Genomic DNA, 57,671 nt, shown 5'->3' on the forward strand with positions numbered 1-57,671 from the left:
GAGGCCCTGCTCGCCTGCGATCTCTTCGAGGTCCGCACGCTGGCCGGGGCACGCCTGTACGCCTTCGCCGTCATCGAACACGCCACGAGGCGCGTCAGGATCCTGGACGCCACCGCGCACCCCACCGCGGACTGGGTCGTGCAGCTCGGGCGCAACCTCCTCATGGACCTCGACGACGCGGGCAGCACAGCCAGGTTCCTCATCCGCGACCGCGACTCCAAGTTCACCGCTGCCTTTGACGCCCTGATGACCGACACCGGAATCAAGATCGTGACTACCGGCATCCGGACACCCCGCATGAACTCCCTTATCGAGCGCTGGATTCAGACCTGCCGCAGGGAACTCCTCGATCGCATCCTCATCTGGAACCAGGGCCACCTCCTCTACGCGCTCCGCAAGTTCGAGACCCACCACAACGAGCACCGGCCACACCGAACACTGGGACAAGCCGCACCCTTGCGCCCGCTACCCGAACAGATCAACCCTCCAGCACAGCTCAGCAACCTGGACATCCGTCGACGAAACCGACTCGGCGGAACCCTCCACGAGTACCAACATGCCGCATGACCAGGCCGGATGATTTTTCGGCACCCGCAGTGCCGGGCCCTGGACCGGTGGATCGCGAAAGCCTTCGCCCCCGACCGGCTCGCCGCCACCCTCACCGCCCTCGCCCACGCCAGCGCGGCAGCGAACGCGGCCGAGACGCTCACGCCGGAGCAGGCGCAGGCCCGCAAGACGGTCAAGGACTGCGAGCGGCGTCTCGCCCGCTACAGGCCGCCCTCGAAGCCGGCGCCGACCCCGCCGTCGTCACCCAATGGATCAACGAGGCACAGGCGGACAAGGAGACGGCGCGCAAAAAGCTCGACACGCCACCTGCCGCCACTCGAAAGAAGGAGACGCCGCTCACCGCCGACCAGATCCGGCAGGTCACTGAGAGACTCGGCGACATCGCGCAACGCGTGCACGCCGTCGACGCCGAGGAGAAGGGCCCGCTCTACGAGGCGCTCGGGATCACGATCAGTTACAAACATGCACGTAGGGCCGCGACCGTTAGGTCGAGGCCCTCATCCGCGTATCGCTATAGCGAGTGTCCGAGGACCGAGTTGACGACTAACGATACGGCTGTGGTCGCGCAAGGGCGACTCCGCTGAGACCCACGGATTCGACAGGAGGGCCATATTCCCTGCGGGTCGGCGTCCCGGGCAAGACCGTCTGGGCCGAGTCCGAACTCCCGGTGGCGGAACGGTAGTCACGGGGAAGGGGAGCGAAGGCCGCCGTGGCGTTGCGTCCGGACCGGGGTCCTCCCGAGGCGTTTACGCTGTCCGGGTGAGTCCCAGGAAAAGCCGCCATGTTCGATCCACGTCCTCCTCTCCTCGCGCTGCCCGCCGCAGCGGGAATCCCGCCCGTCGGGCGCGGGCGGCCGTCGCGCGGTCCGCGCCGCGCGTACCGGCTTTGGCCCCCGCGCTGGCCACGATGGCGGAGAAGTGCGGCTCCTTCGCGCAGCTGCCGGACGCGCTGCACGCTGAGAGCTTCGTCAGCGGAGTGATCGGGCAGTTCCAGCACCGGATGCCCGATACGGCGGTCCTGTCCGACGTATTGCTCGACTTCGTCGACGCGCTGGAACGCACGGGCGAGCCCGAGCAGTACGCCCTGCTGCGCGCGCTCGCGGCAATCGGCCCGGCCAGGATCGCCGCGGCGGCCCGGGCCGCCGCGGACCGGGTGCCGGCCGGGGCGGACTGGCGGCTGCCCGCCTGGCTGCCCTCCGTCGGGCAGGTCACCCCCGGTACGTGCAGACGGTGGACCGACCGGTTCGGGGAGGCCGAGCACCTCCTCGTCACCTACCGGTACGACGAGGACGGCCCCGAGCACGCCGTGTACGTCACCCGTGACCACAGCTGGCACGGGGCGCTGTGGTCCTCGACCCTCGTCACCGAGGACCGCCTGGACGAGGTCCGCGAAGAACTCGGTAGGCAGGCCCGTAAGGAAGGGGTCGCCCTGGAGGTGATCCCGGCCCGCGAGGCACACGACGCGCTGCAGGACGCAGCTCTGGCCTTTCTGGAGCACCGACACGGGCCGCCCGAGACCGGGGACGGCTGGCCCGACCGGGACTTCTTCGAGAACCTCACCCTCACCGTGCACCGAGGGGCCGCGCTCCGGGCCGACGCCGCCCCCGATGTCCTCGCCGCCGGTACCTTGGCCGCACACCGGTCCTCAGCTCTGTCGTGGCGGGCACAGGACGCCGAGGAGCTGCAGGCGCAGTTCCTGGCCTCCCCCGAGGGCGCGCAGCTCACCACCCACGCTGCTCGCATTCTGCCTCTCAACCTGATGCGGCTCAGCGCCGACTTCATGGGCCGCGACCCGCGCCGTATCGGCCCCAGGACCCTGGACCGTCTGCTGGGCGAGCTGCTCCCCGCCTCTCTGCTCGCCCCTGACGCCCTGCTCAAGGAGCTGCCCGCCGCGGTGGAGTCGTGGTTCGGGTGGCTGGGAGAGAGACACCTGCCCGCGGGGGAACGCAAAGCGGTGGCCCGGCAGGTACGCAAGCTGGCGGCCAAGCTGCCCAAGCGCACCCGAGCGTCCCACAACCCCGCGCGCCTCTACATCGCGGACGTGGAGGAGAACGGTCACGACGGCGACGTCCTCCAGGCGGTCCTGGAGCGGCGGAGCTTCGCTGTGCCATATCCCGGCGAGCGGCTCGTCGAGCCGGGCACTCCGCCGGAACTCGTCGTGAGGCTGAACGCGCAGCGGCCCGACCTTCCCAAGGACCGGGAGGCGATTGTGCTGTGCGAGCTGCTGGCCCGCGTGCTCGACCCGGCGGAATACCCGTACCACGTCCATGTCGTCGAACAGCTCTGGGCCGATCAGCCTCGGGAGGTGTGGGAGACCGCCCAGCGACTTCGGGCGCGAGGCCTGTCCCGGGAGCGGGTCCTGGAGCTCCTCGCGAGGGCGCTCCGCCCGCATGTGCGCGAGCTTCCCGTGGGTATGGGCGGGGTCGGTTTCGACCTCAAGAAGTATCTAGACTCTCTCGCCGCCCTGTAGGGCCTGACCGACGTAGGGCAAGGCCGGAACGGCCGCGCCCTCGGCTCACGTTCGGCGTCGCTGGTCGGCTTGAATGAACGCTGTGGGTTTCAGCGAGGATGACCTGCGGGCAGCGGCCGGGCCCCGTTCCCGGAACCGAACCGTCAGGCGTGTACCTGGCGGCAGCCTCAGACAGGACGGGTTACCTGGAGTCTCTCGCGGCTCCGTGACAGAGAAGAGCGTGCCCGGGCCGCTGGCGGTCGGTGTGGTGCGGCCGCCTGCCACACTGGAGAACCGCACGGCGTGGGCAGGAAGGCGACAGCACCGATGGGCAAGCGCAACCAGGAACGGCGCAAGGCGAAGCAGAAGCAGCGCCGCCAGCAGGCACGGGGGCAGGAGCGGCGGCAGTCGACGCGCTCCGGGGCGGCCTTCGGATTCGGCGGCACCTTCGACGGCAGTGCGCAGGACGGGCCGTTCGCATTTGTGCCGCCGCCGCGCACGCCCTCACTCGCCGATGAGCTGGAGCGGGCGGTCCACGAGGTGATCGAGGCGCCCGAGGAACACGCCGAGCGGGAGATCGCCGCCGCCGCGTCCTGGCTCGCATCCGCCGAGCGACACAGGCCGGCTCTCAGCCGGGCCGTGTTCGCGATGACCGACCTACTCTTCGGTGCGCTGTGGCGCGCCGGGTGGCAGCCAGCTGACGTTGTATGGGCCGTACGCAAGGAGCTGAAGCCCCGTCATGGCCGCCTAGCGGTGGACCTGATCGCCGCCGAGGCGCGGCGGTACGCGGCCCGGGGGCTTGACCACCGTTGGGCGGCGCAGCTGAACGCGCTCGAGGCGCGCGTGTGGTGGGAGTCCGACGAACAGTGGCTGCCCGGCGTGGCCCTTCGTGAGAAGGCGGACCATCTCGATGTCGCGCGCTGCCTGATGGAGCTGCTGCGGCTGCTGTCCTGGCTGCCTGCTCTCGAGCTTCTGTGCCCGCCGCCGAACGCCTCCTCGACCGCTGCGGCGGCCCGGCCCGCGTCTCCTGAGGCGGCGCGGATGCTGGGGCGTATCCGCGCCCTTCTGACGAAAGCCGAGTCGACCGAGTTCCCCGAGGAGGCCGAGGCGCTCACAGCCAAGGCCCAGCAGCTGATGTCCGAGCACAGCATCAGCGAGGCCCTGTTGGCTGCGCGCGGCGGACACCGGGACACCCCGGCCGGTATCCGGGTGGGGGTGGAGAACCCGTACGAACAGCCCAAGGCGATCCTGCTCGAGGTGGTGGCCCAAGCCAATCGCTGCCGCTCGGTGTGGTCGAAGAACCTCGGCTTCGCCACGGTCATCGGCTTCGAGGCGGACCTGGACTCGGTGGAGCTGCTGTACACCTCGCTGCTGGTCCAGGTGGCCGCGGCCCTCCAGGCCGAAGGCGGACGCACGCATGTGGGCGGTGGCAGTCGTACCCGGTCCTTTCGCCAGTCGTTTTTGACCTCGTACGCGACCAGGATCGGCGAGCGGCTCACCGAGGCGACCGCACAGGCCACTGACGCGGCGGTGGCCGCGTCGGGTGTCTCGGGAGCGTCGGCGCGGGCAGGTGCGGATACGCCCGGGGTGCTACCCGTCCTCGCCGCCCGCCACCGGGCGGTCGAGGAGGAGACCGAACGGATCTTCCCTCAGATCTCCTACTCCCGGTCCTCGGGCATCAGTGACTGGGAAGGCTGGACGAGCGGTCGTGCGGCAGCCGACCGCGCGAGCCTCGGCACCGACAGCGGGGCCTTGCCCTCCCGCTGACCAAAACTCTGCGCCATGCACTGCCGGGTTCGGCGGCGCGCCGAGTGAGCAGGCGCCGGTGCATATGTTCGTGCGCCTGCTCTACCTGATCACCACGCGGATCTTCGCGTGACTCGTCCTTGCGGGGGCTCGTAAAGTCATCGCTGCAGGTGAGCAGCGGTGGTTCGTCGTCGCCGCCTTCACCGAGGAGAAGAGCATCGTCGACGAGTCCTCCACCCGCGTCGCCATCACCGAGACGCACGCGACAGAGTGACCTCCAACCCCCACCGTTCAGGCAGCAGCGGCCCGAAGATCCGCCGCTGTCAGCAGCGACAACAGACCGATGCCCTCGGCTGCGAGGGCATCGGCGCCGCCTTGCTCACGGTCGATCACGCACAGAGCCTCATGCACCTGAGCCCCCAGACCACGCAGGTCCTTGGTCGACAGCACAATCTGCCCTCCGCTGGTGACCACATCCTCGACGACCAGTACCCGGCGACCCTCGACATCGGCGCCTTCAGCGAGACGGCAAGTCCCATACGGCTTGGCCTGCTTACGCACAAACGCACAGGGCAGACCCGTGTGCCGGCCGAGCGCGGTCACCACGGGGATGCCGCCCATCTCCAGACCGGCCAGGACCTCGGTGCCCGAGGGCACCAGCGGGGCCATCTCCCGGGCGACGTCATCCAGCAGGACCGGGTCCCCCTCGAACCGGTACTTGTCGAAGTACTCCGTGGCAGTACGACCGGACCGGAGCGTGAACTGCCCGGTCAGATGAGAAGCAGCATGGATGCGGCGAGCAAGATCAGGAAGGGTCACAGGCGTCCAGTCTTGCAACTGCCCGCCCCGGCCAAGACACCGCCTCCCTCCAGGGCCTCACGCCACGGGCCATCGCCTTCCACGGCGACACCGTGAACAAGAAGACGACAACGTGAGCACCAAGAACCCCTGCGTCCTTCGGCCACAGGGGTTCTTTCACCGCACTACGTCGCCAACGACAGTGACGCCTTCGTCCTCATCCAACTCGTCGCGCAACAAACGCGTCCACATCAGAGCCAGTCACCGCCCCGATGATCTCCATCACCTCTGAACTCCACCGGTCACACCCGCTTGACGGCGGGATTCCCGGATTCGGGTCTGCACGAGCCCACCGTGCCGTAGGCTCGATCCACGACCTGTGTGTGGGAAACGGTGGAGGGCCTCGTGGACGTGATTGCCCCCGAACTGCTCATGGCCCTGGCCAGCGGCACCGCGGGTGCGGCGGGGGAGCAGATATGGACGTCCCTGCGGGATCTGGTCAGACGGCGGCAGCCGGGACGGGAGCCGAGCGACCAGCGCGAGTTGACCGCCCTCGCCGAGGCGCCCGGCAGCGCGGAGCGTGCCGCTGAGCTGGCCCAGGTCCTGGCCCGCCGCGCCCGCCAGGACCCTGCATTCGCGCAGGCTCTCGCGGTCTGGCGGCGGGAGGCCGAAGCCCTGGAGACCACCCGGGTCGGCGCGGGAGATGCGCACAACACGATCTCCGGGGGCACTCAGAGCACCGTCGTCCAGGCGCGGGACGTTCACGGCTCCATCAATCTCGGTGGCTGACGAGTCCATGCATGGCCGGGTGGCGCACGGGAGGGCCGGGCGTCGGCCGGGCAGCGCGATAAAGCGGGCCCCGCAGACGATCGTGACAACCTCTGCTGACGCGTCGTGCCTCTGTGGTCTACTGTGAGCGACGTGTCGGAACGAGTCGAACCCTGCGCGCTCGCAAGTGAGTTCACCGCGGCGCTCGCTCGTCAGCAACAACTCGCCGAGCGCCGCGAGGAGGTCGTGACCAGGCTGCACGACGAGGTCGAGCGGCTGCGGCGGGGCGAGATGGAAAAGGCGCTCGACCTCGTGCGCCACTCCCTGATCCGGCTCTACGACCAGATCCTGCGCCAGGCGGAACACGTCACCGGTCCGCTCGGCGTCGAGGAGTTGCGTGCGCTGCTGACCGCGCTGGCCGACGAGGCGGCGGACACCGTGGCCAGGACTGGCGTGGAGCGGTACGCCCCGCGGCCCGGCGAGGCATACGACATGGCGTTGCACCGTCCGGTGGGACGAGTCGCCGCCGAAGGCTCCGAGGCGGACCGGACCGTGGCGCGCGTTGTGGCCGCCGGATTCGTTCAAGGGGAACGGGTCGTGCGCAAGGCCGACGTCGTGGTGTCCCGGTGGGAACCGGATGCCTCGTGAACGTTTCAGCCTCCGACGGGCGCACCACGCACGACTTACACAGGACAACTGACCAACAGCAGACGGGACGGGCGCAGGCGCGGCCGTCCCGGTGGCGGGAGACCGTATGGCCGTGTACGGCATCGACCTGGGGACCACCTACTCCTGCGTCGCACGGATCGACGACGTCGGCAGACCGACCGTGCTGCGCAACATGGAAGGCGCCGACACCACGCCGTCCGTCGTCTACTTCGAGAGCGCCGACAGCGTCGTCGTGGGACAGAGTGCCAAGGACGCGACCGTCCTCGACCCCGTACACGTCGTACAACTCATCAAGCGGGACATGGGCGATGTGGTGCCGCGCGAGTTCCACGGCCGCGCGTACACACCCGAGGAGATCTCCGCCCGTATTCTGCGCAAACTCGTCGAGGACGCGAAGGCCACCGGCGGCAAAGAGGCGCGCGATGTGGTGATCAGCGTGCCCGCCTACTTCGGGCTCGCGGAGCGGGACGCCACCCGCAAGGCGGGCGAGATCGCCGGCCTGCGCGTTCTCGACGTGGTCGCCGAGCCCGTCGCGGCCGCACTCGACTACGGGGCCCTGGACGGGGACGAGGAGCGCGGGGACCGGGCCATCCTCGTGTACGACCTGGGCGGCGGCACCTTCGACACCACCGTGCTCACCCTGCGCGGGCGCGAGCTGACCGTGCTGTGCACGGACGGTGCGAAGGAGCTGGGCGGCAGCGATTTCGACGACCGGATCGTCGTGCACCTGGTGGAGCGGTTCCGCGAGCGCTTCCCGGACGTCGACGACCCGCTGTCCGACCCCCAGTCCGAGACGCAGCTGCGCAAGGACGCCGAGGAGGCGAAGAAAGCGCTGTCCTTCCGGGAGCGCTACACCGTCCGCGTCATGCACCAGGGCAGGGTCGAAGCGGTGGAGCTGACCCGGGAGAAAGTCCGGGAACTCACCGGCGACCTGCTCGACCGCACCGTCGACATCACCCGCCGCACGGTCGAACTCGCCGCCGAGCACGGTGTGTCGCACTTCGACGAGGTGCTGCTGGTCGGCGGCGCCACCAAGATGCCCGCGGTGGCCGAGGCCCTGCGCACCCAGTTCGGCTTCGAACCCAAGCTGCACAACCCGGACCTCGCGGTGGCCCGCGGCGCCGCGATCTACGCGCTGGACCGGGCCGCGTACATCGTCTCCAGCGGTGAACTCCCCGCGGACCAGCTGCCGGTAGTGCCGGAGACGGGGCTCACGCACCGCCCGTACCAGATCTCCACCGTGGCTTCGCGCGGCTACGGCATCCAGCTCGTGGAGCGGGACACGGACCGGCGCTACGTCTTTCACCTGGTGCACGCCAACGACCCCCTGCCCGTGTCGGTGACCGACGAGTTCTACACCACGCACGCGGGGCAGCGCAGCGTGCGCATCCGCGTGATGGAGCAGGCGGGCGTGGAGGAGTCCGAGGAGCTGGCACACAACGCCTGTGTCGCCGAGGGCCACCTGGCCATTCCGCCGGGTAAACCCGAGAACTGGCCCATCCAGTGCGTCTACACACTGGACTCCTCCGGACTCCTCGGCGTCGTCGCCGTCGAGAAGGAGAGCGGCGAGAAGCTCGAACTGACCGTGCAGATCGGAGGCATGACACCGGACGCGGTCGCCACCGCACGAGACGCTCTGAGCCGCCAGCGCTTCAGCTGACACGGGGGGGAAGGACGGGGGACCACGCCGTGGCGTTCGACGAGCAGCGCTACCGGCGCGAGGTGCTCGACGCCGGACTGCCGGTGACCGAAGACCTGCGCACCCGCTACCAGTTGCCGCGGCGCCTGGACGGGCCCGCGGTCACCGAGACGGTCGCCGCGGTCCGCGCCTGCTGGCGCCGCAACCGCGCCCGCCTCAACTACCGCCCGGTCATCGAGGAACTCGAGGCCGGGCACCTCATTCACCGGCCGCTGTTCGACGCCGCCGCCGACGGCGACCTGGGCCCGCTGCGGGCGGGCGTGGCCGAGTGCGACGAGCAGGCCGAGTCCGGGCAGGCGGCCCTGCGCGCGACACTGCAGGAGGCCGCGGGCAGGCTCGGCCTGCTCGCCGAGGCCACCGCCTCGGAAGCCGCCGCGGCACACCGGGTGAGCGAGGCGCAGGTGAGGGACCTGCTGCCCGGACTCGGGCTGCGCATAGCCGAACCGGACCTGCTGCCCCGGGACGTGCCGCACCCCGCCTGTGCCCGCTGCGCCCGTCACCTGGAGGTGCTGCGGCTGCGCCACCTCGACGACTTCCTTGCCGCCGGCACTCCGGGGGGCCGCACCCCGCGGCCCGTACGTCTCTTCGACGCGCCGCCCGTCGAGGCTGGGGCCGTGGAGGAGGCGGCCCGCCGCTGGGGCCGGCTGCCGCACAGTGCCGCGCACACGGCCGCCCAGGCCGTGGCCGCGGCCGTGCGCCGGTTAATGGCCGACCAGGGCGCCGAGGGCCTCGCGCAGCTGCGGTTGTACGAGGTGGCGGTGCCGCTTCGGGAGAGGCTCGCCGCACGCGCCACCTCGGCCACCCTTCTCGGCCAAGCCACCGCGGAGTTGTCGATCGCCGAACCGGACGCGCGGCGGCTGGTGTTCGCGGTGCTTCACGAGGAGGCCGGGAATCCGCTGGAGGGACGGCTGCGGCGGCTGACGGCGGACGGGTGGCTCGCGGAGGCGGCGGCCGTCGCCGACCGCCTGCCCGCCGACGCGTTACCCGAAGACGCTCGCGCCTTGGTCGCCCACGTGCGAGGGAAGCTGGCCGAGGCCCGCGCCCTGGTCGACCGCGCCCGGGGGCTGCCGGCCCGGGACGCCGACCTGGCCTGGGAGCTGCTGGAACAGGCGGAGGCCGTCGCCCGCGACGTGCCGTTCGCCGACGCCGTTCGCCGGGCCCTCACGGTCCGCCCGATCTCCGGCCTGACCGCCACGCCCGACGGCACGGGCGTCGCCCTGACGTGGCGGCCCAGCTCGTCCACGGCGGGCGAGCCCGAGTACGTGCTGCTGCGCGCCGAACGCCGCCCGCCGCAGGGCCCGGCCGACGGAACCGGGCTGCCGCTGCCGTCGCCGCGGGCCACCTCGTTCGTGGACCGCTCGGCACCCGCCTGTGTCCCGCTGTACTACGGGGTCGCCGTGCGCCGGGCCGCCGAACCCGACAGTGTGCCCTCGCCGCTCGCGGTGTGCGGACCCGTCACGCACTGGCCCGACGTCAGCGGCGTGCAGATGCGCCCCGAGGACCGCGTGATCACCGCCACCTGGACCAGCCCGGCGCAGGCCCGGTCCGTCGAGGTCGTCCGCGCTGGGCCGGACGGCGAGGACGTGCGGGTCGCGGCTCGCCCCGACGGCTTCACGGACGGCGGGCTCGCCAACGGCACGACGTACCGCTACCGCATCCGCGTCGTCTACCGCGCCGACGACGGGCGGCCCGTGCGCACGGGCGGCGTCTCGCTCACCGCCACACCCCTCGGGCCGCCCGAGCCGGTCACGGACCTGGAGATCCGCCGCGTGGACGGTGAGCTCCTGGCCTCCTTCGACTCGCCGCCCGGCGGCGAGGTGCGCCTGTACGGCTTGGGCGACGTACCCCCGTGGCCGCCCGGCACCCGGCTGCGCGCAGCGGAACTGCCCGGGCGGCCGATCACGGCCCGGCACGCCCCCGAGGGGCTGCGGTTCCCGCCGCCGGACCGGCCGACGGTGGTGCTGGCGGTCACCGTCGCCGGGGAACGCGCCGTCACCGGAGCGCACGCGGTCGCCGCCGTGCGGCCGCTCGGCACCCTCATCCTCACCCGGCACGGCGGTACGGGCGTGGCCGTCGTCCTCGACTGGCCGCCCGACGCCGGCGACGAGGTCGAGGTCACCTGGCGGACCCCCGGCGAGCAGGACGAGCGTCGGCGCACCGTCGGCCGGGCCGCCTACCGGCACGAGGCGGGCGTGCGGCTGCCCGTCGCGGACGGCGCCGGGGTGGAGGTCGAGGTGCGGCCGGTGGCCGTGCTCGGCGGGCTGCGTGCGTACGGCCCGCCGAGCACGGCGGTGCTGCCGGCGCGCACCGACGTCGGTTACCGGCTTCGGCGGCACGGCATGCCCGGACGGCGCACGGTCACCGCCGTGTTCACCGCGCCCGCCCCCGCACGGGCCGAGCGGCTGCTGCTGGTGCGTTCCCACGGCCCGGTCTGGCCGCTGGAGCCCGCCGACGGGGACGTCCTCGCGGATCTCGCCGAGGTGGAGCTCGACCCGGGGCGGGATGTGCGGCTGTCCGCGCGGCTGCCCCGCGGTCCGGGCGGCTGGCTGCGCTGCTTCGCCGTCGGTGAGGGGCTCGTCCTGCGGGACCCGCCGCACCACACGCTCAAGATCACCTAAGAGGCAGGGGACATGAGACCGACGCGCCGTCGCAGCTGGGTGTGCCCGCACTGCTTCCGCAACGTCACCAGGGCGCAGATCGCCTACGTCTGTGTGAGCGGCACCGCCGCCTGCTCCGAGGGCAAGGGCTTGACGTCCGCCGACCCTCGGACCGGTTCGGTGGTGTGCCGCACCTGCGGCCGCACTGCCACCCGGCTGCGCTGCACGGCCTGCGGGGCCCGGCTGCCCGAGGGCTATCTACGCACCCCCGGGAAACTGGTGGCGCTCGCAGGCCCCGTCAGCTCGGGAAAGAGCACCTACATCGCCGTCCTCGTGCACGAGTTGCTGCACCGCCTTGGCGCCGAACTCGACGCGGCCCTGCTGCCCTGCGACGACGACACCATGGCCGACTACCACGAACGGTACGAGCGGCACCTGTACGAGGAGCAGCACACCGTCCCCAAGACTGCCGAGCACGACGGCGGCCGGCCCCTGGTGCACCGCCTCGGCCGCACCCGGCGGGGCCGCTTCGGGCGCGCCCGCGAACAGGTGCTGACCCTGGTGTTCCTCGACACCGCGGGCGAACATTTCACCTCACGGGACCGCATGGAGGCCCAACTGCGCTACCTCACCGCGGCCGACGCCGTCGTCGTCCTCGTCGACCCGCAGGACCTGTCCGGCTCCCCACTGAAGGACCAGGACGGGGTGCCGGGCAGGTCCGGCGAGGTACTGGCGCGGGTACTCGGTCACCTCGGCGGCGGTGGGAAGGTGACTGTTCCAGTCGCCGTCGCCCTTACCAAGGCCGACCTGCTGTGGCCCCACCTGCCGGACAACTCCCCCCTGCACCGCACCCGCCGCCCGGGGCCAGTCTTCGACGCCGACGACCGCGCCGCTGTTCACGCCGAACTCCAGGCCCTGCTGAACCGCTGGCAGGAGCACCAACTCGACGCGCGGCTGCGGCGGTTCTGCACGGACTACCAGCTGTTCGCCCTCTCCACGCTCGGTACCCCGCCACAGCGCGGCGGCGGCCTCGGCCACGGCGGCGTCGTACGGCCGCACCGCGTGGAGGATCCCCTGATGTGGCTGCTGCACCGCTTCGGCGCCCTCGACCGGGGACAGGGGTGACCGGCATGGCCGGACAGGCTCACTACACCTCCGCCCCGCCGTCGGCCGCCGGCCCCCACGGTGGCTTCCGCTTCACCGCCGTCTCCCCGGCGGCCCGCCCCGCGCTCGGCGTCCTGCGACCCCTGACGGGGTACACGCCCCCGCCGGGGGCCGTCCAACCTGCTGAATGTCCCAAGGCGTTCGCCTACGACCGCCCCGACGACGACACGGCCGTACTGACCCGCACCCGCTTCACCGGCCAGGACTACACTGGGCGCCTGGGCAACCACTTCTGCCACGCCCTCTGCGCCGGCCCCGGCGAACTGGCGGGCCTGCGCCCCGTCGAGTTGTGGGACACCCCGCAGTGGGCACCGTCCCCCGCGCCCGACGACGGCCACGCCCTGCCCGACCTGGCTGAACTCGTGCCCGGCAGCGCCGTCGGGCCCGACCGCGTCCGCCGGCTGCTGGACGCCGCGGGTGAAGCGGGAGTCCGTCTCCTGGAGCGGCTGCTGACCGTGGCCTTGCGGGCGCTCGCCGACGAGGGCACGGGCGCGACCCTGGTCTCCACGGACCCGGAACGTGTCGTCGACTGGATCGCCGCGGTCTCCTACACCCTCCCGGCGGGACTGACCGCCCGTCTGACGTTCACGACGTACACGGCGCGGCCGGAGGACGACCACCGCCATCTGACCGGAACTCGGCCCGAGACCGGGCAGCGGGCGCCGGCGCCGGTGTTCGACCTCGACGGGCTGGGGGAGCACGGAGGTCCGGAGCCGTGCGCGACGGCGCGGTTCCTGGCGGGCGCGTGGGACAGCGGGCGCCTGGATCTGGTGGACGCGGTGGCCGAGCTGTGGGACGCGGCTCCGGACGAGGGCGCCGGGGCGGGCGTACGGCGACTGCGGGTCGCCTGCGCACTGCTCGCGCCGGACGGCACGGCCGGGGACCTGGTGCAGGCGACGTTCGCCCCGTCGTGGACCACCCCCACGAACTCGCTCCCTGACGGGCGAACGCCGCCTGCCGGGGCACCGGCCGGGGAGGAGTCCGGGCTTGCGGGTTTCGTACGGGCGGTGGCGGAGCTGCGGCCGCAGGCGGCGGGTGTCCCGCCAAAGCGCGTACGGGACGCGGCCGAACGTCACCTCGCCACCCTGACGGCACCACTCGGCGACGTACGGGCCGCGCTCGCGCCGCTGCCCGAGCCCTACCGGGGCGCCGTCCTGGCCGGGCTGCTCACCGCGCTCGAGGCCGCCGCCGAGTCGTGGGCCGAGGTACTGGACGCCCAGGCGTGCGCCTTCCTCGCCTCCCTCGCCGACGGAGCACCGGGCGGGGTACAGGACGTGCTCGCCGAAGCCCCCGGCACCACGCTGCACGTGCTGCGCCGGGCACCCGAAGAGCCGCGCCGGGCCGGCCTGAGGATCCTGCGGCTGTACCGGCGGGGGCTGTGGGAGGAGAGGGAGACCTACGAGGCCCTGCGCGACCTGGTGCGCGCCGAGGAGCCGGAGCCCGAGCGGGAACGGGGACCACGGCTGTCGTGGCGGCGCGGGTCCACGCGGGAGAAGGAGTGAGCTGTGGCCAACCCTGTCGTTCTCCTCCTGATGGTCGTCCTGCTGGCCGCCCTGATCGCCGGCCACGGTGTGCTCGTGACCCTGCCTCGTCTCGTGCTGTCCCAACTGGGCATCTTCTGGCGGACGTTCGGTGCGGTTGCGGGCGTAGCAGCCGCCCCGGATGGCGAACCGGCCACCCCCGCCTACTTCCGCGTCACCGCGCTGCGAGACCTGCGCGCGGCCTGGTGGGACGGTCTCGACGAGCACACACGGCTGATGAGCGACGCCGAGCGGTTCATGGACCGCTGCGTGGGAATCTTCGCCCGCTCCTCGCGGCACGGCGCGAGGTGGGGACAGCGTTTTCTGGCGGTCGTCCTGGCCCCTGTCCTCGTGGTCACGATGACCGCCGTCGTCCTGACCGCGACCGCGCTGAGTCTCCTCCCGCTGCTGTTCTCACTCCTGTTCTGGGCCCTGTGCTGCGCGCTGTGGACGCTGTGGTGGGTGATGTGGGCCGCGGTCGAGCGGGCGGGACGGGCACTGCGCCACGGGCCGGCGCCGTGCCCGTACACGGACTGTGGCCGCACCGTCGTGCGGCCCGTACGCCTGTGCCCCCGCTGCGGCGCCCGCCACGGTGCGCTGACCCCGAACCGGTACGGCGCGCTGCACCACCGCTGCCGCTGCGGCACCCGCCTGCCCGCCGTTCTCGGCGTCCGCCGCCTGGCCGCGAGCTGCCCGCACTGCCGGAACCCACTGCCCACCGGATACGAGCGGGCCCGGGTCGTGGTGCTTGTCGGTGGCCCGCGCGAGCAGCGCAGCGGTGTCCACCGGCAGGGCCTGACCGAACTGGGCGCCCCGCCAGGGAGCGAACCGCCGCTGGTGCGCTTGGGCCGGACGCCCTTGCTCTGGTACGACCCGGCCGATGACGCGTACCGCAATCAGGAGTCGGTCGCCCGGCTGGAGGTGCTGGGCCGGGCCGACGGACTGCTGCTGGTGGTGGACGACCCGGCCGCGCACAGCATCGCCGTGCACGCCGTCACCCGCGTCCTGCACGTCGTGAGCGCCCTGCCCGCGCGCCGCCGCCCACGCCGTCTCGCGCTGCTGTACACTCGGGCCGCACAGGGCGACGACATGGCCGTACGCGCCGAGCTGGAAGCGGCCGACGGCGGTCATCTGCTGCGCGCCCTCGACGCCACCAGCATCCCGGTGCGGTGTGTCCCGGCCTTCTCTCTCGCCGGGCTCCCCCAGTGGCTGGCCGGGACGCACGGCACCCCGGCCCTGGGTGGGAGTATCGCCCCACCGCCCGTGCCCTGCCCCGGAGGTGTCGCGGTCCGGCTGCCGCGCCACCGCGTGGCCCGCCACAGCCTCCTGGTCGCCCAACTTGCCGGGTTCCTGGCCGTGCCGCTCGTCCTGGCCCTCCTCCAGGCGGGCCTCCTGCCACCGCACGCGTTCCTCGGTCTGCCCTCCGCCTACGACAAGTGGCGGCATCCGCTGACCGGTTCGGTCCACCAGGTCGACCTCATGGTCGCCGCCAACCGCGACTGGCCGGGTCTCAGCGTCAGTTACGCGGCTCCGGGGCACCCGCCCTCGGCGGCGCTGCCCGGGCACGCCGGATACTGGTCGGTCACCGGCTCTCCGGAGAAGAACGACTGGCTGCGCGTCGACTTCGGGATGCCGTTGCCGCTGAGCGAGGTCTCGGTGGACTTCGACCCGGACACCATCGAGGGGCCCTTCTCGTTGAGCGCCGACGTGGAGGGACAGGTCGGCGCTCGTACCGTCTGGGAGTTCAACTCCGGTAAATGGCACAGCCGCAGAACGGGAGGTGGCCAGTACAGCATCGGCAAGACGTACGGCTACGACATCCCCTACCAGCACACCGTCGACTCCATCCGCATCGGCCTCCGCTCGCTGTTGGACAAGGGCCAGGCGAAGAAGCTGCGCCTGCGCGAGTTCAACATCCGCTGGACCAGCTCCGACGCCCTGCGCCTGCACCCGGTGGAGGGCGGCCGGCTCCGCATCGAGAACACCACCGCCCGCGACCTCGCCATCGTCGTACGACCGCCACTGCTGCCCGCGGGGTGGCACGCCAGGCTCGTGGGACGTCCGCCCCGGGTGCTGCGGGCCGAGGACACGTACGAGGCCCGCTGGCGGATCACGGCGCCGAGCGGCGCCACGGGCCGCATCCCGATCGCCTACGCCGTCGACGCCGGCGAGGACGGGCACACGGTGACGTCCCGCTGCCTGGCCCTGCTCACGGCCGTGGGAAGGACCGAGTCGCTCTGCTGAGGGCCTCAGTGGGTCCAGCGCGGCCCGGCGAAGTCGGCCAGAGCCGTGCCCAGCCGGTCGTCGACGCTCGGGGTGAAACCGAGCGGCAGCACGAAGTACCAGCCGTCGCCCATGCGGGAGCGGCGCGGTGGGCGCGGGGTCTCGGGGGCCAGCCGGACCTGGAGCGCGTAGAAGCCCGCGTCCCGGCCCCGGACGATCACCCGGCGTACGGTGATTTTCTCTACGTGGTGCCATCCATAGGAACGGCGCCTGCGTCCCGTGACGGAGGTGACGCCGTCCCGGGTCAGCTCCAGCTCGATCCGCCGGCGCGGCATGAGGAAGCCGATCACCGTGATCAGGACGCCGAGGAAGGGCAGGAACAGCATCGCCAGCCAGTTGACGGCGTGCTGCCACTGGCCGCTCACGCTGAAGCGTACGAGGAAGACGGCCAACAGGGGTCCCAGCACCGTCCAGTGGGCCAGCGGCAGCCTGCGGGAGCGGCCCCGCAGGTGGTAATGGTCCGCGGTGCTCTCCACCGTGAAGTGCCGGGAGTCCGCGAGCGCCGGAACGCGCGGCGGCTCGCGGGTGGTTGCCGCGCTCCGCTCCTGGGCGCGCCGCCCCGCCAGGTGGTCCTGGAGCCTGCGGTTGCGGAATCGGTACGTGCCGCCCGACAGCTGCAGCAGGCCCGCCGCCCGCGCGTCCCTGAGGAAGGTCATGAGCGACCAGGGCACCCGTCCGGTCGCCGCCAGGGAGCACTTGGCGAGGATCCAGCGGCTCCACGGACTGAGCAGCACGAACATCGCGGAGGCACCGGCCCAGGCCCCGAACGCAGGCCACCAGCTGCCCGAACCGTGCGGGTCGAGCCAGAAGAGGGAACCCGCACCGACACCGATGAGCGGAGCCACGAGTGTGAGCGTGGTGACGAGCGCCGTCTGTTCGCCGCGCAGGAGTTCGCCCGGCGTGGCGGCATCCACAGTGTCGGCGGGTGCCGCGTACACGATCATCAGCAGGACCGGCAGCACGGCACCGATCGCGAGCACGACCAGGGTGGGGTCCGGCGCCACGAAGACGTACAGCGCGAGGAGCAGGACGACGAGGGCGGGACCGCCCGTGAGTGCCGCGAGACGCACCCGTGGGCCGACCCGCGCGTGCCGGTCGACGGAGCGCAGGGCGTGGATGAACAGCAGTGGGTTGGCGCTGCGGCGGGGCTCGGCGAGGCGTTGGCCGAACCAGCCCGCGGTGACGGACCGCGCGAGGGCCGCCAGGACGATCCCGAACATCACGTCGGTCGTCACGCTGAGGTCGCCCAGCCCGGAGGTCGTCGCATAATCGGACATGGGCGCCCTGATGACGAAGGACAGCAGGATGCCGGCCGTCATCAGTGCGGGCACCGCGAGCAGCCGGGGCAGCGGCGCCGCGTACAGCCGCCACCAGGCGAGCTCGGACTCCTCCCGGCGGCTGAGCAGCAGCGCCAGGTACGACAGCCAGGCATCGGCCCGTTCGGCGTCCCAGGCACGGGGCGGGTGCAGCCGGCCGGGGTCCGGCGGACGTGCCGGAAACGCGGCGGGCACGATCCGGTCAAGCAGGTGCGCCTCGACGGCCTCCCGGGTGGGGAAGCGCTCCCGTTCCGTCAACTCGCCCGGGTCGGCCGGGGGATGCTCGTACGAGCGGCGCACCAGCCACACCATCAGGGGACTGCTCAGGGCCCACGAGACCGGCGCGGAGGGCTGATTGCGGAGGGTGTCCAGCAGGTCGGCCCAGGCGGCGGCGCGGGCCCGCGGCCGGGCCCTGCGAAGGTAGTCCGCCACCTCCTCCGGGCGCAAGGGCAGCGACTCGATGACGGTGGCGTGCCGCAGGCCCTTGCCGTCCCGGTCGAGGTCGGCGTACTCGGCCGTACGGGAGACGAGTACGGCGTCCCCGTCGCCGCCGAGGCCGGTGTTGAGGGCATCGATGACCTCGGTACGGCGGTGCGCGGGGAGTTCGTCGAGGCCGTCGAGGACGGGCAGCACCCGTCGGTCCAGGACCAGCCGACGGGCCGGGTGGACGCCTTCCACGGGCGGCAGACCGGGGTGGTCCTGGTGCAGCCGGTCCACGAGCCACTCGGTCAGCGACTGCCGCCGGGTGTCCCAGGACTCCAGCGACAGCACGAGCGGGATCGGTACCTCGTGCTCGCCCTGGGTGAGCCGGCGGGCGAGCAGCTCGAGGGTGAGCAGGACGGACAGGACGGACTTGCCGGACCCCGCCGTGCCGAGCACGACCAGCCGCCGCCGTGGGCCGAGCCTCAGGAACGTCCCGGCGATGGTGTCCGCCCCGGAGCCCGCCGGGAGGTACTCCCCGGCGGACGCCACCCGGCGGCTGGCCGTCCAGCGCACGGGCAGCGGCTGCGGGTCGGTCATGTCCCAGGCGTCGGCCTCGGCCCGCCAGCGGTACAGGAGGCTGCGGGCGAGTCTTCGCTCGGCCGCGGCCAGCGGGGCGTCGTCATCGGGCGCGTCCACCCGCAGGTTGACATTGAGGTCGCCTTGGAGGATCCCGATCTGGATCAGGTACTCGGCAGTGCAGTCGACCGCGGTGTTGGTGATCTGCGGCCCACGGCCCGACCCCGTCTGCCTCTCCATGTGCGTCCGCCCCCGTCGTCGCCCTTCCCACTGTACTTATCGGTGCCCCGCTGTCGCCGGGGCCTAGCTGGAGGATCCCTTCGGCTTCCCGTGGAGGCGCACCGTGCTGAGGATCTTCATGATCGTCGCGTCCGGCAGCTCGTCCTTCACGCCCGTGGCGCCGTAGAGGTTCCATGCGACGAAGTCACCCGCGGAGTTCTTGAAGCCGAAGGTGACCGCCTTGCCGTCGCTCGCGCACTTGCCCTTCTGGGGCGTGTTCTTGGACCGGGCCCAGGCGATGCTGCCCTTGACGCCGGACTTGGTCGTGTACGGCTTCGTCGTCCTGTCGGAGACGATGCTCTTCTTGTCGGGCTGCGTGTAACCGCCGTACACCCACCAGCTCACCTGGCTCAGGGCGACATCGCCGGTGCTCTTGGCGCCCTTTGCGCCCTTGGTGCCCGCCGCCGCCAGCGCGTTGTTCTCCACGCGCCCGTCCTTGTCGTCGTCGGACAGGCACCAGTTGTCCTGGAGGATCGCCGGTGCGCTCATGAGGATGATGACCTTGCCCCAGTTCTTGGGGTCGCTGTAGTCGACCTTGCTGTCCTCGAAGCCGATCTGCAAGCTCGGCGACTTGACGTCCCAGTCCGGTGGCACGTCGAAGGCCGTGCCCCACTTGGGGTTGATGACGACCTTCCAGCCTGGGACGGCAGGCCCCTCGGTCGCGCCGCCGAGCGGGTTCTTGGACGCCGGCGCCGAGGCCGTCGCGCTCTGCGGGGCACTTGCCGGTGCCGTCGCGTTCCTGCCGCCGTCGGCGTTGTCGTCCCTGCGGCCGCCCAGGAGCAGCAAGCCGGTGACGCAGGCGGCCACGACCACGGCCGAGGCCGCGGCGATCGCGACGACCTTGGCCCTGTTCCTGCCGCTCAACAACTGTGCCCATCCTGGCTGTTCAGAGGGGTTCTGGCTGTGAGGGTTCTGCTCGCCCTCGGGCGGCTCTCCTAACCACATGCTCAGTAACCATAGCCTCGGGTATTCTTGAGCGCGGCGCCTTCCGGCAGGCGAACCGTGACGACCGACCCGGCGGCGGACCGGCCGCCGCGTCAGCCAGCGGGAGGAGTGCCCGGTGATTCCTTGTCCGGGCCTGCTGTCGTCAGTGCACGCCCGCTGCGTCGGGCAGGTGAGTTGCGGCGGGCTCTCGACCGGCAGACGCGGGACGGGACGTTGTGGCGTACGGACGGCACGGCTGACACCCCGACACACGCCCGGCACTTCACCGCTGAACGGACACCACCCCACGACCGGGCCTGCCTGACCCCCGACCACCCTCGCCATCGTGTGATCAAACCGATCAAACCGGACGGCCCCACTGAGCGGGCTGGCGGGTGGTGAAGGTGCAGGTGGCGGGTAATTCGCGCAGGGCCCTGCCGTGGTAGGCGGCGTCCGCGACGACGTGGATGCGTCGGCCGTGGTGGCAGGCCGCGAGGAAGCGGAGCATGGACGCGGCGATGTCGACCTTGGACTGTTCCTGCCCCGGCCACCACAGGCGGGCCATCACCGGCAGGCACACCGGCCGGGCCAGGAAGGGCAGTTCGACGACCAGGCCGACCACCACGAAGCAGGTCCCGCGCCCGACCGGCTTGGGTCCCCTGGCCGCGCCGTCGTGCTGCCAGGCCGCACCGAACACCTTCTTCCCGCGCCGCTTGAACAGTGTGTCGTCCACTGCCACGGTCAGTACCGCTCCCTCGGGCAGCAGGCGGCGCACGATCAGGTGGGACAGGGACACGCCCAGGATGTCCGGGTTCCAGCGGGAGCGGGAGAAGAAGGCGTGCACGCGGTCATGGGACCAGGTGCGCGTCAACCCCGCACCGGTGAGCATCCCGGTCACCGTGCACCGCCCCATCTGCGCGATCAGCCCCGTGACCAGCACGGCGAAGGTACGGAACGTCGGCGTGGTGAAACTGCCCCGCACCAACTCCAACACAGCGAGCAGCGAAGCCGGTACGGTCGCATCCAGAAGCATCGGCGGGTCCCTCACAGCAGGCGACACAAGCACCGCCGATGCTTCTCTGCTGTCTCCAGCCCGCACGGCCAGATGACGCCACATCACCCACCTGAGCGACCCCAACACGATCAACGAAAACGTCGAAAGTCGAGGAGTCGAACAACCGGCCCTTTGCCCTGACACGACTGGGCAAAGCGGCAGGCCACAAGGCCTTCGGCACACAGGCCGCCCACCGAGACCTTGCGTCCCGGGAGGCATCGGCTCAGTGAAGCCAGGACCCGGCCCGTGGTGGAACCGGCGGTACAGCCGGATCCGGTACCAATGGCCCACCTCCTTGCCCGGCATCCGATTCAACGCCAGCGGCACGCTCGCCTACCGGGCAGCGGACCCGATCAAGGCGAGCGGCGCCGCCGCCATCCGAGCCGCTGCACGGCTGGCCCTGGACGCTTCCGGGCGCGGCATCACCACTGCTCATCTGCCCGAACAGCTCGATACCGCACAAGGCAAACTCACCCTGGCAGTAGCTCAGTGGCACGCCGTCCACGACCGCCCCGGTCTCTGGCTGAGGGCACGCATCACTCTGAGGCTCAGCGAGCCGGATGCCGCCCGGGCCCAGACGTTCCAGGACGCCGTGCGGCAGGTAACGCTTCAGCTCAGACAGGAGCAGGAACGGCGAGACCGGTTCACAGTAACCGTTCTGACCAAGCCAGATGCCGCGCGCAGCTGGTGGCTCGAACGGCACCTCGACGACCTGAACGGTCTTGAGTGGGAGGCGTTCCGGGAGAAGGTTCTTCCGCTGGTCGGAGCGGCTGACGACACACACACGAAGGCCGAACGAATCGCCCGGCTACTCCTGTACGTCTGGGAGAAGCTGGGAGCCGACCCGGGGCAGCATGCACGCTTCACCGCCACCGTGCGCACCGTCCTGGAACAGATGGGGTGGGCTGACGCTGTTCCCTGGCTGTCAGCGGAGGAGTCGGCTGCCGCTGCTGAGCCAGTAGAAGCCAGCGTCAAAGAGGGCAAGCGAGACCAGGCCGTCGAGACGGGCGCGGGCCGATGAAGATATCCGCCCTGCGCTGGCTGCTAGACCCGACAACCAGCCTCCTGGCCCTGCGTCTACGGGCTCAGGAACGCGGACGCATGTCGTACGACGCGGCCTGGCGGCTGGCCAGGGTGACCCGTCACCCCGACGAAATGGTGTACCGCCACCACGGGCATCTTGCCGACGACCCCCATGACGAAACCCAATAAGCAGATCCGGAGAGTCGTGCGGGAGATGCCCGCTTCCTCCGCGGCCTGCCGCTCGCTGGCGTGGTGCAGGGGTCCACCGGCGATCTTGGCGAAGGTCAAATGCGCCCGCAGCACCCGCAACGCGATACGCCCTCGCTCTCCGCGCCAAGGCGTCGTCTCGATCCGGTCTCGCAGCGCCGCGAGCGCCTCGTGCGCGTGCTGGCGCGACTCCAGAGCGGTCATGCTGGTGACAGCGGCTGAGACGCTGGCCCATACGCGGTGTATATAGCCCAGGCCATGGGCCTGCCCGGAGCGCACCGCGATGTGTCGGGCGTGCCGTCCGCCCTCATGGTCGGGGTGCAGCAGCAGCCGGGTCAGGTCGTCGAGGGTTCCACCGGCACGGGTCACGTGGCAGGTGATGGCCGCCGTGACCCGGTGCCCGTGTTCCGCCCTGCCTTGACGCTCCACCCGCAGCTCTGAGCTTGGGACTGCTGCAGGGCTGGGTGACCTCTGAACTGGCTTGCCGCGGCGCCGCTCTCCGCCACACCGACGGCGACCACCAGCGACCCCTCACGGCCCTCGGACCGACCTGACGAACCCCGGATAGAAGATCACTCCTCAAAGGCCCTGGGGGTGGGGCGGGTTGGCGGTCAAGTAACTGCCGCGGGGCCCGCTCAGGCCCTCGGCGCTCCTGCTCGGCAGGTAGCGTCGCATCGTTCATTTCACCCGTTCGGGTCAACTGTCTGGTGGGTGGGTGCGGGGGCATGTCTGGCAGGGCAGCTCATGGAAAAGGCAGTTGGGGCTCTGGGGAGGTGCCTGTGATGGCAGCCCTGCACGATGCGGCCGGACCGATATCCGGAGGACCCCTGACTTCCTCGGCACTGCTGTGCGATTGGGCCCGCGAGAGCCCTGGCCCCAGGGTTTCGGGCCTCTCGCCGGCCGGTCTTCGGTTCGCGTTCTACGGCCGGATGTCCACGGAGGACCACCAGGACCCAGCGACGTCGAAGGCGTGGCAGCTCATGGGTGCGCAGGCGCTCGTGTCAGGGCATGGGCGGATCGTGGCGGAGTTCTTCGACACCGGTCACAGTCGCACAGTTCCCTGGGCGCGCCGTCCCGAGGCCGCGGCACTGTTAGTGGCGATGGCGGATCCGGAGCGGGAATTCGACGCGGTGGTGATCGGCTCGAGTGAGCGGGCCTTCTACGGCAACCAGTTCGCATCGATGGCTCCGCTTTTCGAGCACTACGGGGTTCAGGTGTGGGTGCCGGAACTGGGCGGGGCCGTCGATCCGAAGGTGGCCGACCAGGAGGAGTTGATGATCCTGCTGGGGATTTTGTCCAAGCGGGAGATCGCCCGTGCCCGGATCCGTACTCGGGCGGCGATGACGGTCCAGGCCCGGGACCAGGGCCGCTACCTCGGCGGACGTCCCCCGTACGGGTACCGGCTGGTCGATGCCGGCCCTCACCCCAACCGGGCCCTCGCCCGGCGCGGCGTGTGCGCGCAGCGCCTGGCGGTCCACCCCGAGTGCGGGCCCATCGTCTCGTGGATCTTTGCCCAGCGTCTGGCCGGCCACAGCATGGCCCGCATCACCCGCGCCCTCAACGACGCCCACATTCCCTGCCCGGCCGCCGCCGACACGGCCCGTAACCCTCACCGGACAGGGCGACGATGGGTACTGCAGTCGGTCCGGGCGATACTGGCCAACCCCCGCTACACCGGACGTCAGGTCTGGAACCGCCAGCGCACCGACCACGACCTCATCAATCCGGACAACACCTCACTGGGGCACCGGGACGTCATGCGCTGGAACACGCCTGTCGACTGGATCATCTCCGCCCGTCCGGCCCACCCGCCGCTCGTCAGCGAGGCCGGCTTCATCGCCGTCCAGCAGATCCGCCCCCGCCGGCAGCCGGCACCGGGACGGACCTACCGACTGGCGGGACTGCTGTGCTGCGGCGTCTGCGGGCGCCGCATGGAATCCCACTGGGTCCATCAGAACGCCGGCTACCGGTGCCGCCACGGACACACCAGCGCCACCCGTCCCGATCCGGCACGCACCCGCAACGCCTACGTGCGCGAGGACCAGGTGCTGCCCCACCTGCCAGCCCTGCACCTGCGCCTCACCGGCCGCATCAGCACGGCCGGGCCCGCGTCCCCGCCCGCCGGACCGGCGTCACCGCCCACACTCGAGCAAGCCATCGCCCACCTCCGAGACCAGGAGATCACCCTGGTCTACGACCACGCGGCCAGAACTCTGACCGCGGACACACCCCGAGCCGAGAGGATCACCATCGGCTGACAGACCACGAGGCCGGTGGAGACCCGAGGAAGGAGGGAGAGGCCAGGGAGAAGACCCCTGTAACGCAGAACACCCGCCTCGGCCGGGAGCCGATGCGGGTGCCGATTGCCCTTGCCCGGAGACCGGGCCCCGTGGGGCACTTGTGTGTCCGAGGGGGGACTTGAACCCCCACGCCCGATAAAGGGCACTAGCACCTCAAGCTAGCGCGTCTGCCATTCCGCCACCCGGACAAGGTGTCCGTCGACCGACAGGGAGTGTTCCCCGTGGCGACATGGACAACAATACCAAGCTTTCGCAGTGCCTTTCACCTGCGTTTCCGTGGCCGGACGACGCGGTCGTCGCCCGGTGGCGCCCGTCGCCGACCGGCGCCACCGGGGTCGGGTCAGGGCATCAGCTGGTAGTCCGGGAAGTTGCCGGGCAGCCGTTCGCCGGCCGGGCCCTGGGTGACGGCGCGCACCAGCAGCTCGCCGCCGACGAAGGCGCCGCGCCACGACGCTCCGAAGCCGCCGAACAACTCGTCGCGGTCGCCGCGGGAGCGCGGCTTGCCGTGGCCCGTCTTGAAGGCGCGGATCTGCGGGGCGAGCCGCTCGTAGGTGGCCCTGTCGTCGGTGGACAGCGTGGCCACCAGCGCGCCGTTGGACGCGTTCATGGCAGCCAGCAGCTCCGCCTCGGTGTCGACCAGGACGATCGTGTCGACCGGGCCGAACGGCTCCGCGTGGTGCAGTGGCGAGGACGGGGGCGGGCCGAGCAGGGTGACCGGCTGGACGTACGCCGAGGTGTCCTGGCCGGGGAGGAAGCGGCCGTCGGCCGGCTTGGCGCGGTGCAGCGGGACGGCGCCCCGGTCGATGGCCTCCGCCACCTGGTCCTGGAGCTCCTTGGCCTTGGCCGCGTTGATCACGGGGCCGAAGTCCAGCCGGGGGTAGGCGTCGTCCGGGTGCTCGACGGCCAGTGGGTGGCCGACCTCGATCGCGCGGACCGCGGGCAGATAGGCCGCCAGGAACTCGTCGAACAGCTCGCGCTGGACGACGAAGCGCGGATAGGCCGTGCAGCGCTGCTTGCCGTAGTCGAAGAGTTTGGGGACTACGGCGGTCAGGGCGTCCCAGTCGGAGAAGTTCCAGATGCCCCAGGTGTTGAGGCCCTCCTGTTCCAGGATGTGCCGCTTGCCGAGGTCGGCGACGGCGGTCGCCACCGCGGCGCCGGTGTCACGGCCGCCTACGAACGAGACGCAGCCGATCTCGGGCGAGCGGACCAGTGCCTCCGACAGTTCGCGGCCGCTGCCGCTGACCAGGGTGACCGGGATGCCCTCGCGGGCGGCCAGGGCCGAGGCCAGGGTCAGACAGGCGACACCGCCGTCGGTCGGCGTCTTGGCGATGACCGCGTTGCCCGCCAGCGCCTGGACCAGCATGGCGTGGACGAGCACGCTCATCGGGTAGTTCCAGCTCGCGATGTTGGACACGGGCCCGTCGAGCGGGGCGCGGCCGGCGACCATCGGTTCGATGCCGTCGACGTACCAGCGCACGCCGTCGATCGCCCGGTCGACGTCCGCCTGGGCGAGCCGCCAGGGCTTGCCGATCTCCCAGACGAGCAGCAGGGCGAGCAGTTCGCGGTGTTCGGTGAGCGCGTCCAGGGTGGCGGCGACCCGGGCGCGGCGCTCTTCGAGGGGGACGTGCCGCCAGGCGCGGTGCTGGTCCAGCGAGGCGCGGACGGCCTGTTGGGCGGTGCTCCGGTCCAGGCGCGGGGCGCCCGCGATCGGGCTGCCGTCGACCGGGGTGGTCGCGGGCAGCGCCCTGCCGTCCGCCTGCCAGGCGGCGCCCCAGAGGTTGAGTACGCGGTCGTCCCGGAAGGCCTCGGGGGCGACGGCGAGCGAGCGCCGCCAGGCGTCGCTCCAGGACGTCCCCGACTTCAAGGTGAAGGTGGGGCGGTTCGTGGTGAGGGTGGGTGCCATTCGTCAGCTCCGCTCTCGGTGCACGATCGGGCGGGGTGTCGGCAAGGGTCGTCCCCACCGCCTGAGCGCGCTTCGACGCGGACTCGGGCGAAGGGGCCCTACCGGGAACGTCACGCGCACGGGCCGGCGCGTGACGATCGTGTCGGGGTCGGCTGTCGGGTCCGAGGTGTCAGGTGCCAGATTTCAGGTGTCAGGCGCGGGTCGGCGCCTCACGGTCGCATCGGGCCGGGCGCGGTTGCGCGCGGACGGACGGTCGTGTCGGGCCGGGCGCGGATCAGGCGCCCGACGGTCGTCGCCGGCCACGCGCGGGTGAGCGCGGGACCGTCGTCTCGGGCCTGGTGCAGGTCGGCGCCTCACGGTCGCATCGGAGTCAGGCGCCGGCCGGTCGTGACGGGCGGTCGTATCGGTCAGGCGCAGGTAGGCGCGTGACGGTCGGGTCGGGTCGGGCGCGGGGTCGTCGCCGTACGGTCGTTGCGGGCAGAGTGCGGGGGGCGGCGCCGTACCGTCGCCCCGGATCAGGCTTCGGTCGAGTTCCCTCGTGATTTCAGGGCTTCCAGTACCAACCCTGCCGTCTCCGTCGGCGTACTGCCCACCCGTACGCCCACCGCCTCCAGCGCCTCCTGCTTGGCCTTCGCGGTGCCGGACGAGCCGGAGACGATCGCGCCCGCGTGGCCCATCGTCTTGCCCTCGGGGGCGGTGAAACCGGCGATGTAGCCGACGACTGGCTTGGTGACGTGGTCGTGGATGTACGCCGCCGCGCGTTCCTCCGCGTCGCCGCCGATCTCGCCGATGAGGACGATCACTTCGGTGTCGGGGTCGTCCTGGAAGGCGGCCAGGCAGTCGATGTGGGTCGTACCGACCACGGGGTCGCCGCCGATGCCCACGCAGGTGGAGAAGCCGACGTCGCGCAGCTCGTACATCAACTGGTACGTCAGAGTGCCCGACTTGGAGACCAGGCCGATCCGGCCGGGTTTGGTGATGTCGGCGGGGATGATGCCGGCGTTGGACCGGCCCGGGGTGATCAGTCCCGGACAGTTCGGGCCGATGATGCGGGTGCCCTTGGACTTCGCGTACGCGGTGAACGCGACCGAGTCGTGGACCGGGATGCCCTCGGTGATGACGACGGCCAGGCCGATGCCGGCGTCGGCGGCCTCGGTCACGGCCGCCTTGGCGAAGGCAGGCGGGACGAAGACCACGGTGACGTCGGCGCCGGTCGCCTCGATGCCCTCGCGGACGGTGCCGAAGACGGGCACCGTCATGGGGGCACCTCCCAGGCCGTTCCGGCACTGGGGGACGTCGAAGTCGACGGTGCGGCCGGCCTTGCGCGGGTTGACGCCGCCGACGACGTCGGTGCCGGCCGCGAGCATGCGCCGGGTGTGCTTCATGCCCTCGCCGCCGGTCATTCCCTGGACGAGGACCTTGCTCTCCTTGGTGAGGTAGATCGCCATGTCGTCCCGTCTCCCTAGACCGAGTCGGCGAGTTGGGCAGCCCGGTCGGCCGCGCCGTCCATCGTGGTGGCCTGCTGGACCAGCGGATGCGCGTGGTCGTCGAGGATCGCGCGGCCGCGGGCCGCGTTGTTGCCGTCGAGCCGGACCACCAGCGGCTTGGTGAGCCGTACGGTGTCCAGGGCCTGGACGATGCCGTCGGCGACCGCGTCACAGGCGGTGATGCCGCCGAAGACGTTGACAAAGACGGACTTCACGGCCGGGTCGGAGAGGATGACCGACAGCCCGTCGGCCATGACCTGGGCGGAGGCCCCGCCGCCGATGTCGAGGAAGTTGGCCGGGCGGGCGCCGCAGCCGGCGACCACGTCGAGGGTGGACATGACCAGGCCGGCGCCGTTGCCGATGATGCCGACCTCGCCGTCCAGCTTGACGTAGTTGAGGCCGCGGGCGGCGGCCACGGCCTCCAGTGGGTCGTCGTGCTCCACCTCCTCCGCGCCCCAGCGGGCCTGCCGGAAGCGGGCGTTGTCGTCGAGGGTGACCTTGCCGTCGAGGGCGACGATCTGCCCCTTCGGAGTGCGCACCAGGGGGTTGACCTCGACGAGCAGGGCGTCCTCGCGGACCAGCACCTGCCACAGCCGGACGAGGACGTCGACGGTCTGTGCCGGCAGTCCGGCGGCGTCGGCGATCTCGGCGGCCTTCGCCGAGGTGACGCCCTCCGCCGGGTCGATGTGCACGCGGGCCACGGCCTCGGGCCTGCTCGCAGCCACCTCCTCGATCTCCATGCCGCCCTCGGCGGACGCGATCGCGAGGAAGCGTCCCGCCGCGCGGTCGAGCACGTAGGAGACGTAGTACTCGTTCTCGATGTCGACGGGCTCCGCCAGCATCACCTTCCTGACGGTGTGTCCCTTGATGTCCATGCCCAGGATGCGCCGTGCCGCGAGCTCCGCGGCAGCGGGGTCGGAGGCCAGTGCGACACCGCCCGCCTTGCCCCGGCCACCGGTCTTGACCTGCGCCTTCACTACGACCCGGCCGCCCGTCCTGCGGGCGATCTCGCGGGCCTCCTTGGGTGAGTCCGTGACCTCCGCCCGGGGCACGACGATGCCGTGCTCCCGGAAGAGGTCCCTTGCCTGGTGTTCATACAGGTCCATTCCGGCTCCCGTCTTAAAAGTGCCGCACGCCCCCTGGACACCACCCACCGGATGCGGGATAACAAGCTTCATACAGTATTCGTCGACTGTATGCAATGTACGAAAACCCCATGCGGGGCTGCCCCGCACCCTGAACCAGACCGCGATCAAGTGAGTGAGGTGGCCTCATGACAGGAACGCCGACCAGGGCACTCGAAGGCATCCGCGTCCTGGACATGACCCACGTTCAATCCGGGCCCTCAGCGACCCAACTGCTCGCCTGGCTCGGTGCGGACGTCGTCAAGCTGGAGGCGCCGTCCGGTGACATCACGCGCAAGCAACTGCGCGACCTCCCGGATGTCGACTCCCTCTACTTCACGATGCTCAACTGCAACAAGCGGAGCATCACCCTCAACACCAAGACCGAGCGCGGCAAGGAGCTCCTCACCGAGCTGATCCGGCGCTCGGACGTGATGGTGGAGAACTTCGGGCCGGGCGCGATCGACCGGATGGGCTTCAGCTGGGACCGCATCAAGGAGATCAACCCTCGGATCGTGTACGCCTCCATCAAGGGGTTCGGGGACGGGCCGTACACCAACTTCAAGGCGTACGAGGTCGTTGCCCAGGCCATGGGCGGGTCGATGTCGACCACCGGTTTCGAGGACGGACCACCGATGGCGACAGGGGCCCAGATCGGGGACTCCGGCACGGGCGTGCACGCCGTGGCGGGGATACTCGCGGCTCTCCTGCAGCGCGAGCACACCGGGCGCGGTCAGCGGGTGAACGTGGCCATGCAGCACGCGGTGCTCAACCTCTGCCGGGTGAAGCTGCGCGACCAGCAACGCCTGGCGCATGGGCGCCTCGCCGAATACCCCAACGAGGACTTCGGCGACGAGGTTCCCCGCTCGGGCAACGCGTCCGGCGGCGGCCAGCCCGGCTGGGCCGTCAAGTGCGCGCCGGGCGGCCCGAACGACTACGTGTACGTCATCGTGCAGCCCGTGGGCTGGCAGCCGCTCAGCGAGCTGATCGGCCGGCCCGAACTGGCCGACGACCCCGAGTGGGCGACGCCGGAGGTCCGGCTGCCCAAGCTCGGCAAGATGTTCCAGCTGATCGAGGAGTGGTCCTCGACGCTCCCCAAGTGGGAGGTGCTGGAGAAGCTCAACGCCCACAACATCCCGTGCGGGCCGATCCTGTCGACGAAGGAGATCATCGAGGACGACTCGCTGATCGCCAACGACATGGTGGTCACCGTCCCGCACCCCGAGCGTGGCGAGTTCGTCACCGTCGGCAGCCCCCTCAAGCTCTCCGACTCCCCCGTGGAGGTGACCACTTCACCGCTGCTCGGCGAGCACAACGAAGCGGTCTACATCGGTGAACTGGGTCTCGGCGACGAGGAACTGCGCCTGCTCAAGTCGAGCGGAGTGATCTGACGTGACAGACGAGGACCGGATACCGCGCGTGCGGTCACTCCTCGACGCCGTGCGCGCCGAGGGCCGGACGGCGCTGACCGCGCCCGAGGGCAAGGTGATCGCCGACGCGTACGGGATCGCCGTACCGGGCGAGGAGGTGGCACGGGACGCCGACGAGGCGGTGGCGTACGCGGCGCGGTTCGGCGGGCCCGTGGTGATGAAGATCGTCTCCCCGGACATCCTGCACAAGACCGATGCCGGCGGTGTGGTCGTCGGCGTCGAGGGCGCGGCGGACGTACGGGCCGCGTTCCGCTCGATCGTCGAGAACGCCCACGCCTACGACCCGAAGGCCCGCATCGAGGGCGTGCAGATCCAGGAGTTGCTGCCCGAGGGGCAGGAGGTCATCGTCGGGGCGGTCACCGACCCGACGTTCGGGAAGGTCGTGGCCTTCGGGCTCGGCGGGGTGCTCGTCGAGGTGCTCAAGGACGTGACGTTCCGGCTGGCGCCCGTGGCCGACGACGAGGCGCTGTCCATGCTGGACTCGATCCGCGCGGCGGAGATCCTGCGCGGGGTGCGCGGCGCGGCCGGAGTGGACCGGCGAGCCGTCGCCGAGCAGATCCGGCGGGTGTCCGAACTGGTCGCGGACTTCCCGGAGATCGCCGAGGTGGACCTCAACCCGGTGATCGCCACCCCCCAGGGCGCGGTCGCGGCGGACATCCGCGTGATCCTCGCCGACCGGCAGCCGACGCCCCGCAGGACGTACACGCGCGAGGAGATCCTCACCTCGATGCGGCGGCTGATGGAGCCGCGCTCGATCGCCGTGATCGGCGCCTCCAACGAGCCGGGCAAGATCGGCAATTCGGTCATGCGCAATCTCGTCGACGGCGGTTTCGCCGGGGACATCCATCCGGTGAACCCCAAGGCCTATGACATTCAGGGCCGCAAGGCGTACAAGAGCGTCACGGACGTTCCCGGTGAGGTGGATGTGGCGGTCTTCGCGATCCCCGCCGCGCTCGTGCCCGCCGCACTGGAAGAAGTGGGCCGCAAGGGGATCCCCAACGCCGTCCTGATTCCGTCCGGGTTCGCGGAGACCGGTGAGCACAAGCTGCAGGACGAGGTCGTGGCGATCGGCGAGCGGTACGGCGTCCGGCTGCTCGGGCCGAACATCTACGGCTACTACGCGACCTGGCAGGACCTGTGCGCCACGTTCTGCACGCCGTACGACGTCAAGGGCGGCGTGGCGCTGACCTCGCAGTCCGGGGGCATCGGCATGGCGATCCTGGGCTTCGCGCGGACCACGCGGACGGGTGTGTCGGCGATCGTCGGACTCGGCAACAAGTCGGACCTGGACGAGGACGACCTGCTGACCTGGTTCGGCGAGGACCCGCACACCGAGTGCATCGCGATGCACCTGGAGGACCTCAAGGACGGGCGCGCCTTCGTGGCCGCGGCGCGCGCGACCGTGCCGAGGAAGCCGGTGATCGTCCTCAAGGCGGGTCGTACGCCGGCGGGCGCGAAGGCCGCGGGCTCGCACACCGGCGCGCTGGCGGGCGACGACGCCGTGTACGACGACATCCTCCGGCAGGCCGGCGTCATCCGGGCGCCGGGTCTGAACGACATGCTCGAGTACGCGCGCGCGTTGCCCGTGCTTCCCGCTCCGCGGGGCGACAACGTCGTGATCATCACCGGGGCCGGCGGCAGCGGGGTGCTGCTGTCCGACGCGGTGACGGACAACGGCCTGTCCCTGATGGAGATACCGCCGGACCTCGACGCGTCCTTCAGGAGTTTCATCCCGCCCTTCGGGGCCGCAGGCAACCCGGTGGACATCACCGGGGGTGAGCCGCCGTCGACGTACGAGGCGACGATCCGGCTCGGTCTCGAGGACCCGCGCATCCACGCGCTCGTCCTCGGTTACTGGCACACGATCGTCACCCCGCCGATGGTCTTCGCGGAGCTGACGGCGCGTGTGGTGGCCGAGCTCCGCGAGCGCGGGTTCGAGAAGCCGGTGGTGGCGTCACTGGCCGGTGACGTCGAGGTCGAGGAGGCGTCCCAGTACCTCTTCGAACGAGGGGTCGTGGCCTATCCGTACACCACGGAGAAGCCCGTGGAGGTGCTCGGTGCGAAGTACCGGTGGGCACGGGCGGCGGGACTGCTCTGATGCCGGGGCCGGTGAACGAGCGGCGACGACGAGACGCAGGGGGGCGGTAGATGAGGGCGTGAGCGAAGGAGGCGGCCGATAGCGCGGTCGGCCGCCTCCAGGTCCCGTGCGCGCACGAAACGCATTTGGACAGGGGGCGCTGGCCAGATCTTTCGAACGCAAGGGGTTACAACTGACATGACGACGACCGATTCGACAGGGTCCGTGCCTTACCGGGAGGTGACGGACGCAAACGGCCGCGTATACCGGATAGGCGAGACCGATCGCGATCTCCTCGGCCACTCACGCAAGTTCATGATGTACTTGCCGTGGGTCGCGATGATCGCGATCAGCGTCTTCGAGTACGCCTACGGCTCGGCGGAGGACACGCTGTCCGAGGCGCACGGCTGGACGCAGAGCAACACCTTCTGGATCCTGAGCGTCTGGGTCTTCTTCCAGGCCGGTGTCGCAACACCGACCGGCTGGCTCCGGGAGAGGGGCAAAGTCACGGCACGGCAGGCCATGTTCACGGGCTCGGTGCTGTGCATCATCGGCTTCCTGGCGCTGTCGCATTTCCACAACGTCTGGATGGCGATTCTCGGGTTCGGCGTGATCGGCGGCCTCGGTGCCGGCGCGATCTATGCGACCTGCATCAACATGGTCGGCAAGTGGTTCCCGGAGAAGCGGGGCGCCAAGACCGGCTTCGTGAACGGCGGATTCGCCTACGGCGCCCTGCCGTTCATCTTCATCTTCAACTACGCCTTCGATACCTCGAACTACAACGCGATCCTGGACATCGTCGGCGTCTACATTCTGATCGTCGTCGCCATCTGCGCGTACTTCTTCAAGGACCCGCCGAAGAACTGGTGGCCCGCGGACATCGACCCGCTGGCCCAGGCGGGCAAGCAGAACAGCGCGCAGAGCGTCCAGAAGAACCCTCCCGCGGTGCATCAGTACACGCCGAAGGAGGCCCTGCGGACGCCCCAGCTGTACCTGATGTGGATCTCCATCGTGATGACCGCGGGTGTCTCCATCTTCGGCATCTCCTTCCAGGTCGACTACGCCAAGGAGATCGGCTTCGGCCCGCTGGTCGCGGCCTCGTCGATGGGCATCCTGTCCGTCGTCAACGGCGTCGGGCGGGCGGTCGTGGGCTGGCTGTCCGACAACTTGGGCCGCAAGGCGACCCTGGTCTTCGTGATCGTCGTCCTGGGCCTGGCCCAGTTCGGTGTGATCTGGGCCGGCAACATCCACAACGAGGCGCTGTTCCTGATCTTCGCCTTCCTCTCCGGGTTCGGCGGCGGCGCATTTTACCCGCTGTTCGCGGCACTCACGCCGGACTACTTCGGCGAGAACTACAACGCCACGAACTACGGGATGGTGTACAGCGGCAAGCTGGTCAGCGGCCTGTTCGGCGGTGGCCTTGGCTCCATGGTGGTCGACTCGTGGGGCTACAACGGCGCCTACGGGCTGGCCGGCGGCATCTCCATGGTGGCTGCCGCGATAGCCCTGTTCCTGAAGCAGCCGGGCCGCAGGAGCACCAGGTCCGTCGCACCCAACCTGCAGCCACTGGGCGAGGAAGTCGCGTGACGTCCGGGCGGCCCGCCGCCATGCACCGTCCCCACGACCTGTGAGCCGTATCCGCTCTGCCGGCAGCGAAGCCTGAGGCGGTCCTTCCCCCTGGGGGAAGGACCGCCTCGGTCGTTCCTGAGGGGCGTCGCCCGGTCAGGCGCGACGCAGGGCGGCGAGGTTCCGGTATCCGATGTGGGCGTGTTCCAGGGACTGGCCCGGGTCGGTGGAGCTCGGCGCGTTGTCCTGCTCGACCATCGGGTTGTGGTAGTTGCGGTGGCCCACCCGGGAGAAGAACGTCGTGTAGTCGATGACGCCGGTGCCGAACGGGACCATGTCGTAGCCCTCCCCGTTGGTGGTGTTGACGACGCCGTCCTTCGCGTGGAACAGGGGATAGCGCTTGTTGTGGCGTTCGACCAGACCCGCCGGGTCGAAGACGTTCTCCTGCGTGGAGCCGTCGTGCGCGGTGTGGGTGTGGAACTTGTACTGGGCCACGTGCGCCCAGTAGATGTCCATCTCCAGCCAGATCAGCTTGGGGTCGGTGATGGACAGGAAGTACTCCAGCTTGCGGATGCCGGAGCTGCGCGTCGGGCGGCCCTGGGCGTCGAGCGGGCCGCCGTCGAGCAGGAAGCCGTACGCGGCGTCGTGGTTGTGGGTGTACAGCTTGATCCCCGCCACCCGGGCGATCTCGCCGAGGGCGTGCCACTTGTCGGCGGCGACGTCCCAGTCGGCCTTGTAGGCGCTGCCGGTGGGGTCGTTGCCGGTGCCCATGTGGTCCATGCCGAGGATGTTGGCGATTTCCAGGTGCTTCTTGAAGGTGTCCAGGTCGGCGCTGGTCAGCGGCCAGGAGCCGGGGATGAAGCCGTGGTTGCCCTGGGCCCGCAGCCCGTACTCGTCCAGCCAGCTCCGCAGCAGCCGGGCGCCCTCGACGGACTCCAGGTTGGCGCCGCCGGGCGCGTTCGCGTGCTGGCCGTAGCCGGCGAACTCGACCTGCCGGTAGCCGAAGCGGGCGAGCTGCTGGAACACGTCGCGGAATCCGGAGGGCAGGGTGGTGGACAACGGGTCGCGACCGGTGGCGTCGCGAACGGTGTAGAGGATGATGCCGCGCTTGTCGGCCGGCACCAGCGACTGGCCTCTGCCGGTGGCCGGGGCCGGGGTCTCGGCGGCGTGCACGGGGCTCGCGCCGAAGACGGGCGCGGCGACGGCTCCCGCGGCCACGGCGGTGCAGGTGCTCAGGAAGCGGCGGCGGCCGATGCCGAGGCTGCGGCGCAGGAGTTCGTCGGTGTGCTGGGTGTCGTTCACGGGTGCCTCTCTCTGGACTGGTCGTCAGGCCGGTCGAGGCCGGCGAGTCGGAGCAGGAGTGACTTCACGTCGGTGGCCGCGAGACGGTCACCGACGGCGCGGGGGGTGGAGCAGATGAGGAGCGGACCGTCGTCGTCGCGCTCCGGGAGGCGGCCGTGGCTGCCGCGGATGGGTGAGGCGTCGAGGGGCACGACCGCCATGCGGTAGCGCAGGCCGAGCTTCTTGCGGGCGAGCGCGGTGGCGGCCTTGACCTTGACGTAGGGGTCGTGCGGGTCCATGAACAGCTCGACAGGGTCGTAGCCGGGTTTGCGGTGGATCTCGACGAGCTGCGCGAAGTCGGGGGCACGGGCGTCGTCGAGCCAGTAGTAGTACGTGAACCAGGCGTCGGGTTCCGCGACGGCGACGAGTTCGCCCGAGCGCGGATGGTCGAGGTGGTGTGCCTTCTTGCCCTCGTCGTCGAGGAGTTGGGCAAGGCCCGGCAGTCCGTCGAGCGCGGTCCGGGTCGCGTCCAGGTCCTCGGGGCGACGCACATAGACATGGGCGATCTGGTGGTCGGCGACCGCGAAGGCGCGGGAGGCCATCGGGTCCAGGTACTCCATCCCGTCCTGAGTGTGCACGTCGAGCAGTCCGGCCCTGCGCAGCGCGCGGTTGATGTGGACGGGCCGGTCGGCGCGGGTGATGCCGTATTCGGACAGGGCGACGACGGTACGGCCCTCGGCGCGGGCGTCGTCCAGCAGCGGGGCCAGGGCGGCGTCCAGGTCGGCGGCCGCCCGCAGGGAGCGCGGGTCGTCGGGGCCGTAGCGCTGCAGGTCGTAGTCGAGGTGCGGGACGTAGCACAGGGCGAGGTCGGGGTGCCGGGTGCGCAGGATGTGGCGGGTGGCGTCGATGATCCACCGGCTGGAGACGAGGTCGGCGCCGGGTCCCCAGAAGTGGAAGAGCGGGAACGTACCGAATTTCTCGGTGAGTTCGTCGTGCAGGGCCGGTGGGCGGGTGTAGCAGTCGGGTTCTTTGCGTCCGTCGGCGTAGTAGACGGGGCGTGGGGTGACGGTGATGTCGGTGTCGGCGCCCATCGCGTACCACCAGCAGATGTTGGCGACCGTGTAGCCGGGGTGCGCGCGGCGGGCCGCGTCCCACAGCTTGTCCCCGGAAACGAGGCCGTTGTGCTGCCGCCACAGGAGTACGTCGCCGAGGTCACGGAAGTACCAGCCGTTGCCGACGATGCCGTGTTCGTTCGGCATGGTGCCGGTCAGGAAGGTGGACTGGGCGGCGCAGGTGACGGCGGGCAGGACGGTGCCGAGCGTGGCCCGTGAGCCGGACTGGCCGAGGGCCTTGAGGTGGGGCATGTGGTCGAGGAGGCGGGGGGTGAGGCCGACGACGTCCAGGACGAGGAGCGGGGTGGGGCCGGTGCCTGTCCGGTCGGTGCTCATGGCAGCTCCTTCAGGCCGAGGTCGGTCAACAGGTCGCGGGCCAGGGTGAGTTCTGCGGCGATGCCGTCGGCGAGCCGGCTGCGGTCGCGGGGCCGCAGTGCGGGCGGGAGTGCCTGCCAGGTGTAGGTCTCGACCTCGAGGTGGCGGGTCAGCGGATGCGGTCCGCCGACGAGCCGGGCCAGAGCGGCTCTGAGGACCGGGAGGGTTGAGGTGAGGGGCGCGGTGGGCGCCGCGTGCAGCGGGACGTGGAAGTGGGCGCGCCAGGGGGTGGTGGCGGGCAGGGTGTCACCGCGCAGGGCCTCGTCCAGGTCGTCGGTGCCGTGCAGGCCGGTGGCCGTGCGGACGCGCGTCTGGTGCAGGAAGCGGGGTTCGGCGAAGGCGGCGAGGGCTTTGCGTACGTGGGGCCGGTCCGGGTGCTCGGCGTGCAGGGCGGCGGAGAGCTGGGACTTGACGACGGGGACGCCGGCGCGGGTGAGCGCGTCCAGGGCGGTGTGCGGATCCTCGAACGAGGTGGCGAGGTGGCAGGTGTCCACGCAGATGCCGATGCGGTCATGGCCGATCGCGGTGAGCGGGGCGATGGCGTCACCGGTGGTCTCGACGACACAGCCGGGCTCCGGCTCCAGGCCGACGCGGATGGAGCGGCCGGTGAGGTCTTCGAGGGCGTCGAGCCGCTCGGCGAGGGTGCGCAGGGCGCCGCGGCAGGCCTCGACGCGGTCATCGCCCCCGTGCGTGCGCCAGGCGAGCGGCAGGGTGGAGATGCTGCCCTCGGCGGTGTCGTCGGGGAGGAGGACGGCCAGGATGCGCGCGAGGGCGAGCGTGTGGGCCGGTCGCTCGGGGTCGGCCCAATCGGGCTTGTAGACACGGTACTTGACCTCTTCGGCGCCGAAACCCTGGTAGGGGAAGCCGTTGAGGGTGACGACCTCGAGGCCGCGGCGGTCGAGTTCGGCGCGCAGGGTGCGCAGGGCCACGGGGTCCGTGTCGAGGGCGCGGGCGGCGTCCCGGGCCAGCCAGAGCCCGATGCCGAGCCGGTCGCGCCCGAGCCGGCGGCGTACGGGTTCGCAGTGGTCGCGGAGTTGGGCGAGGACGCCGTCGAGGGTCTCGGCGGGGTGCACGTTGGTGCAGTAGGCGAGGTGGACGACGGTGCCGTCGGGGTGTCGGAAGCGCATCGCTCACTCCCCGCCGCGCAGGATGCTGTTGCCCTCGTGCGTGGCGTCGGTCGCGGCGATGTCGAGGTCGAGGCGGCCGCTGAGGGAGTAGAAGGCGACGGGGTTGCGCCACAGCACCCGGTCGACGTCGTCCTCGCCGAACCCCTCGGCCAGCATCAGGTCGCCGACCCTGCGCGTCTTGAGGGGATCGCTTCTGCCCCAGTCGGCGGCGGAGTTGACCAGGACCTTTTCGGGGCCGTACGCGCGCAGGATCGCGACCATCCGCACCTCGTCCATCTTCGTCTCGGGGTAGACGGAGAAGCCGAGCCAGGCGCCGCTGTCCTTGGCGTCCTTGACGGTCGTCTCGTTGAGATGGTCGACCAGCACCCGCTCCACGGGCAGCGCGGACTCCCGCACGACGTCGAGGGTGCGGCGCAGGCCGGCGAGCTTGTCGCGGTGCGGCGTGTGCACCAGGGCGGGCAGGTCGTGGTCGGCGGCGAGTTGCAGCTGGGCGGCCAGGGCGGTGTCCTCGGCCGGGGTCATGGAGTCGTAGCCGATCTCGCCGACGGCCACGACACCGTCCTTGACGAGGTACCGGGGCAGTTCGTCGAGGACGGGCACGCAGCGGGGGTCGCCCGCCTCCTTGGGGTTCAACGCCAGCGTGCAGTGGTGGGCGATGCCGTGCTGGGCGGCGCGGAAGGGCTCCCAGCCCAGGAGCGAGTCGAAGTAGTCGAGGAAGGAGGCCGGGGAGGTGCGGGGCTGGCCGAGCCAGAACGACGGTTCGACGACGGCGCGGACTCCGGCCGCGTGCATGGCCTCGTAGTCGTCGGTGGTCCGGGACGTCATGTGGATGTGGGGGTCGAAGATGCGCATCAGGACTCCTTGCCGTGAGGGCCGTCCGTGGTGTGCGGCGGGGCCGTGGCGTCGGTCAGGGCCATGACGCGGTACAGACCGTCGGGCACGGGACGGCCCGCTGCGGTGCGTTCCGCGGCGAAGTCGCCGAGCATGCGGGCGAGTTCGGTGTCGCCCCGGGCACGCCGGGCCAGGTCGGCCACCTCGTCGACGGACACACCGGTGAACAGGCACTTGAGGATGGCGTGCCGCCAGGCGTGGGCGTCGAGATGCCGGGCGGCGTACGGCCCGACGGCGGCAGCCAGCAGCCGGGTGTCGTTGGTGCGCAGCGCGTCCTCGACCAGCGGGAGGGCGCCGGGGCCCGGTACGAGGTGCGGGAGGGCGTGCAGGACGGCGCGGCGTTCGCCGGCGGTGCCCTGGCGGTAGACGCGGGTGAGGGCGTCGGCGTCGGCGCGGGCCGCGTGGAGGATGAGGACGCGGGCGGCCTCGGCGTGGGCGGACCCGCAGTGGCGTCCGGCCTCGGCGATGCGCAACTCCCAGACGGAGACGGGGCCGTGGCTGCCGGGGTGGGTGGCGGCCTCGTCGAGGGCCCTGGTGAGCCAGACACGGGCGGCGTCGGTGAGGTCGGCGTCGAGGTGCGCGCGCAGGTCGTCCAGCGGGGTGGCGTCGGCGACCGGGGTGTCCGTTCCGGTGGGCCGGTCGGTCATGTGGTTCTCCCTTCCTGGGTGGCGGAGGGCTCGCCGGGGGAGTGAATGGGGGCAGCCGCGTCGCGGAGGAAGGAGAGCGAGCGAGCGGCCTGATGGGGGCCGGCGTGGGAGTGGCGGGGCAGTTCGACGACGGTCAGTCCCTGATAGCCGCTGTCGGCCAGTGCGGCGAGGACGGGCGGGAAGTCGATCTCGCCGTCCCCGAACGGCAGGTGCTCGTGCACCCCGCGCCGCATGTCCTCGATCTGCACGTGCCGCAGCCACGGCGCGGCGGCGCGTACGCAGTCGGCGGGAGGGAGGGGTTCGAGGCACTGGCAGTGGCCGATGTCGAGGGTGAGACCGAGGAGTCCGGGGTCACCGAGGGCACGGCGGAGGTGATGGAAGTCGGCGAGGGTGGCGAGGAGGTGACCGGGTTCGGGCTCCACGGCGAGGGGGACATCGGCGGTCGCGGCGGCGTCCAGGACGGGGGTGAGGGCTTCGGCCAGACGCTTCCAGGCGGTGTCCTCGTCGGTGCCGGCCGGGGTGATCCCGCTGAAGCAGTGCACGGCGTGGGCGCCGAGGTCGGCGGCCACGTGAACGGCACGGATCAGCAGGTCCACACGGCGGGCGCGGTTCTCGGGGTCCGGATCGAGGAGAGAAGGGCCGTGCTTGCGCCGGGGGTCGAGCACGTAGCGGGCGCCGGTCTCCACGGTGACCGAGAGCCCGAGCGCGGCGAGCCGCCGCGCCACGTGGCGGGTGCGGGTGGGGAGGTCCGGGGCGAGCGGGTCGAGGTGCATGTGGTCGAGGGTCAGTCCGACGCCGTCGTAGCCGAGGTCGGCGAGGAGGGCGAGGGCGTCGTCGAGGCGGAGGTCGGTGAGGCCGTTGGTGCCGTAGCCGAAGCGCGGCAGGGGAGCCTTGGTGGTCATGTCACGCTCACCTTCTTCGCGAACTTCGCGGCGAGCGGGGCCAGGGCGGCGGTGAGCAGCGCCGTGACCGGGGCACCGGCGCGGGCGGACAGGGCGGCCTGGAGCGGAATGGTCGCGCGGATGCCACCGCCGACGGCTCGCTGGGTGAGGGGAGGCGACGGGTTGAGGGTGGCGTGGAAGTAGGGGCGGGCGGCCACGGCCGTGTAAGCGGCGGTGAGGACGCTGCCCAGCGGGAGTGGGAGGCGGGGGCGGGCGGCGCGGCTCGGTCGCGGGGCGGCGGCGCCGATGCCCGGCAGGCTGGGGGTGACTGCGGCACCCCGGCCTGCCGGGAGCTCACGCGACAGGAGGAAGCCGAGTGCGCCGGTCGTCACCAACGCGGCGAGCGGTGGCAGGGCTGCGCCACCGGTCGTCTCGCGGCGGGACACCGTGGTGAGCGCCAGGGTGTGGGCACTCAGGAGCGCGGCTGAGGGCAGGGCGCGGCGGGTCGCGCCCGGTGCGGGCCGGGTGGCCGCGGCGCCCAGCAGAAGGTCGAGGCCTCGGGCCGCCGCCATGGCCACGGGACCGGCCGGGGTGTGCTTCAGCTTCAGGTCGTACGCCCACACCGTCGCCGCGAGTGGGGCGGCGACGGCGAGGGCGGGACGACCGGCGCGGGACGCGAGGACGAGCCCCGCCGCGGTGAAGGCGCAGGCCGCCATGAGCGCTGCCGCAGGCTGCACACGTCCCGAAGGAATGGGCCGGTGCGGGCGTTCCACAGCGTCCTCGTCCCGGTCGGCCCAGTCGTTGAGGGCCATGCCCGCTTCGTAGAGACAGAGCGAGGAGCCGATGGCCTGCAGGGTGCGTCGACCGGGTCGGGCCGACACCGCTGCCGCCCCGGCCAGCGCGTCACCGGGCACCGTGAACAGGGCGGGCAGCCGCAGCAGTTCGGCCCAGGCCCGCGCGTTCACGCCGTTCCCCGCAACCGTTGCCCGAACCGCACGAGCGCCGTGTACTGCTCCCCCAGTGACGAAGGCCCCTCCCCCAACGGGTCCTTGAAGTAAAAGCCCAGGTCGGTCAGTGGTCCCGCGATCTCCAACTCCTGGGCGCGAAGGGTCAGTCGGGCCAGGTCCAGGACCAGGGGTGCCGCCAGGGCCGAGTCGCAGCCCTGCCAGATGGTCTGGAGGACCATGCGGGTGCCGAGGAAGCCGTCGAAGGCGACGTGGTCCCAGGCCGTCTTCCAGTCACCGAGGGCGGGGACGTCGTCGATGTGGACCTCGCCCTGCGGTGCCGTACCGAGGGTGTCGGTGAGGACCCGTTCCTTGCCGGCGTTCTTGGCAGCGGCGGCCGCCGGGTCGGCCAGTGCCGCACCGTCGCCGCCGCCCAGCAGGTTGGTGCCGGACCAGGCGCGTACGGCCAGCGCCCGCTGCGCGAACATCGGGCCGAGGACCGACCGCAACAGGGTCTGCCCTGTCTTGCCGTCCCGTCCGGCGTACGGCAACCCGCTCGCGGCGGCCTCGGCTGCCGTCGTCGGATGGTGCAGCCCGGTCGACGGTGTGAAGTTGACGTAGCCGCAGCCCGCGCGCACGGCCGCCGCCGCGTACAGCGAACTCGGTGGCAGCGCAGCCCCGTCGGAGGCCGGTTCGGTGGAGGCCACGTTCACCACCACGGCCCGATCCAGCCGCCCCCGCCGTACGAAGTCCCGGATGTCCGCGGCGAAGGCGTCGATCAGCTCCTCCGGGTCGCGGGTGTCACCCGGGGCCGGGCCGCCGGGCCGTATCTCCGCGTCCGCGGCGGCGAGTTCGGCGGCGATTGCCGCCGGGAGGCCGTGCGGCAGCACGCCGCCCGCCGCCAGTTCCTCCGCCCGCTTGGGCAGTGGGCAGTCGACCGTGTCATGGCCGCCGAAGACCAGTGACGTCAGCGGTGGCAGACCGCTGTCGGCGAACGGGGGTGTCTCGGTGACCATGCCGGCGGGCGGGTGCAGGCCCGCCGCGACGGCGGCACAGCCGGCCACGGCGGTGGTGGCGACGGAGCCGCGGGCACCGATCAGCCACACTCCCACACGGGCTCGGGAGAGGGACGCGGACATGGGCAGCCTCCTTGACGTGCGGAACCCCGGGTGAGCCGGGACGAAGACGGCGGGCGGGGGTCCGGCGTCCCCCGCCCGCCGCCGCTCACTTGCCCCTGACGGGCAGTTCCTTGATCCGGACGTCGCGGAAGGACACCTCGTCACCGGCTCCGTGGTTCTGGATGCCGATGTGTCCGTCGCGCAGGCTCCGGGCCGGATCGGTGTTGGTGAAATCGTTGATCTTCACGCCGTTGAGCCAGACGCGGAGGCGCTCGCCCTCCACGCGGATCTCGTACGTGTTCCACTCCCCCGGCTGATTCAGCGCGCGGTCGCGCTTCTTCAGATCGGCGGAACGGAAGCCGTAGACGGACCCCGTGGTCTTCTCGGGTACGTCGGTGGCGTCGATCTGGACCTCATAGCCGTTGTCGACCGCCGACCACGGGTCGTCCGAGGGCGGGAAGCCCACGAACACACCCGAGTTGTCGTCGCCGGCCACCTTCCAGTCGAGCTTCAGCGAGTACGAGCGGAAGGCCGACGGGGTGTACCAGAGCATCCCCAGGCCGCCGTTCGACGTCAGCGTGCCGTCGTCGGACAGGGTGAAGCCGCCCGGGCCCGCCTGCCGCCAGCCGTCCAGCGAGGCGGCCGTGCCGTCGAAGAGCGGCCGGTAGCCGTTCTCCGGGCGGCAGTCGGCCTGGGCGTCGCCGATGGCCCAGCGGATGCCGCCCAGCAGGTGCTGCCGGAAGGCGGGGTCGGTGTAGGACTCCTTGGTGTGGCCCTCGCCGGTGTAGAAGGCCCGGCCGCCCTGGTAGTTCTGGCACCAGGCGATGGGGTGGTCCCCGTTCATGGTGCCGCCGCTGTACGAGGACTCGTCCAGCGACTGCAGGACGTGGGCGCGTTCGCGGGGGTTGGAGCGGTAGTTGTACCACTCGTCGGTGCGGTTCCAGGTCATGCCCAGGTGGGAGGTGGCCGGGTTGGCGCGGTCCTCCACGTTCACCCTGGCGGACTGGATCGCGGGGTGGTTCCGGAAGTAGGCGCCCGCGATACCGCCGTAGAACGCCCAGTCGTACTCGGTGTCGGCGGCCGAGTGGACACCGACGTAGGCTCCGCCGTCGTGGATGTAGCCCTCGAACGCCGCCTGCTGGGTGTCGTCGAGGACGTCACCGGTCGTCGACATGAAGACGACGGCGGCATAGCGTTCCAGGTTCCCGCCCGTGAAGGCACCGGCGTCCTCGGTGGTGTCGACCGCGAATCCGTTGGCCTCGCCGAGCTCCTTGATGGTGGCGATGCCCTGGGGGATCGAGTCGTGCCGGAAAGCGGCGGTCTTGGAGAAGACCAGGACCCGTTTGGCGTCGGGCTTGCCGTTGCCCGGGTCGGACACGGCGGGTGCCGTCATGGAGCCGAGGAGCAGAGCGGCTCCGAGAACTCCCGTGGTGATTCTGCCCATTGAGCGCATGATGGGCCCCCTCTCAGCTCGTGGTGAAGGTGAAGTCGTCGACGTCGAACAGGGCGCCGGCGCCTCCCTTGAAGACCAGGTAGAGCGCGGTGGTGCCGACCGGGGCGTTGGACAGGTTCGCGCTGACGTCCTGGAAGTTCTCCCAGCCGCCGGTCACCGGCACGGTGGCCGCGCCGAGCAGGGTGCCCGTGGGCGAGCCCGCGCGGACCTCGAGGGTGCCGCCCGCGCCGCCGGAGGCGATCCGGGCGCTGATCGAGGTGGCGTTGCTCAGGACGTACGGCTTGAAGGAGATCCAGTCGCCGTTGTCGACGTCGCCCACCGTCCTGCCGCCGTGCGCGGTCGGCTTGTCGTAGACCTTGATGCCGGAGGAGTCGCCGAAGTGCTCGGCCTGGCGGTGCTTGGGCTGGGTGACGTGCCGGTCGTGCGTGGTGAGCGGGGCCTGCCCGCCGCCTCCGCCGTCCGTGTACTGCGCGTCGAAGACCCCGAAGATGTTGGCGTCCTGGTCGTGGCCGCCGTCGGCCGTGGTCTGGATGGTGCCGGAGCAGCCGTTGGCGGAGGTCAGCGGGTGGCCGTGGGTGTCGTGGCCGAGGATGAAGTTGACGGTGACCTTGGAGCAGTCGATGGCCTTGCCGTCCTCGGGGTCGCTCACCTTCACCTTGAACGGAACGGCGTCGCCGAATGCGAACAGCTGGCCGTCCTCGGGCAGTTGGAGGGTGACCTTGGGGGCGGTGTTGCCGACGACGATCTGGACGCTGGCGGTGCCGGTGCGGTCCGTCGTGTCCTTCACGGTGAGGGTCGCGGTGTAGGTGCCGTTCGTCCGGTACTTGTGCGCGGGGTTGGCGGCCGTCGACGTGGTGCCGTCACCGAAGTCCCAGCTGTAGGTGAGCGCGTCGCCGTCCTTGTCGGTCGTCCCGGCGGAGGAGAAGTTCACGTTCATGGGCGCCTGCCCGGAGGTGCGGTCGGCCGCCGCCTGCGCCACCGGCGAGTGGCGCCCGGTCACGTTCTCGATGCGGTACAGGCCCGAGTTGTCGTCGCCGCCGAACCAGCTGGTGCCGTAGTCCAGGACGTACAGGGCGCCGTCGGGCCCGAAGGCCATGTCCATGATCTGGGTGCCGGTCCACGGGAACGGATTGATGGACTGGACGTTGCCGGCGTCGTCGCTGACGATGCGCTTGATCCAGCGGCGGCCGAACTCACCGGCGAAGAAGTTGCCGTCGTAGGCCTCGGGGAACTTCACGGGCGAGTCGAGCGTGGCGTCGTAGTGGTAGACGGGTCCGCCCATCGGGGACTCGGAGCCGCTGCCGAACTCCGGTACGGAGCCGCCGTCGTAGGGGATCCAGGCGGGCTGCGCCGGAGGCAGGTCGGTCAGGCCTGTGTTGTTCGGGGAGTCGTTCTTCGGGGCGGCGCAGTCGAACGTGGCGCCGGAGACCTTGGTCCCGAAGTCGTAGTCCACGTAGGCGTCGTTCTTGCCGGTGCAGTAGGGCCAGCCGAAGTTGCCAGGACCGGTGACGCGGGCGAACTCGACCTGACCGCCGGGTCCGCGCTCAGGGTCGGCGGCGCCGGCGTCCGGGCCGTAGTCGCCGACGTAGACGATGCCGGTCTTCTTGTCGACGCTGAACCGGAACGGGTTGCGGAAGCCCATGGCATAGATCTCGGGCCGTGTCTTGGGCGTGCCGGGCGCGAAGAGGTTGCCGTCCGGGATGGAGTACGAGCCGTCGGCGTTCACCTTGATGCGCAGGATCTTGCCGCGCAGGTCGTTGGTGTTGCCGGACGAACGCTGGGCGTCGAACGCCGGGTTGCGGTCGGATCGTTCGTCGATGGGGTTGAAACCGTCCGACTGGAACGGGTTGGAGTCGTCGCCCGTCGACAGGTAGAGGTTGCCGGCCGCGTCGAAGTCGATGTCACCACCGACGTGGCAGCAGATACCGCGCGACGTCTTGACCTCGAGGACGTTCTTCTCGCTCGCGGTGTCGAGGGTGCCGTCCTCCTTCAGCACGAAGCGGGAGAGGCGGTTGACGCCGTCGAAGGGCGCGAAGTCGGCCGCGGTGCCGGTCTCGGGGGCGTCGCCCGGCGGGGTGTTCAACGGGGGTGCGTAGTAGAGGTAGATGAACCGGTTGGTGGAGAAGTCCGGGTCGATGCCGACGCCTTGGAGTCCCTCCTCGTCATGGGAGTAGACGTCCAGCTTGCCGGCCAGCTTGGTGTTGCCCGCCGCGTCGGTGAGGCGGAGTTCGCCGTCGCGTGAGGTGTGCAGGACCGAGCGGTCCGGCAGGACGGCGAGCGACATGGGCTCGCCGACCTCCGGCTCGCCCTTGGCGAGGGTGACCTGCTGGAAGTCCTCGGCCGCGGCGGCCGCCGGCGCGGTGCCCGGGTCGGCGACGGCTGCGCCGGCCTGGGGGGTGGTGAGACTGAGGGTGGCGCCCGCGAGCAGGGCCCCGCTGAACAGGGCCATCGCGGTACGGAAGCGGCGTCGTCTGTGGGTCTCGATTCTGTCGGTACGGGTGGTTCGGATGTTCCCGTGCACGAGTGCCTCCAGAAAGGGGCCGGTTGTACGGGCGGGTGCATGCGCCGGGATGCGCCGTCATCCCGGAGAGCGGACGAGAAGTCAGGTGTGATCGCGCACAGCTCAGTTGCCGAACGCGGCGTCGAAGGAGGCCGTCGGGGGCTCGAAGTCGAACGCCTTGAGGCGGGTCAGGGCCTCGGGTGCGCCCTGCAGCCGGTCCATGCCGGCGTCCTCCCACTCCACGGAGATCGGGCCCTGGTAGCCGATGGAGCGCAGCATCCGGAAGACGTCCTCCCAGGGGACGTCGCCGTGTCCCGCGGACACGAAGTCCCAGCCGCGCCGAGGGTCGCCCCAGGGCAGATGGGAGCCGAGGCGGCCGTTGCGGCCGTCGAGGCGCTTGCGGGCCTCCTTGCAGTCGACGTGGTAGATGCGGTCGCGGAAGTCCCACAGGAAGCCGACGGGGTCGAGGTCCTGCCACACGAAGTGGGAGGGGTCGAAGTTGAGGCCGAAGGCGGGCCGGTGGTCGACGGCCGCGAGAGCGCGCTGGGTCGTCCAGTAGTCGTAGGCGATCTCGCTGGGGTGGACCTCGTGCGCGAACCGCACGCCCTCGGCGTCGAAGACGTCGAGGATCGGGTTCCAGCGCTCGGCGAAGTCGTCGTAGCCGCGCTCGATCATCGCCTCGGGGGCGGGCGGGAACATGGCGACCAGGTGCCAGATCGCGGATCCTGTGAAGCCGATGACGGTGTCGACGCCGAAGGCCGCCGCCGCGCGTGCGGTGTCGGCGATCTCTGCGCCAGCCCGCCGGCGTACGCCCTCGGCGTCGCCGTCGCCCCAGATGCGGTCGGGCAGGATGCCCCGGTGCCGCTCGTCGATGATGGCGTCGCACACCGCCTGACCGACCAGGTGGTTGGAGATGGCCCAGCACTTGAGGCCGTACGTGTCGAGGAGCTGGTGGCGGGACTTGAGGTACGACGGGTCGGCGAGGGCCTTGTCGACCTCGAAGTGGTCTCCCCAGCAGGCGAGTTCGAGTCCGTCGTAGCCGAAATCGCGGGCGAGGCGGCAGACCTCCTCGAGCGGCAGGTCGGCCCACTGGCCGGTGAAGAGCGTGAAGTTGCGCGGCATTCGCGTGGCCTCCTCAGACCGCGACGGGCGTGTAGAGGGAGTTCTTCTCGGCGCTCTCCTCGACCGCGGCCAGGACGCGCTGGACCTGGAGTCCGTCGGCGAAGGAGGGATCGGGACCGCGGCCCTCGGCGATGGCGTGCACGAGGTCACGGGCCTGGTGGACGAAGGAGTGCTCGTAGCCGAGGCCGTGACCCGGGGGCCACCAGGCGTCCAGGTAGGGGTGGTCGGGTTCGGTGACGAGGATGCGGCGGAACCCGGCGTGCGTGCCCGGTTCGGTGGCGTCGTGGTAGTACAGCTCGTTGAGCCGCTCCAGATCGAAGGCCAACGAGCCGCGCTCGCCGTTGAGTTCGATGCGCAAAGCGTTCTTGCGTCCGGTGGCGTACCGGGTGGCCTCGAAGGAGGCGAGGGCGCCGGAGGCGAAGCGGCCGGTGAACAGGGCGGCGTCGTCGACGGTGACCGGTCCGGTGCCGGCGGCGGACACGGCGGCGAGGCCGCTGGTGGGGGCCGCCGGCAGCGGGCGTTCGCGGACGAAGGTCTCGGTGAGCGCGGAGACCCCGGCCAGCCGCTCCCCCGCCAGATACTGGGCAAGGTCGACGATATGGGCGCCCAGGTCACCGAGCGAGCCCGACCCGGCCTGGTCCCTGCGCAGCCGCCAGGTCAGCGGGAAGGCGGGGTCGACCAGCCAGTCCTGCAGGTACATCACCCGGACGTGCCGCAGGGTGCCGAGCCTGCCCTCGGCGACCATGTGCCGGGCGAAGGCGGTGGCGGGCAGCCGGCGGTAGTTGAAGCCGACCATCGCCGACTGGCCGCGGGCCCGGGCCGCTTCGGCGGCCTCGCTCATCGCCGCCGCCTCCTCGACGGTGTTGGCGAGGGGCTTCTCGCACAGCACGTGCTTGCCGGCCGCGAGCGCGGCGAGCGCGATCTCCGCGTGGCTGTCGCCGGGGGTGCAGATGTCGACGAGGTCGATGTCGTCCCGGGCGACGAGGTCACGCCAGTCGGTCTCTGCGGTGGCCCAGCCGAGCCGGTCGGCCGCCGCCCGCACGGCGGCGCCGTCGCGGCCGCAGATCGCGGCCAGGACCGGCCGCAGCGGCAGGTCGAAGACGCGGCCCACGGTGCGCCAGCCCTGGGAGTGGGCGGCGCCCATGAAGGCGTAGCCGACCATGCCGACCCGAAGGGGCGGCTTGTCCGACTCTGTGCCTTCCGGCTGCTGCGGCTGTCCCATACGGATGTCTCCTCGTCCTCGTGGTGATGCGCCGTACCGCGCCGGGTCCGGTCCGTGGGCCGGGCGCGGCGCCGTGGGGGGTGCGGGCGGAACCGGTCAGCGGAAGCCGGTGGGCATGTACTGGTCGACGTTGTCCTTGTCGACGACCGCCGAGTAGAGCGTGATCGACGCCGGGATCTCGAACTCCGCGAGACCGCCGATGCCCTTGGCCTGGCCGAGGGCCCGGGCGAGGTCGATCGCGGAGGCGGCCATCGTCGGCGGGTAGAGCACGGTCGCCTTGAGCACACCGTTGTCCTGCTTGATCGCCTGGAACGCGGAGAGCGCCCCGGCCCCGCCGACCATCAGGAAGTCGTCCCGGCCGGCCTGCTCGATGGCCCGCAGCGCGCCCACGCCCTGGTCGTCGTCGTGGTTCCACAGGGCGTCGAACTTCGACTGGGCCTGCAGGAGTTGGGCCATCTTGGCCTGGCCGGACTCGACCGTGAACTCGGCCGCCTGGCGGGCGACCTTCTTGATGTTGGGGTAGTTCTTGAGGGCGTCGTCGAAGCCCTGGGTGCGCTGCCTGGTCAGCTCCAGGTTGTCGATCCCGGCGAGTTCGATGACGCGGGCGTTCGCCTTGCCCTTGAGCTTCTCGCCGATGTACGTCCCGGCGTTGAGGCCCATGCCGTAGTTGTCGCCGCCGATCCAGCACCGGTAGGCCTGGGGGGTGTTGAAGACCCGGTCCAGGTTGATCACCGGGATGCCGGCGCGCATCGCCTTGAGGCCGACCTGGGTGAGGGCCTTGCCGTCGGCGGGCAGCACCACCAGCACGTCGACCTTCTTGTTGATCAGGGTCTCGATCTGGCCGATCTGCGCGGCCGTGTCGTTGGAGCCCTCGGTGATCTCCAGGGAGACGTCCGAGTACTTCTTGGCCCGGTTCTTGGCGTTGTCGTTGATGGCGTTGAGCCAGCCGTGGTCGGCCTGCGGTCCGGCGAAGCCGATGGTGACGTGCTTGCCGGGCTTGTCGTCGGCGGCCGGCTGGTCGTTCGCGGCCGGCTTCTCGTCCTTGTTGTCATTGCTCGTGCAACCTGCGAGGAGGGCACCGGCCGAGACGGCGGCGGTCCCGAAGAGCAGTCCTCTGCGACTGGTGAGGTGTGACATGTCGGTGAACCCTTTCCTCAGGTCGTGCTTGCGGTACGGCGCTGGACCAGCACGGCGGCGACGATGATCGCGCCCTTGGCAATCTGCTGAACGTCGCTCTGCAGGTTGTTCAGGGCGAAGATGTTGGTGATCGTGGTGAAGATCAGGACGCCGAGCACGGAGCCGGTGATGGTGCCGCGGCCCCCGCTGAGCAGGGTTCCGCCGATGATCGCGGCAGCGATGGCGTCGAGTTCGTAGAGGTTGCCGTTGGTGTTCTGGCCGGAGCCGGACAGGATGATCAGCAGGAAGGCGGCGATCCCGCAGCACAGCCCCGACAGCAGGTACAGGTACAGCCGCTGGCGCCGTACGTCGATGCCGGCGAGCCGGGCCGCCTCCGCGTTGCCGCCGACGGCGACCGTGCGCCGGCCGAAGGTGGTGCGGTTGAGCACGAGCCAGCCGATGACCGTCACGACCGCGAAGACGAGAACGAGTGGCGGGATGCCGAGGACATACGAGTCGCGCTCGCCGAGGTTCAGGATCCCGTCCACCGTGACGATCTGCGTCTTGCCGTCGGTGATCTGCAGGGCGAGTCCGCGCGCCGAGGCGAGCATGGCGAGCGTGGCGATGAACGGCACCATGCCGCCGTACGCGACGAGCAGTCCGTTGACGAGGCCGCAGCCCACGCCGACGATCACCGCGGTGAACAGGATGCCCGCGAAGCCGTACTCCTGCGTCGCCACCGTGGTCGCCCACACCGAGGAGAGGGCGACGATCGCGCCCACCGACAGGTCGATGCCGCCGGAGGTGATGACGAAGGTCATGCCGACCGTGACGACGCCGATCACCGAGGCCTGGGTGAGGACGAGTTGGAGGTTGCGGGTGTCGAGGAACTCGTCGGGCTTGGTGACGCCGCCGATCAGCACCAGCGCGGCGAGCACGCCGAGGAGCGACAGGGTACGGACGTCGGCGCGGCCCAACAGGGTGCGCCAGGCGGGGAGTTGCTCGGTCAACGGCACCTTGTCGGCGCTGCCCCGCGGCGGGGAGACGTGCTGCGTCATGACGCCGGGCTTCCTTCCATGACGAGGTCGAGTACACGGTGTTCGTCCAGCTCGCGGGCGTGCGCCTCGTGTACGACGCGTCCCTCGCGCAGTACCAGCACGCGGTCGGCGAGGCCGAGCACCTCCGGGACCTCGCTGGAGACCAGCAGCACGGCGAGGCCCTCGTCGGCGAGCCGGCGGACCACCGCGTACAGCTCGGCACGGGCGCCGACGTCGACGCCCCGGGTCGGCTCGTCGAGCAGCAGGACGCGGCAGCCGCGCAGCAGCCAGCGGGCCAGGACGGCCTTCTGCTGGTTGCCGCCGGAGAGCGTGCGCACGGGCACGGCGGGGTTGTCGGGGCGCAGTGACAGTTCACGGGTGGCCGCGCGGGCCGCCCCGCTCTCGGCGCGCCGGTCGATCCAGCCGCCGCGCGAGAAGCGGGACAGCGTGGAGACGGACACGTTGCGGGTGACGGACTCCAGCATCAGCAGGGCCTGCGCCTTGCGTTCCTCGGGGGCGAGCCCGAGTCCGGCGCGGACGGCCGAGCGCACACTGCCCGGCCGCAACGGGCGTCCGTCGAGCAGGACTTGACCGGCGGTGGGCTTGCGGGCGCCGTAGATCGTCTCCAGGATCTCGGAGCGACCCGAGCCGACGAGTCCGGCGAGCCCGACGATCTCGCCGGGCCGGACCGTGAGGTCGAGGGCCTCGAACTCACCGTCCCGGGCGAGGCCTCGCACCTCGAGGACCGGTGCGCCGCCCGGGGCGGACACCGGCCGCTCGGGGAAGACGTACTCCACGTTGCGTCCCGTCATCAGCGCCACGACCTCGCGGGTCGGTGTGCTCTTGGCGGGAAGTCCTCCCGCGACCGCCCGCCCGTCCTTGAGCACCGTCACGCGGTCCCCGATGCGGCGGATCTCCTCCAGGCGGTGCGAGATGTAGACGACCGCCACACCGTCCGCGGTCAGGTCGCCGACGATGCGGAAGAGGTTGTCGACCTCGTCCGGGTCGAGGGCGGCGGACGGCTCGTCCATCACGATGAGCCGGACGTCGTGGGAGAGCGCCCGCGCCATGGAGACGATCTGCTGCTGCGCCGCCGACAACTGCCCCACGAGCCGGGTCGGATCGATCTCCGGGTGGCCGAGTCGCTTGAGAAGCTGGGCAGTTGAAACGCGTGCGGCCTTCCCCCGTACGACGAAGCCGGCGGCCGTGGGTTCATGGCCGAGGTGGACGTTCTCGGCGACCGACAGGTGCTCCACCAGGTCGAGTTCCTGGTAGATGGTGGCGATGCCGAGGCGCATGGCGGCGATCGGCGAGCGCAGGGTGACGTCCTCGCCGCGCCAGCGGATGGTGCCGGTGTCCGGCTGGTGGGCACCGGCCAGGACCTTGATGAGCGTGGACTTGCCGGCCCCGTTCTGGCCGAGCAGGCAGTGCACTTCACCGGCCTGGACGTCGAGGTCGACGCCGTCGAGGGCCCGGACGCCGGGGAACGACTTGGTGATCCCGGACATGCTGAGCAGCGGTGGTTCTGGTGCCATGTGGGTTCCCCTCGGCGGGCGTGCGGGCCGGTGTCAGGGCAGGGCGGAGCAGCGTGCTGTGCGGGGGCGGCGCTGGTGGAAGGTGCGGCTACGCGGGTGAGAACAGATGGTCGCTGATCAGGCGGGCCGCGCCGATGACGCCGGCGTTCGGCCCCAACTCCCCCAGCACGATGGGCAGATTGCCCGTCGCCAGAGGCAGAGACTGGCGGTAGACCTGAGTGCGGATCGCGGCGAGCAGGGTGTGGCCGAGGCCGGTCACGCCGCCGCCGATCACCACCAGGCCGGGGTTGAAGAAGGAGACGAGCCCGGCGATGACCTGGCCCGTGCGAGTGCCGCCCTCCCGGATGAGGTCGAGCGAGGTGGCGTCGCCCGCGGCGGCCGCGGCGGCGACGTCGACGGCGGTGAGGCCGCCGTTCGTCTCCAGCCGGGTCGCGAGCTCCGCCGACAGGCCCTGCTGGGCCGCCTCCAGCGCGTCGCGGGCGAGGGCCGCGCCGCTGAAGTGGGCTTCCAGGCAGCCTCGGTTGCCGCAGGCGCACGGGCGTCCGTCGGGCACGGCCTGGATGTGCCCGATGTCGCCCGCGCTGCCCGTCACTCCGCGGTGGACCTCACCGCCGACGACGATGCCGCAGCCGATGCCGGTGCCGATCTTGACGCAGAGGAAGTCGCCCACGGAGCGTGCGACGCCCGCGTGCTGCTCCCCCATCGCCATGAGGTTCACGTCGTTGTCGAGCATGACCGGGCAGCCGAGTTCCTGGCTGAGCGCCTCCCGCACCGGGAAGCCGTCCCAGCCCGGCATGATCGGGGGCGCCACGGGGACACCCTCGGGGAAGCGGACCGGGCCCGGGACGCCGATGCCGGCGCCGTCGAACCCCTCCGCGAGCCCCGTCGCCCTCAACTTCGCGGCCATGGACAGGACTTGCTCGAAGACCGCGACCGGTCCCTCGCGCACGTCCATGGGCTGGTTGAGGTGACCGAGGACCTCCAGCTCCGCGTTGGTGACCGCGACGTCGACCGAGGTCGCGCCGATGTCGACACCGAGGAACCGCAGGTTCGGGGCGAGCCGGATGTTGTGGGAGCGGCGTCCGCCGCGCGAGGCGGCGAGCCCGTCGGCGACGACGAGGCCCGTCTCGAGCAGCCGTTCCACTTCCACGGCGAGCTTGGAGCGCGACAGGTCGATCTGATCGCCCAGCTGTGCACGGGAGTTGGGACCACCGTCGCGCAACAGCTTGAGCACTCGGGCCTGGTGGGCGTTGGCAGGTCGTGCCGTCATGCGTCTCACGAGCCCCTCCCCGCCTCGAATCGGCTGTCGCTGTCGTGCTTTCGAGGGGAATGTAGCAGTGACTGCCGAACCTGGGAAGAAGCTGTGCACGAATTGGTGCCGACTTTCTCCACTCACAAGACAAAGAAAGTCGCGGCGCGGAGGTGACAGTGGTCCCGACCGTTACGCGGACCTCGCCGCCTGCCGCCGCACCCTCGTCGCGCTCCCCTGCGTCGACCTGCCCCGGAGACGGCTGCGGGGACAGCAACGGGCGCATGGGAGCGCCCCGTTCCCCGACGGCGGCGGCTCGGCGGGCTGCGTCGAACTCACGGTCGCCGACGCGGAGTCCCTGTGGGACCTGCTGCACGCCGGCGACCAGGAGTCACGTGTGGGGGCACCGAACCGGGCGCCCGGGAATGAGCGCTAGTGCTGTGACCGGAAAGGTTCACCGGCTCGGCAAACCTTCCCGGCCACAGCACTAGCCCCGCTGCCGCTCGTGGTAGGAGCGCCGGGTGTGCTCCGTGTGTTCGCGCATCAGCACCGTGGCGCGCTGCTCGTCCCGGTCCGCGATCGCCGCGATCAGCCCGCGGTGCTCCACCCAGGACTGCTTGCCGCGCTGCCGGGCCACCGGCGTGTAGTACCAGCGCACCCGGCGGTCGACCTGGCCGGCGAGTTCGGCGAGGACCGCGTTGCCGGCCAGCTCCATGATCTTGGCGTGGAAGGCGGCGTTCAGGGCGACGGCGCCGTCCACGTCGTCGGCCGCGACGGCCTTCTCGCCCTCGGCGCACAGCTCCTCCAGCGCGGCGACACCGGGACTGCCCGCGTGGGCGGCGGCCAGCCGGGCGGCCTCGGCCTCCAGGAGCGTACGGACCGTGAGAAGCTGGTCGGCCTCCTCCTCGGTGGGCTCGTGCACGAACGCACCCTGGGCGGGCCGCAGATCGACCCAGCCCTCGGTGTTGAGACGCTGGAGCGCCTCGCGCACGGGCTGCCGGGAGACGCCGAGGTGTCCGGCGAGTTCGCTCTCGACGAGGTGCTGGCCGGGCTGCAGCGCACGGGTGGTGATGAGTTCGAGCAGTGCCTCGTAGACGCGGTCGCGCAGCGGGCCGGGCCGTTCGAGTTTGGGCACGGCACCCTGCGGCAGTCCGGTCGACAACATCGCGGTCCCCCTCCTCGGCAGGGCCGCGCACGGCGGACGGAAGCTCGTGCGCGCTCGAAGCCCAGTATTTATTGTCTTTCGTCTACAGTCTACGGCGCACAAGTGCCAGAGGGAGCGGGAGTCGGGCACGTCACATCGGCATCCCGACGCCCGCGCGAGGCGTCAGGGACACCGGACGACCTGACCGGCGTACGACAGATTGCCGCCGAAGCCGAAGAGCAGGACGGGGTCGCCCGTCGACACGGCGCCCTGCTCGACGAGCTTGGAGAAGGCGAGGGGGATGCTGGCGGCCGAGGTGTTGCCGGACTCGGCGACGTCACGGGCGACGACCGCGTTGACCGCGCCGAGCTTCTCCGCGAGGGGTTCGATGATGCGCAGGTTGGCCTGGTGCAGCACGACCGCGGCGAGGTTTTCCGGGGCCACCCCGGCCTTCTCACAGGCACGGCGGGCGATGGGCGGCAGCTGCGTGGTGGCCCAGCGGTAGACGCTCTGCCCCTCCTGCGCGAACCGGGGTGGCGTGCCCTCGATGCGCACCGCGTGCCCCATCTCCGGCACGGAGCCCCACAGCACGGGCCCGATGCCGGGCTCCTCGCCGGCCCCGCAGGCCTCCACCACGGCGGCGCCGGCCCCGTCGCCGACGAGGATGCACGTGCTCCGGTCCGTCCAGTCCGTGACGTCGGACATCTTGTCCGCGCCGATCACGAGCGCCCTGGTCGACGCGCCCGCTCTGACCGTGTGGTCGGCGGTGGCGAGGGCGTGTGTGAACCCGGCGCAGACGACGTTGACGTCCATCGCGGCGGGCTGCGGGACACCGAGCCGGGCCGCGACCCGGGCGGCCATGTTCGGGGAGCGGTCGACGGCCGTGGAGGTGGCGACCAGGACCAGGTCGATGTCGCCGGGGGTCAGTCCGGCCGCGGCGAGGGCCTTGGCGGCGGCGTGGGCCGCCAGTTCGTCGACGGGTTCGTCGGGTCCTGCGATGTGCCGGGTGTGGATGCCGACCCGGCTGCGGATCCACTCGTCGCTGGTGTCGACCATGCCCGCCAGGTCCTCGTTGGTGAGCACCCGGGCGGGCTGGTAGTGGCCGACAGCGGCGATGCGCGAGCCGTTCATCTGGGATCCCCCTCGTTGCCGTGGGTAGCGGGATCTTCCAGTGTTGTCAGTGACTCGCGGGTACGGCGGCAGGTGAAGGGACAGGAATCGGGCGCCCGGGTTGTCGGCTTCCGTCAGGATCTCGGACGCCCGACCTTTTGGTGTCCCCTCAGGCCCGCCTCAGCCGGTGAAGAGCTGCGTCGCCTTCTGCACGAGTTCGTACAGCCCGTAGGCGAGTGGTGCTCCCACCCACAGCCAGGCGAAGGCGATCAGGCCACGGCGGCTAGGCGGACTGGTGTCGGTCGACATCGGCTCCCTCCTTCGGTGCGGGTACGTGGTGCTTCGAGTGGACGGGGCGGACCAGTTCGTTGGCGACGAAGCCGACGACGAGCAGTCCGATCATGATGGAGAACGACAGCCCGTACAGGGACGAGCCGTGCTTGCCTGCCTCCTCCTGGCGGTCGGCGATCCAGTTCACGATCAGCGGTCCGAGCACGCCGGCGGTGGACCAGGCCGTCAGCAGCCGGCCGTGGATCGCGCCCACCTCGTAGGTACCGAACAGGTCCTTCAGATAGGCGGGGATCGTCGCGAAACCGCCGCCGTAGAAGGAGAGGATCACGAGCGCGCACAGCACGAACAGCGGCTTGGACGAGTCGCCGAACAGGGCGATGATCAGATATGTCACCGCACCGACGCCCAGGTAGACGCGGTAGATGTTCTTGCGTCCGATCAGGTCGGAGGTGGACGACCAGCCGATCCGGCCCGCCATGTTGGCCGCGGACAGCAGTGCCACGAAACCGGCGGCGGCGGACGCCGAGACCGGTGTGGAGGAGTCCGCGAAGAAGTCCGTGATCATCGGGGCGGCCTTCTCCAGGATGCCGATGCCCGCCGTCACGTTCATGCACAGCACGAGCCACAGGCACCAGAACTGCGGGGTGCGCACCGCACTGCGGGCCGACACCTGCACACCCTCGAAGGCGCTCGGCCCGCTCGCGACCGGCTTCTCGGTGCGCGGCACCCGCACGAGCAGCACGCCGAGCGTCATGAAGACGGCGTACGACAGCCCGTGCACGAGGAAGGCGAGGGCGATCCCGGAGTGGTCGCTGCCGAACGACTCGAGCATCTGCGCCGACCAGGGCGAGGCGATCAGCGCGCCGCCGCCGAAGCCCATGATGGCGATTCCGGTGGCCATGCCGGGCCGGTCCGGGAACCACTTGATCAGCGTGGAGACCGGCGAGATGTAGCCGATGCCGAGACCGATGCCGCCGACGAAGCCGTAGCCGAGGACGATCAGCCAGTACTGCTCGGTCTGCGCGCCGAGCGCGGAGATCAGGAAGCCCGAGGAGAAGCAGATCAGGGCGACGGTCATGGCCCAGCGCGGGCCGTTGCGTTCGACGAGCGTGCCGCCGAAGGCGGCCGACAGGCCGAGCATCACGATGGCCAGCTGGAAGGGGAGCGCGCTCTGGGTGCCGTCGAGGCCGAGCGCGGATTCCAGGGGCGGCTTGAACACGCTCCATGCGTAGGCCTGGCCGATGGAGAGATGGACGGAGAGCGCGGCGGGCGGGACCAGCCAGCGGCTCCATCCTCGCGGTGCGACAGGGGGGCTGCTCATGATCCCGGACCGTAGGTCTGGGCAGGGGCGTTGAGAAGCCGTCGGGTCGACCGTATGCGATGAACGGTATCCAGAATGCGATGAACGGTCACCGCCGGGACTCTTGTCGACGCTCTTCCCATACTGTAGACAATATTTCGTCGACAAGATTCACCCTACGCGATTCCCCCTGCGCAGATTCCCCCCACCTCCGCGGTATCCCTCAAACCGAACGGAGTGTTCCCGTGAAAGTCGCAGTCCTCGGCGC

The 57,671-nt window shown here is 71.1% G+C and carries 45 protein-coding genes and 1 tRNA gene (1 of these 46 running past the window's edge); 16 read left to right on the forward strand and 30 right to left on the reverse strand.

Annotation, left to right across the window (positions count from 1 at the left end; all coding sequences use genetic code 11):
- Window positions 1-567 (forward strand): integrase core domain-containing protein (locus tag IEZ19_RS24415; protein WP_189313425.1); only part of this gene is annotated, 567 nt, incomplete at its 5' end.
- A gap of 200 nt (window positions 568-767) precedes the next feature.
- On the opposite strand, the gene IEZ19_RS24420 is transcribed toward IEZ19_RS24415, so the two are convergent.
- On the reverse strand, window positions 768-1,031 hold the full coding sequence (locus tag IEZ19_RS24420) for a hypothetical protein (protein ID WP_189313426.1): 264 nt from the start codon (window positions 1,029-1,031) through the stop codon (window positions 768-770).
- A 442-nt stretch (window positions 1,032-1,473) separates the two neighbouring features.
- On the opposite strand from IEZ19_RS24420, the gene IEZ19_RS24425 reads away from it, so the two are divergent.
- Window positions 1,474-3,036 carry a hypothetical protein gene (locus IEZ19_RS24425; RefSeq protein ID WP_189313427.1) on the forward strand — a complete coding sequence of 521 codons (1,563 nt, stop codon included), beginning with the start codon at window positions 1,474-1,476 and terminating at the stop codon, window positions 3,034-3,036.
- A 306-nt stretch (window positions 3,037-3,342) separates the two neighbouring features.
- Window positions 3,343-4,782 carry a DUF2786 domain-containing protein gene (locus tag IEZ19_RS24430; RefSeq protein WP_189313428.1) on the forward strand — a complete coding sequence of 480 codons (1,440 nt, stop codon included), beginning with the start codon at window positions 3,343-3,345 and terminating at the stop codon, window positions 4,780-4,782.
- Between the two features lie 270 nt (window positions 4,783-5,052).
- Here IEZ19_RS24430 and pyrE read toward each other — a convergent pair whose 3' ends face one another.
- A complete protein-coding gene (pyrE, locus tag IEZ19_RS24435; RefSeq protein WP_189313429.1) occupies window positions 5,053-5,580 on the reverse strand; it encodes an orotate phosphoribosyltransferase in 528 nt (175 codons plus the stop codon).
- Window positions 5,581-5,964: 384 nt separating this feature from the next.
- Here pyrE and IEZ19_RS24440 point away from each other — a divergent pair, with 384 nt between their 5' ends.
- The 7 genes from IEZ19_RS24440 to IEZ19_RS24470 all read left to right on the forward strand — a co-directional run bounded on the left by IEZ19_RS24440 (window position 5,965) and on the right by IEZ19_RS24470 (window position 16,220).
- Complete coding sequence (locus tag IEZ19_RS24440) at window positions 5,965-6,348, forward strand: hypothetical protein (RefSeq protein ID WP_189313430.1); 384 nt, start codon at window positions 5,965-5,967, stop codon at window positions 6,346-6,348.
- Between the two features lie 132 nt (window positions 6,349-6,480).
- The gene (locus IEZ19_RS24445) at window positions 6,481-6,975 is read left to right on the forward strand and encodes a nucleotide exchange factor GrpE (protein ID WP_229840684.1); all 495 of its coding nucleotides are present in this window, start codon (window positions 6,481-6,483) and stop codon (window positions 6,973-6,975) included.
- A gap of 106 nt (window positions 6,976-7,081) precedes the next feature.
- A complete protein-coding gene (locus tag IEZ19_RS24450; RefSeq protein WP_189313432.1) occupies window positions 7,082-8,656 on the forward strand; it encodes an Hsp70 family protein in 1,575 nt (524 codons plus the stop codon).
- 29 nt (window positions 8,657-8,685) lie between these two features.
- Complete coding sequence (locus tag IEZ19_RS24455) at window positions 8,686-11,313, forward strand: hypothetical protein (RefSeq protein ID WP_189313433.1); 2,628 nt, start codon at window positions 8,686-8,688, stop codon at window positions 11,311-11,313.
- Window positions 11,314-11,325: 12 nt separating this feature from the next.
- The gene (locus IEZ19_RS24460; RefSeq protein ID WP_189313434.1) at window positions 11,326-12,417 is read left to right on the forward strand and encodes a TRAFAC clade GTPase domain-containing protein; all 1,092 of its coding nucleotides are present in this window, start codon (window positions 11,326-11,328) and stop codon (window positions 12,415-12,417) included.
- Between the two features lie 5 nt (window positions 12,418-12,422).
- On the forward strand, window positions 12,423-13,958 hold the full coding sequence (locus tag IEZ19_RS24465) for a GAP1-N2 domain-containing protein (protein ID WP_189313435.1): 1,536 nt from the start codon (window positions 12,423-12,425) through the stop codon (window positions 13,956-13,958).
- A gap of 3 nt (window positions 13,959-13,961) precedes the next feature.
- Entirely contained in the window at window positions 13,962-16,220 is a 2,259-nt protein-coding gene (locus tag IEZ19_RS24470; RefSeq protein ID WP_189313436.1) for a hypothetical protein, read from the forward strand.
- Window positions 16,221-16,225: 5 nt separating this feature from the next.
- On the opposite strand, the gene IEZ19_RS24475 is transcribed toward IEZ19_RS24470, so the two are convergent.
- From IEZ19_RS24475 to IEZ19_RS24485, 3 genes are all read right to left on the reverse strand, one after another.
- Window positions 16,226-18,814 carry an NACHT domain-containing protein gene (locus IEZ19_RS24475; protein WP_189313437.1) on the reverse strand — a complete coding sequence of 863 codons (2,589 nt, stop codon included), beginning with the start codon at window positions 18,812-18,814 and terminating at the stop codon, window positions 16,226-16,228.
- Window positions 18,815-18,877: 63 nt separating this feature from the next.
- Window positions 18,878-19,798, reverse strand: coding sequence for a DUF8017 domain-containing protein (locus IEZ19_RS24480; RefSeq protein ID WP_189313438.1), 921 nt, complete (start codon window positions 19,796-19,798; stop codon window positions 18,878-18,880).
- Between the two features lie 340 nt (window positions 19,799-20,138).
- A complete protein-coding gene (locus IEZ19_RS24485; RefSeq protein WP_189313439.1) occupies window positions 20,139-20,810 on the reverse strand; it encodes a transposase in 672 nt (223 codons plus the stop codon).
- Between the two features lie 316 nt (window positions 20,811-21,126).
- Between IEZ19_RS24485 and IEZ19_RS24490 the strand changes: the two genes are divergently transcribed.
- The gene (locus tag IEZ19_RS24490; RefSeq protein WP_189313440.1) at window positions 21,127-21,852 is read left to right on the forward strand and encodes a hypothetical protein; all 726 of its coding nucleotides are present in this window, start codon (window positions 21,127-21,129) and stop codon (window positions 21,850-21,852) included.
- Between the two features lie 56 nt (window positions 21,853-21,908).
- Here the strand turns inward: IEZ19_RS24490 and IEZ19_RS24495 are convergent, their stop codons facing one another.
- Window positions 21,909-22,430, reverse strand: coding sequence for a hypothetical protein (locus IEZ19_RS24495; RefSeq protein ID WP_229840686.1), 522 nt, complete (start codon window positions 22,428-22,430; stop codon window positions 21,909-21,911).
- 413 nt (window positions 22,431-22,843) lie between these two features.
- Here IEZ19_RS24495 and IEZ19_RS24500 point away from each other — a divergent pair, with 413 nt between their 5' ends.
- A complete protein-coding gene (locus IEZ19_RS24500; protein ID WP_189313441.1) occupies window positions 22,844-24,319 on the forward strand; it encodes a recombinase family protein in 1,476 nt (491 codons plus the stop codon).
- Window positions 24,320-24,464: 145 nt separating this feature from the next.
- Here the strand turns inward: IEZ19_RS24500 and IEZ19_RS24505 are convergent.
- From IEZ19_RS24505 to sucC, 4 genes are all read right to left on the reverse strand, one after another.
- Window positions 24,465-24,549: transfer RNA gene (locus tag IEZ19_RS24505), tRNA-Leu, on the reverse strand.
- A 152-nt stretch (window positions 24,550-24,701) separates the two neighbouring features.
- Window positions 24,702-26,264 (reverse strand): aldehyde dehydrogenase family protein, encoded by a 1,563-nt coding sequence (locus IEZ19_RS24510; protein ID WP_189313442.1) that lies wholly within the window; start codon window positions 26,262-26,264, stop codon window positions 24,702-24,704.
- A 515-nt stretch (window positions 26,265-26,779) separates the two neighbouring features.
- The gene (sucD, locus tag IEZ19_RS24515; protein WP_189313443.1) at window positions 26,780-27,712 is read right to left on the reverse strand and encodes a succinate--CoA ligase subunit alpha; all 933 of its coding nucleotides are present in this window, start codon (window positions 27,710-27,712) and stop codon (window positions 26,780-26,782) included.
- Window positions 27,713-27,726: 14 nt separating this feature from the next.
- Complete coding sequence (gene sucC, locus IEZ19_RS24520; protein ID WP_189313444.1) at window positions 27,727-28,857, reverse strand: ADP-forming succinate--CoA ligase subunit beta; 1,131 nt, start codon at window positions 28,855-28,857, stop codon at window positions 27,727-27,729.
- A 167-nt stretch (window positions 28,858-29,024) separates the two neighbouring features.
- Between sucC and frc the strand changes: the two genes are divergently transcribed.
- The 3 genes from frc (at window position 29,025) to IEZ19_RS24535 (ending at window position 33,969) form a co-directional block, all read left to right on the forward strand.
- Window positions 29,025-30,266 carry a formyl-CoA transferase gene (gene frc, locus IEZ19_RS24525; RefSeq protein ID WP_189313445.1) on the forward strand — a complete coding sequence of 414 codons (1,242 nt, stop codon included), beginning with the start codon at window positions 29,025-29,027 and terminating at the stop codon, window positions 30,264-30,266.
- A gap of 1 nt (window position 30,267) precedes the next feature.
- A complete protein-coding gene (locus IEZ19_RS24530; protein ID WP_189313446.1) occupies window positions 30,268-32,403 on the forward strand; it encodes an acetate--CoA ligase family protein in 2,136 nt (711 codons plus the stop codon).
- 177 nt (window positions 32,404-32,580) lie between these two features.
- Window positions 32,581-33,969 carry an OFA family MFS transporter gene (locus IEZ19_RS24535; RefSeq protein ID WP_189313447.1) on the forward strand — a complete coding sequence of 463 codons (1,389 nt, stop codon included), beginning with the start codon at window positions 32,581-32,583 and terminating at the stop codon, window positions 33,967-33,969.
- A gap of 135 nt (window positions 33,970-34,104) precedes the next feature.
- On the opposite strand, the gene IEZ19_RS24540 is transcribed toward IEZ19_RS24535, so the two are convergent.
- From IEZ19_RS24540 to IEZ19_RS24630, 20 genes are all read right to left on the reverse strand, one after another.
- Entirely contained in the window at window positions 34,105-35,250 is a 1,146-nt protein-coding gene (locus tag IEZ19_RS24540; RefSeq protein ID WP_189313448.1) for a sugar phosphate isomerase/epimerase family protein, read from the reverse strand.
- Window positions 35,247-36,677, reverse strand: a complete 1,431-nt coding sequence (locus IEZ19_RS24545) for an alkaline phosphatase family protein (protein WP_189313449.1) — start codon at window positions 36,675-36,677, stop codon at window positions 35,247-35,249. The genes IEZ19_RS24540 and IEZ19_RS24545 overlap by 4 nt, the downstream gene beginning before the upstream one ends.
- The gene (eboE, locus tag IEZ19_RS24550) at window positions 36,674-37,843 is read right to left on the reverse strand and encodes a metabolite traffic protein EboE (protein WP_189313450.1); all 1,170 of its coding nucleotides are present in this window, start codon (window positions 37,841-37,843) and stop codon (window positions 36,674-36,676) included. The genes IEZ19_RS24545 and eboE overlap by 4 nt, the downstream gene beginning before the upstream one ends.
- 3 nt (window positions 37,844-37,846) lie before the next feature.
- Window positions 37,847-38,695, reverse strand: coding sequence for a TatD family hydrolase (locus tag IEZ19_RS24555; RefSeq protein WP_189313451.1), 849 nt, complete (start codon window positions 38,693-38,695; stop codon window positions 37,847-37,849).
- Window positions 38,695-39,381 (reverse strand): EboA domain-containing protein, encoded by a 687-nt coding sequence (locus IEZ19_RS24560; RefSeq protein ID WP_189313452.1) that lies wholly within the window; start codon window positions 39,379-39,381, stop codon window positions 38,695-38,697. Before IEZ19_RS24560 ends, IEZ19_RS24555 begins: the two co-directional genes overlap by 1 nt.
- Window positions 39,378-40,283 (reverse strand): sugar phosphate isomerase/epimerase family protein, encoded by a 906-nt coding sequence (locus IEZ19_RS24565; RefSeq protein ID WP_189313453.1) that lies wholly within the window; start codon window positions 40,281-40,283, stop codon window positions 39,378-39,380. Before IEZ19_RS24565 ends, IEZ19_RS24560 begins: the two co-directional genes overlap by 4 nt.
- Window positions 40,280-41,227 carry an SCO3242 family prenyltransferase gene (locus IEZ19_RS24570; protein WP_189313454.1) on the reverse strand — a complete coding sequence of 316 codons (948 nt, stop codon included), beginning with the start codon at window positions 41,225-41,227 and terminating at the stop codon, window positions 40,280-40,282. The genes IEZ19_RS24565 and IEZ19_RS24570 overlap by 4 nt, the downstream gene beginning before the upstream one ends.
- On the reverse strand, window positions 41,224-42,345 hold the full coding sequence (locus IEZ19_RS24575) for an inositol-3-phosphate synthase (protein WP_189313455.1): 1,122 nt from the start codon (window positions 42,343-42,345) through the stop codon (window positions 41,224-41,226). Before IEZ19_RS24575 ends, IEZ19_RS24570 begins: the two co-directional genes overlap by 4 nt.
- A gap of 85 nt (window positions 42,346-42,430) precedes the next feature.
- Complete coding sequence (locus tag IEZ19_RS24580) at window positions 42,431-43,777, reverse strand: ThuA domain-containing protein (RefSeq protein ID WP_189313456.1); 1,347 nt, start codon at window positions 43,775-43,777, stop codon at window positions 42,431-42,433.
- Between the two features lie 13 nt (window positions 43,778-43,790).
- Window positions 43,791-46,298: a PQQ-dependent sugar dehydrogenase gene (locus IEZ19_RS24585; protein ID WP_189313457.1), complete on the reverse strand. Its 2,508-nt coding sequence runs from the start codon at window positions 46,296-46,298 to the stop codon at window positions 43,791-43,793.
- A 102-nt stretch (window positions 46,299-46,400) separates the two neighbouring features.
- Window positions 46,401-47,399 (reverse strand): sugar phosphate isomerase/epimerase family protein, encoded by a 999-nt coding sequence (locus IEZ19_RS24590; RefSeq protein ID WP_189313458.1) that lies wholly within the window; start codon window positions 47,397-47,399, stop codon window positions 46,401-46,403.
- A gap of 13 nt (window positions 47,400-47,412) precedes the next feature.
- Window positions 47,413-48,621 carry a Gfo/Idh/MocA family protein gene (locus tag IEZ19_RS24595; protein ID WP_189313459.1) on the reverse strand — a complete coding sequence of 403 codons (1,209 nt, stop codon included), beginning with the start codon at window positions 48,619-48,621 and terminating at the stop codon, window positions 47,413-47,415.
- A 96-nt stretch (window positions 48,622-48,717) separates the two neighbouring features.
- Window positions 48,718-49,758, reverse strand: coding sequence for a substrate-binding domain-containing protein (locus tag IEZ19_RS24600; RefSeq protein WP_189313460.1), 1,041 nt, complete (start codon window positions 49,756-49,758; stop codon window positions 48,718-48,720).
- Between the two features lie 17 nt (window positions 49,759-49,775).
- On the reverse strand, window positions 49,776-50,795 hold the full coding sequence (locus tag IEZ19_RS24605; RefSeq protein WP_189313461.1) for an ABC transporter permease: 1,020 nt from the start codon (window positions 50,793-50,795) through the stop codon (window positions 49,776-49,778).
- Window positions 50,792-52,309, reverse strand: coding sequence for a sugar ABC transporter ATP-binding protein (locus IEZ19_RS24610; RefSeq protein ID WP_189313462.1), 1,518 nt, complete (start codon window positions 52,307-52,309; stop codon window positions 50,792-50,794). Before IEZ19_RS24610 ends, IEZ19_RS24605 begins: the two co-directional genes overlap by 4 nt.
- A gap of 88 nt (window positions 52,310-52,397) precedes the next feature.
- On the reverse strand, window positions 52,398-53,579 hold the full coding sequence (locus IEZ19_RS24615) for an ROK family protein (protein ID WP_189313463.1): 1,182 nt from the start codon (window positions 53,577-53,579) through the stop codon (window positions 52,398-52,400).
- Window positions 53,580-54,045: 466 nt separating this feature from the next.
- Window positions 54,046-54,723, reverse strand: coding sequence for a GntR family transcriptional regulator (locus IEZ19_RS24620; RefSeq protein ID WP_189313464.1), 678 nt, complete (start codon window positions 54,721-54,723; stop codon window positions 54,046-54,048).
- A gap of 162 nt (window positions 54,724-54,885) precedes the next feature.
- Window positions 54,886-55,833 (reverse strand): beta-ketoacyl-ACP synthase III, encoded by a 948-nt coding sequence (locus IEZ19_RS24625; RefSeq protein WP_189313465.1) that lies wholly within the window; start codon window positions 55,831-55,833, stop codon window positions 54,886-54,888.
- 159 nt (window positions 55,834-55,992) lie between these two features.
- Window positions 55,993-56,121: an MFS transporter small subunit gene (locus IEZ19_RS52635; protein ID WP_268248662.1), complete on the reverse strand. Its 129-nt coding sequence runs from the start codon at window positions 56,119-56,121 to the stop codon at window positions 55,993-55,995.
- Window positions 56,096-57,424, reverse strand: coding sequence for an OFA family MFS transporter (locus tag IEZ19_RS24630; RefSeq protein ID WP_189313466.1), 1,329 nt, complete (start codon window positions 57,422-57,424; stop codon window positions 56,096-56,098). Before IEZ19_RS24630 ends, IEZ19_RS52635 begins: the two co-directional genes overlap by 26 nt.
- A gap of 224 nt (window positions 57,425-57,648) precedes the next feature.
- On the opposite strand from IEZ19_RS24630, the gene IEZ19_RS24635 reads away from it, so the two are divergent.
- Window positions 57,649-57,671: the beginning of a 2-dehydropantoate 2-reductase gene (locus IEZ19_RS24635; protein WP_189313467.1), read on the forward strand. Its footprint extends 949 nt past the window's final position; the window shows 23 of its 972 coding nt (coding positions 1-23); it begins with the start codon at window positions 57,649-57,651; the stop codon falls past the right edge of the window.

Source organism: Streptomyces brasiliensis (assembly GCF_014647875.1).
In the GTDB taxonomy this organism is placed as follows: domain Bacteria; phylum Actinomycetota; class Actinomycetes; order Streptomycetales; family Streptomycetaceae; genus Streptomyces; species Streptomyces brasiliensis.

What these genes read in the sequence shown, in the direction of transcription:
- IEZ19_RS24420 (WP_189313426.1), bottom strand. Translation starts at nt 1,031, where the DNA reads ATGTTTGTAACTGATCGTGATCCCGAGCGCCTCGTAGAGCGGGCCCTT.
- IEZ19_RS24425 (WP_189313427.1), top strand. Translation starts at nt 1,474, where the DNA reads ATGGCGGAGAAGTGCGGCTCCTTCGCGCAGCTGCCGGACGCGCTGCAC.
- IEZ19_RS24430 (WP_189313428.1), top strand. Translation starts at nt 3,343, where the DNA reads ATGGGCAAGCGCAACCAGGAACGGCGCAAGGCGAAGCAGAAGCAGCGC.
- IEZ19_RS24450 (WP_189313432.1), top strand. Translation starts at nt 7,082, where the DNA reads ATGGCCGTGTACGGCATCGACCTGGGGACCACCTACTCCTGCGTCGCA.
- IEZ19_RS24460 (WP_189313434.1), top strand. Translation starts at nt 11,326, where the DNA reads ATGAGACCGACGCGCCGTCGCAGCTGGGTGTGCCCGCACTGCTTCCGC.
- IEZ19_RS24465 (WP_189313435.1), top strand. Translation starts at nt 12,423, where the DNA reads ATGGCCGGACAGGCTCACTACACCTCCGCCCCGCCGTCGGCCGCCGGC.
- IEZ19_RS24475 (WP_189313437.1), bottom strand. Translation starts at nt 18,814, where the DNA reads ATGGAGAGGCAGACGGGGTCGGGCCGTGGGCCGCAGATCACCAACACC.
- IEZ19_RS24480 (WP_189313438.1), bottom strand. Translation starts at nt 19,798, where the DNA reads ATGTGGTTAGGAGAGCCGCCCGAGGGCGAGCAGAACCCTCACAGCCAG.
- IEZ19_RS24485 (WP_189313439.1), bottom strand. Translation starts at nt 20,810, where the DNA reads ATGCTTCTGGATGCGACCGTACCGGCTTCGCTGCTCGCTGTGTTGGAG.
- IEZ19_RS24500 (WP_189313441.1), top strand. Translation starts at nt 22,844, where the DNA reads ATGGCAGCCCTGCACGATGCGGCCGGACCGATATCCGGAGGACCCCTG.
- IEZ19_RS24510 (WP_189313442.1), bottom strand. Translation starts at nt 26,264, where the DNA reads ATGGCACCCACCCTCACCACGAACCGCCCCACCTTCACCTTGAAGTCG.
- sucD (WP_189313443.1), bottom strand. Translation starts at nt 27,712, where the DNA reads ATGGCGATCTACCTCACCAAGGAGAGCAAGGTCCTCGTCCAGGGAATG.
- sucC (WP_189313444.1), bottom strand. Translation starts at nt 28,857, where the DNA reads ATGGACCTGTATGAACACCAGGCAAGGGACCTCTTCCGGGAGCACGGC.
- frc (WP_189313445.1), top strand. Translation starts at nt 29,025, where the DNA reads ATGACAGGAACGCCGACCAGGGCACTCGAAGGCATCCGCGTCCTGGAC.
- IEZ19_RS24535 (WP_189313447.1), top strand. Translation starts at nt 32,581, where the DNA reads ATGACGACGACCGATTCGACAGGGTCCGTGCCTTACCGGGAGGTGACG.
- IEZ19_RS24545 (WP_189313449.1), bottom strand. Translation starts at nt 36,677, where the DNA reads ATGAGCACCGACCGGACAGGCACCGGCCCCACCCCGCTCCTCGTCCTG.
- eboE (WP_189313450.1), bottom strand. Translation starts at nt 37,843, where the DNA reads ATGCGCTTCCGACACCCCGACGGCACCGTCGTCCACCTCGCCTACTGC.
- IEZ19_RS24555 (WP_189313451.1), bottom strand. Translation starts at nt 38,695, where the DNA reads ATGCGCATCTTCGACCCCCACATCCACATGACGTCCCGGACCACCGAC.
- IEZ19_RS24560 (WP_189313452.1), bottom strand. Translation starts at nt 39,381, where the DNA reads ATGACCGACCGGCCCACCGGAACGGACACCCCGGTCGCCGACGCCACC.
- IEZ19_RS24565 (WP_189313453.1), bottom strand. Translation starts at nt 40,283, where the DNA reads ATGACCACCAAGGCTCCCCTGCCGCGCTTCGGCTACGGCACCAACGGC.
- IEZ19_RS24575 (WP_189313455.1), bottom strand. Translation starts at nt 42,345, where the DNA reads ATGTCCGCGTCCCTCTCCCGAGCCCGTGTGGGAGTGTGGCTGATCGGT.
- IEZ19_RS24580 (WP_189313456.1), bottom strand. Translation starts at nt 43,777, where the DNA reads ATGCGCTCAATGGGCAGAATCACCACGGGAGTTCTCGGAGCCGCTCTG.
- IEZ19_RS24590 (WP_189313458.1), bottom strand. Translation starts at nt 47,399, where the DNA reads ATGCCGCGCAACTTCACGCTCTTCACCGGCCAGTGGGCCGACCTGCCG.
- IEZ19_RS24595 (WP_189313459.1), bottom strand. Translation starts at nt 48,621, where the DNA reads ATGGGACAGCCGCAGCAGCCGGAAGGCACAGAGTCGGACAAGCCGCCC.
- IEZ19_RS24600 (WP_189313460.1), bottom strand. Translation starts at nt 49,758, where the DNA reads ATGTCACACCTCACCAGTCGCAGAGGACTGCTCTTCGGGACCGCCGCC.
- IEZ19_RS24605 (WP_189313461.1), bottom strand. Translation starts at nt 50,795, where the DNA reads ATGACGCAGCACGTCTCCCCGCCGCGGGGCAGCGCCGACAAGGTGCCG.
- IEZ19_RS24610 (WP_189313462.1), bottom strand. Translation starts at nt 52,309, where the DNA reads ATGGCACCAGAACCACCGCTGCTCAGCATGTCCGGGATCACCAAGTCG.
- IEZ19_RS24615 (WP_189313463.1), bottom strand. Translation starts at nt 53,579, where the DNA reads ATGACGGCACGACCTGCCAACGCCCACCAGGCCCGAGTGCTCAAGCTG.
- IEZ19_RS24620 (WP_189313464.1), bottom strand. Translation starts at nt 54,723, where the DNA reads ATGTTGTCGACCGGACTGCCGCAGGGTGCCGTGCCCAAACTCGAACGG.
- IEZ19_RS24625 (WP_189313465.1), bottom strand. Translation starts at nt 55,833, where the DNA reads ATGAACGGCTCGCGCATCGCCGCTGTCGGCCACTACCAGCCCGCCCGG.
- IEZ19_RS52635 (WP_268248662.1), bottom strand. Translation starts at nt 56,121, where the DNA reads ATGTCGACCGACACCAGTCCGCCTAGCCGCCGTGGCCTGATCGCCTTC.
- IEZ19_RS24630 (WP_189313466.1), bottom strand. Translation starts at nt 57,424, where the DNA reads ATGAGCAGCCCCCCTGTCGCACCGCGAGGATGGAGCCGCTGGCTGGTC.